Source organism: Methylotenera sp. 1P/1 (assembly GCF_000384355.1).
In the GTDB taxonomy this organism is placed as follows: domain Bacteria; phylum Pseudomonadota; class Gammaproteobacteria; order Burkholderiales; family Methylophilaceae; genus Methylophilus.
Genome location: NZ_ARWC01000001.1, coordinates 2,586,660 through 2,644,028 on the forward strand (window position 1 = coordinate 2,586,660; position 57,369 = coordinate 2,644,028).

The 57,369-nt window shown below is 46.1% G+C and carries 57 protein-coding genes and 1 riboswitch (2 of these 58 running past the window's edge); of the genes, 31 read left to right on the top strand and 26 right to left on the bottom strand.

Going from position 1 to position 57,369, the window contains the following annotated elements; genetic code table 11:
- The 4 genes in view from A3Q3_RS0112555 to A3Q3_RS0112570 are tightly spaced (at most 41 nt apart) and all read left to right on the top strand, a layout consistent with a single transcriptional unit that may run on beyond the window.
- Positions 1–19, top strand: the 3' portion of a protein-coding gene (locus A3Q3_RS0112555) for a type 1 glutamine amidotransferase (protein WP_020183944.1). Its footprint begins 689 nt before the window's first position; 19 of the gene's 708 nt are visible here — the last part of the coding sequence; the start codon falls outside the window, past its left edge; it ends in the stop codon at positions 17–19.
- Positions 20–60: 41 nt separating this feature from the next.
- A complete protein-coding gene (aroC, locus tag A3Q3_RS0112560; RefSeq protein WP_020183945.1) occupies positions 61–1,152 on the top strand; it encodes a chorismate synthase in 1,092 nt (363 codons plus the stop codon).
- A 23-nt stretch (positions 1,153–1,175) separates the two neighbouring features.
- Positions 1,176–2,348: an MFS transporter gene (locus tag A3Q3_RS0112565; protein ID WP_026361919.1), complete on the top strand. Its 1,173-nt coding sequence runs from the start codon at positions 1,176–1,178 to the stop codon at positions 2,346–2,348.
- Positions 2,349–2,352: 4 nt separating this feature from the next.
- On the top strand, positions 2,353–2,997 hold the full coding sequence (locus A3Q3_RS0112570) for a TIGR02281 family clan AA aspartic protease (protein ID WP_020183947.1): 645 nt from the start codon (positions 2,353–2,355) through the stop codon (positions 2,995–2,997).
- Positions 2,998–3,087: 90 nt separating this feature from the next.
- Here the strand turns inward: A3Q3_RS0112570 and folE2 are convergent, their stop codons facing one another.
- The 9 genes from folE2 to A3Q3_RS0112620 form a co-directional block, all read right to left on the bottom strand.
- Complete coding sequence (gene folE2 / locus A3Q3_RS0112575) at positions 3,088–3,903, bottom strand: GTP cyclohydrolase FolE2 (RefSeq protein WP_020183948.1); 816 nt, start codon at positions 3,901–3,903, stop codon at positions 3,088–3,090.
- 182 nt (positions 3,904–4,085) lie between these two features.
- Positions 4,086–5,942 carry a 1-deoxy-D-xylulose-5-phosphate synthase gene (gene dxs / locus A3Q3_RS0112580; RefSeq protein WP_020183949.1) on the bottom strand — a complete coding sequence of 619 codons (1,857 nt, stop codon included), beginning with the start codon at positions 5,940–5,942 and terminating at the stop codon, positions 4,086–4,088.
- 13 nt (positions 5,943–5,955) lie between these two features.
- A complete protein-coding gene (locus tag A3Q3_RS0112585; protein ID WP_020183950.1) occupies positions 5,956–6,855 on the bottom strand; it encodes a polyprenyl synthetase family protein in 900 nt (299 codons plus the stop codon).
- Positions 6,856–6,862: 7 nt separating this feature from the next.
- On the bottom strand, positions 6,863–7,096 hold the full coding sequence (gene xseB / locus A3Q3_RS0112590) for an exodeoxyribonuclease VII small subunit (protein ID WP_020183951.1): 234 nt from the start codon (positions 7,094–7,096) through the stop codon (positions 6,863–6,865).
- A gap of 90 nt (positions 7,097–7,186) precedes the next feature.
- Positions 7,187–7,837 carry an alpha/beta hydrolase gene (locus tag A3Q3_RS0112595; RefSeq protein WP_020183952.1) on the bottom strand — a complete coding sequence of 217 codons (651 nt, stop codon included), beginning with the start codon at positions 7,835–7,837 and terminating at the stop codon, positions 7,187–7,189.
- Between the two features lie 98 nt (positions 7,838–7,935).
- Positions 7,936–8,331 (bottom strand): pilin, encoded by a 396-nt coding sequence (locus A3Q3_RS14545; protein WP_020183953.1) that lies wholly within the window; start codon positions 8,329–8,331, stop codon positions 7,936–7,938.
- A 92-nt stretch (positions 8,332–8,423) separates the two neighbouring features.
- Positions 8,424–8,831 (bottom strand): pilin, encoded by a 408-nt coding sequence (locus tag A3Q3_RS14550; RefSeq protein WP_025223859.1) that lies wholly within the window; start codon positions 8,829–8,831, stop codon positions 8,424–8,426.
- Between the two features lie 458 nt (positions 8,832–9,289).
- Positions 9,290–9,814, bottom strand: a complete 525-nt coding sequence (locus tag A3Q3_RS0112615; protein WP_020183956.1) for an SRPBCC family protein — start codon at positions 9,812–9,814, stop codon at positions 9,290–9,292.
- A gap of 186 nt (positions 9,815–10,000) precedes the next feature.
- On the bottom strand, positions 10,001–10,915 hold the full coding sequence (locus tag A3Q3_RS0112620) for a beta-propeller fold lactonase family protein (protein ID WP_020183957.1): 915 nt from the start codon (positions 10,913–10,915) through the stop codon (positions 10,001–10,003).
- Positions 10,916–11,055: 140 nt separating this feature from the next.
- On the opposite strand from A3Q3_RS0112620, the gene A3Q3_RS0112625 reads away from it, so the two are divergent.
- Both A3Q3_RS0112625 and tfpZ read left to right on the top strand, forming a co-directional pair.
- Positions 11,056–11,559, top strand: coding sequence for an RNA pyrophosphohydrolase (locus tag A3Q3_RS0112625; protein WP_020183958.1), 504 nt, complete (start codon positions 11,056–11,058; stop codon positions 11,557–11,559).
- Between the two features lie 26 nt (positions 11,560–11,585).
- Positions 11,586–12,326, top strand: a complete 741-nt coding sequence (gene tfpZ, locus A3Q3_RS14210) for a TfpX/TfpZ family type IV pilin accessory protein (protein ID WP_020183959.1) — start codon at positions 11,586–11,588, stop codon at positions 12,324–12,326.
- A 26-nt stretch (positions 12,327–12,352) separates the two neighbouring features.
- Here the strand turns inward: tfpZ and asd are convergent, their stop codons facing one another.
- From asd to ilvB, 4 genes are all read right to left on the bottom strand, one after another.
- Positions 12,353–13,201, bottom strand: coding sequence for an archaetidylserine decarboxylase (gene asd, locus A3Q3_RS0112635; RefSeq protein WP_020183960.1), 849 nt, complete (start codon positions 13,199–13,201; stop codon positions 12,353–12,355).
- Between the two features lie 133 nt (positions 13,202–13,334).
- The gene (gene ilvC, locus A3Q3_RS0112640) at positions 13,335–14,351 is read right to left on the bottom strand and encodes a ketol-acid reductoisomerase (RefSeq protein ID WP_020183961.1); all 1,017 of its coding nucleotides are present in this window, start codon (positions 14,349–14,351) and stop codon (positions 13,335–13,337) included.
- 72 nt (positions 14,352–14,423) lie between these two features.
- Complete coding sequence (gene ilvN / locus A3Q3_RS0112645) at positions 14,424–14,915, bottom strand: acetolactate synthase small subunit (RefSeq protein ID WP_020183962.1); 492 nt, start codon at positions 14,913–14,915, stop codon at positions 14,424–14,426.
- On the bottom strand, positions 14,912–16,660 hold the full coding sequence (gene ilvB, locus A3Q3_RS0112650; protein WP_020183963.1) for a biosynthetic-type acetolactate synthase large subunit: 1,749 nt from the start codon (positions 16,658–16,660) through the stop codon (positions 14,912–14,914). Before ilvB ends, ilvN begins: the two co-directional genes overlap by 4 nt.
- Before the next feature lie 156 nt (positions 16,661–16,816).
- Between ilvB and A3Q3_RS0112655 the strand changes: the two genes are divergently transcribed.
- The 11 genes from A3Q3_RS0112655 (at position 16,817) to A3Q3_RS0112705 (ending at position 24,657) form a co-directional block, all read left to right on the top strand.
- Positions 16,817–17,131, top strand: coding sequence for a hypothetical protein (locus A3Q3_RS0112655; RefSeq protein ID WP_020183964.1), 315 nt, complete (start codon positions 16,817–16,819; stop codon positions 17,129–17,131).
- A gap of 39 nt (positions 17,132–17,170) precedes the next feature.
- The gene (gene rpsD, locus A3Q3_RS0112660; protein WP_020183965.1) at positions 17,171–17,788 is read left to right on the top strand and encodes a 30S ribosomal protein S4; all 618 of its coding nucleotides are present in this window, start codon (positions 17,171–17,173) and stop codon (positions 17,786–17,788) included.
- 225 nt (positions 17,789–18,013) lie between these two features.
- Positions 18,014–18,181, top strand: coding sequence for a hemin uptake protein HemP (gene hemP / locus A3Q3_RS0112665; RefSeq protein WP_232418482.1), 168 nt, complete (start codon positions 18,014–18,016; stop codon positions 18,179–18,181).
- Positions 18,182–18,220: 39 nt separating this feature from the next.
- On the top strand, positions 18,221–19,018 hold the full coding sequence (locus tag A3Q3_RS0112670; RefSeq protein ID WP_020183967.1) for an energy transducer TonB: 798 nt from the start codon (positions 18,221–18,223) through the stop codon (positions 19,016–19,018).
- Between the two features lie 60 nt (positions 19,019–19,078).
- Positions 19,079–19,840 carry a MotA/TolQ/ExbB proton channel family protein gene (locus tag A3Q3_RS0112675; protein ID WP_020183968.1) on the top strand — a complete coding sequence of 254 codons (762 nt, stop codon included), beginning with the start codon at positions 19,079–19,081 and terminating at the stop codon, positions 19,838–19,840.
- On the top strand, positions 19,837–20,262 hold the full coding sequence (locus tag A3Q3_RS0112680; protein ID WP_020183969.1) for a biopolymer transporter ExbD: 426 nt from the start codon (positions 19,837–19,839) through the stop codon (positions 20,260–20,262). The genes A3Q3_RS0112675 and A3Q3_RS0112680 overlap by 4 nt, the downstream gene beginning before the upstream one ends.
- Positions 20,263–20,296: 34 nt before the next feature.
- Positions 20,297–20,443 carry a hypothetical protein gene (locus A3Q3_RS14430; RefSeq protein ID WP_020183970.1) on the top strand — a complete coding sequence of 49 codons (147 nt, stop codon included), beginning with the start codon at positions 20,297–20,299 and terminating at the stop codon, positions 20,441–20,443.
- A gap of 108 nt (positions 20,444–20,551) precedes the next feature.
- Positions 20,552–21,034, top strand: a complete 483-nt coding sequence (azu, locus tag A3Q3_RS0112690; RefSeq protein WP_020183971.1) for an azurin — start codon at positions 20,552–20,554, stop codon at positions 21,032–21,034.
- Positions 21,035–21,070: 36 nt separating this feature from the next.
- Positions 21,071–22,216, top strand: a complete 1,146-nt coding sequence (locus A3Q3_RS0112695) for a PepSY domain-containing protein (protein WP_020183972.1) — start codon at positions 21,071–21,073, stop codon at positions 22,214–22,216.
- Positions 22,217–22,240: 24 nt separating this feature from the next.
- Complete coding sequence (locus A3Q3_RS0112700) at positions 22,241–22,429, top strand: hypothetical protein (RefSeq protein ID WP_020183973.1); 189 nt, start codon at positions 22,241–22,243, stop codon at positions 22,427–22,429.
- An 89-nt stretch (positions 22,430–22,518) separates the two neighbouring features.
- The gene (locus A3Q3_RS0112705) at positions 22,519–24,657 is read left to right on the top strand and encodes a TonB-dependent siderophore receptor (RefSeq protein WP_020183974.1); all 2,139 of its coding nucleotides are present in this window, start codon (positions 22,519–22,521) and stop codon (positions 24,655–24,657) included.
- A 79-nt stretch (positions 24,658–24,736) separates the two neighbouring features.
- On the opposite strand, the gene A3Q3_RS0112710 is transcribed toward A3Q3_RS0112705, so the two are convergent.
- From A3Q3_RS0112710 to A3Q3_RS0112725, 4 genes are read right to left on the bottom strand one after another with little or no spacing between them, the layout of a single operon-like run.
- On the bottom strand, positions 24,737–25,960 hold the full coding sequence (locus A3Q3_RS0112710) for an ABC transporter permease (RefSeq protein WP_020183975.1): 1,224 nt from the start codon (positions 25,958–25,960) through the stop codon (positions 24,737–24,739).
- Positions 25,953–26,687, bottom strand: a complete 735-nt coding sequence (locus tag A3Q3_RS0112715) for an ABC transporter ATP-binding protein (RefSeq protein WP_020183976.1) — start codon at positions 26,685–26,687, stop codon at positions 25,953–25,955. Before A3Q3_RS0112715 ends, A3Q3_RS0112710 begins: the two co-directional genes overlap by 8 nt.
- Positions 26,688–26,703: 16 nt before the next feature.
- Positions 26,704–27,984: an efflux RND transporter periplasmic adaptor subunit gene (locus tag A3Q3_RS0112720; protein WP_020183977.1), complete on the bottom strand. Its 1,281-nt coding sequence runs from the start codon at positions 27,982–27,984 to the stop codon at positions 26,704–26,706.
- Between the two features lie 30 nt (positions 27,985–28,014).
- Entirely contained in the window at positions 28,015–29,535 is a 1,521-nt protein-coding gene (locus A3Q3_RS0112725) for a TolC family protein (RefSeq protein ID WP_020183978.1), read from the bottom strand.
- A gap of 326 nt (positions 29,536–29,861) precedes the next feature.
- On the opposite strand from A3Q3_RS0112725, the gene A3Q3_RS0112730 reads away from it, so the two are divergent.
- The 8 genes from A3Q3_RS0112730 (at position 29,862) to A3Q3_RS0112765 (ending at position 38,766) form a co-directional block, all read left to right on the top strand.
- Complete coding sequence (locus tag A3Q3_RS0112730; protein ID WP_020183979.1) at positions 29,862–32,102, top strand: catecholate siderophore receptor Fiu; 2,241 nt, start codon at positions 29,862–29,864, stop codon at positions 32,100–32,102.
- Between the two features lie 73 nt (positions 32,103–32,175).
- A complete protein-coding gene (locus A3Q3_RS0112735; protein WP_020183980.1) occupies positions 32,176–32,853 on the top strand; it encodes a Fe2+-dependent dioxygenase in 678 nt (225 codons plus the stop codon).
- Complete coding sequence (locus A3Q3_RS0112740) at positions 32,853–33,959, top strand: alpha-hydroxy acid oxidase (protein WP_020183981.1); 1,107 nt, start codon at positions 32,853–32,855, stop codon at positions 33,957–33,959. The genes A3Q3_RS0112735 and A3Q3_RS0112740 overlap by 1 nt, the downstream gene beginning before the upstream one ends.
- Before the next feature lie 170 nt (positions 33,960–34,129).
- Entirely contained in the window at positions 34,130–34,756 is a 627-nt protein-coding gene (locus tag A3Q3_RS0112745; protein WP_026361925.1) for a PepSY-associated TM helix domain-containing protein, read from the top strand.
- Between the two features lie 36 nt (positions 34,757–34,792).
- On the top strand, positions 34,793–35,323 hold the full coding sequence (locus tag A3Q3_RS0112750; protein WP_020183983.1) for a DUF2271 domain-containing protein: 531 nt from the start codon (positions 34,793–34,795) through the stop codon (positions 35,321–35,323).
- Positions 35,324–35,355: 32 nt separating this feature from the next.
- On the top strand, positions 35,356–36,156 hold the full coding sequence (locus A3Q3_RS0112755) for a DUF4198 domain-containing protein (RefSeq protein WP_020183984.1): 801 nt from the start codon (positions 35,356–35,358) through the stop codon (positions 36,154–36,156).
- 4 nt (positions 36,157–36,160) lie between these two features.
- Positions 36,161–37,168, top strand: coding sequence for an FAD:protein FMN transferase (locus tag A3Q3_RS0112760; protein ID WP_026361926.1), 1,008 nt, complete (start codon positions 36,161–36,163; stop codon positions 37,166–37,168).
- The gene (locus A3Q3_RS0112765; protein WP_020183986.1) at positions 37,165–38,766 is read left to right on the top strand and encodes a sulfite reductase flavoprotein subunit alpha; all 1,602 of its coding nucleotides are present in this window, start codon (positions 37,165–37,167) and stop codon (positions 38,764–38,766) included. The genes A3Q3_RS0112760 and A3Q3_RS0112765 overlap by 4 nt, the downstream gene beginning before the upstream one ends.
- A 36-nt stretch (positions 38,767–38,802) precedes the next feature.
- Here the strand turns inward: A3Q3_RS0112765 and A3Q3_RS0112770 are convergent, their stop codons facing one another.
- On the bottom strand, positions 38,803–40,590 hold the full coding sequence (locus tag A3Q3_RS0112770; protein ID WP_020183987.1) for a GspE/PulE family protein: 1,788 nt from the start codon (positions 40,588–40,590) through the stop codon (positions 38,803–38,805).
- A 48-nt stretch (positions 40,591–40,638) separates the two neighbouring features.
- Entirely contained in the window at positions 40,639–41,514 is an 876-nt protein-coding gene (gene nadC, locus A3Q3_RS0112775) for a carboxylating nicotinate-nucleotide diphosphorylase (RefSeq protein ID WP_020183988.1), read from the bottom strand.
- 44 nt (positions 41,515–41,558) lie between these two features.
- Here nadC and A3Q3_RS0112780 point away from each other — a divergent pair, with 44 nt between their 5' ends.
- The gene (locus A3Q3_RS0112780; protein ID WP_020183989.1) at positions 41,559–42,182 is read left to right on the top strand and encodes a glutathione S-transferase family protein; all 624 of its coding nucleotides are present in this window, start codon (positions 41,559–41,561) and stop codon (positions 42,180–42,182) included.
- 4 nt (positions 42,183–42,186) lie between these two features.
- Here the strand turns inward: A3Q3_RS0112780 and A3Q3_RS0112785 are convergent, their stop codons facing one another.
- On the bottom strand, positions 42,187–42,537 hold the full coding sequence (locus A3Q3_RS0112785) for a hypothetical protein (protein WP_020183990.1): 351 nt from the start codon (positions 42,535–42,537) through the stop codon (positions 42,187–42,189).
- Between the two features lie 132 nt (positions 42,538–42,669).
- Positions 42,670–43,581: a LysR family transcriptional regulator gene (locus A3Q3_RS0112790; RefSeq protein ID WP_020183991.1), complete on the bottom strand. Its 912-nt coding sequence runs from the start codon at positions 43,579–43,581 to the stop codon at positions 42,670–42,672.
- A gap of 116 nt (positions 43,582–43,697) precedes the next feature.
- On the opposite strand from A3Q3_RS0112790, the gene metE reads away from it, so the two are divergent.
- The 3 genes from metE (at position 43,698) to A3Q3_RS0112805 (ending at position 50,672) form a co-directional block, all read left to right on the top strand.
- On the top strand, positions 43,698–45,980 hold the full coding sequence (gene metE / locus A3Q3_RS0112795; protein WP_020183992.1) for a 5-methyltetrahydropteroyltriglutamate--homocysteine S-methyltransferase: 2,283 nt from the start codon (positions 43,698–43,700) through the stop codon (positions 45,978–45,980).
- A 198-nt stretch (positions 45,981–46,178) separates the two neighbouring features.
- Positions 46,179–46,402, top strand: a riboswitch (cobalamin riboswitch).
- Positions 46,403–46,567: 165 nt separating this feature from the next.
- On the top strand, positions 46,568–49,387 hold the full coding sequence (locus tag A3Q3_RS0112800; RefSeq protein ID WP_020183993.1) for a ribonucleoside-diphosphate reductase subunit alpha: 2,820 nt from the start codon (positions 46,568–46,570) through the stop codon (positions 49,385–49,387).
- Between the two features lie 151 nt (positions 49,388–49,538).
- On the top strand, positions 49,539–50,672 hold the full coding sequence (locus tag A3Q3_RS0112805; protein WP_020183994.1) for a ribonucleotide-diphosphate reductase subunit beta: 1,134 nt from the start codon (positions 49,539–49,541) through the stop codon (positions 50,670–50,672).
- 92 nt (positions 50,673–50,764) lie between these two features.
- Here A3Q3_RS0112805 and mnmA read toward each other — a convergent pair whose 3' ends face one another.
- The 3 genes from mnmA to A3Q3_RS0112820 form a co-directional block, all read right to left on the bottom strand.
- Positions 50,765–51,859 carry a tRNA 2-thiouridine(34) synthase MnmA gene (mnmA, locus tag A3Q3_RS0112810; RefSeq protein ID WP_020183995.1) on the bottom strand — a complete coding sequence of 365 codons (1,095 nt, stop codon included), beginning with the start codon at positions 51,857–51,859 and terminating at the stop codon, positions 50,765–50,767.
- Complete coding sequence (locus A3Q3_RS0112815; RefSeq protein WP_033425165.1) at positions 51,856–52,287, bottom strand: NUDIX hydrolase; 432 nt, start codon at positions 52,285–52,287, stop codon at positions 51,856–51,858. The genes mnmA and A3Q3_RS0112815 overlap by 4 nt, the downstream gene beginning before the upstream one ends.
- Positions 52,288–52,369: 82 nt before the next feature.
- Positions 52,370–53,005, bottom strand: a complete 636-nt coding sequence (locus A3Q3_RS0112820) for a YchE family NAAT transporter (RefSeq protein ID WP_020183997.1) — start codon at positions 53,003–53,005, stop codon at positions 52,370–52,372.
- An 88-nt stretch (positions 53,006–53,093) separates the two neighbouring features.
- Between A3Q3_RS0112820 and A3Q3_RS0112825 the strand changes: the two genes are divergently transcribed.
- Positions 53,094–53,681, top strand: a complete 588-nt coding sequence (locus tag A3Q3_RS0112825) for a nucleoside triphosphate pyrophosphatase (protein ID WP_033424968.1) — start codon at positions 53,094–53,096, stop codon at positions 53,679–53,681.
- On the top strand, positions 53,681–55,144 hold the full coding sequence (rng, locus tag A3Q3_RS0112830) for a ribonuclease G (RefSeq protein WP_020183999.1): 1,464 nt from the start codon (positions 53,681–53,683) through the stop codon (positions 55,142–55,144). The genes A3Q3_RS0112825 and rng overlap by 1 nt, the downstream gene beginning before the upstream one ends.
- Positions 55,145–55,191: 47 nt before the next feature.
- Here the strand turns inward: rng and A3Q3_RS0112835 are convergent, their stop codons facing one another.
- Entirely contained in the window at positions 55,192–57,186 is a 1,995-nt protein-coding gene (locus A3Q3_RS0112835) for a dynamin family protein (protein WP_020184000.1), read from the bottom strand.
- Between the two features lie 83 nt (positions 57,187–57,269).
- Positions 57,270–57,369: the 3' end of a YggT family protein gene (locus A3Q3_RS0112840; protein ID WP_020184001.1), read on the bottom strand. Its footprint extends 476 nt past the window's final position; the window shows 100 of its 576 coding nt (coding positions 477–576); its start codon lies off the right edge, out of view; the stop codon is at positions 57,270–57,272.

Consider the following 57,369-nt stretch of genomic DNA (forward strand, 5'->3'; position numbering starts at 1 on the left):
ACAAGGGCTGAAAAGCTGAGATATGCTAGAATAATCGATAAACGTTATCGAAAGTGATTTATGTCTGGCAATACCTTTGGCACCTTATTTACGCTCACTTCGTTTGGTGAATCACATGGACCCGCAATTGGCGGTGTAGTGGATGGATGCCCCCCAGGATTAGCGCTGTCTGCAGAGGATTTACAGATAGATTTGGATCGCCGTAAACCAGGGACCTCTCGTCATGTAACGCAGCGTAATGAAGCAGATACGGTGGAGATTCTATCGGGGGTGTTTGAAGGTAAAACCACAGGTGCGCCTATTGGCTTGTTGATTCGTAATACAGATCAACGCAGCCAGGATTACAGCAAGATCATGGACACGTTCCGCCCGGGACATGCCGACTATACCTACACCCAAAAATACGGCATTCGCGACTATCGCGGCGGCGGCCGTTCAAGTGCACGAGAAACAGCAGTGCGTGTTGCTGCAGGTGCAATTGCCAAGAAATGGCTCAAGCAAAAGTACGGCATACAAATTCGCGCATACCTCAGTCAGCTCGGTGAAATTGATATTCCGTTTGTTAGCTGGGATTGTTTAAATGATCCGGAAAATAAATTATTTTCGCCGAATATGGACATCATGCCTAAGTTAGAAGCGTATTTAGACACAATACGCAGTGAGCGTGATTCTGTCGGCGCTAAAATCACTTTGGTGGCTGAACATGTGCCAGTCGGTTTGGGTGAGCCGATATTTGATAGACTGGATGCTGAAATTGCTTACGCCATGATGGGCATTAATGCGGTAAAAGGGGTGGAAATCGGCGCAGGATTTGCCTCTGTTGCTCAGCGCGGCAGCGTGCATTCTGATGAATTGACGCCAACAGGTTTTGCAACCAATCATGCTGGTGGCGTATTGGGCGGCATATCCAGTGGGCAAGAAATCGTCGTCAATATTGCGTTTAAGCCAACCTCCAGTATCCCGCAGCCACGTAACTCCATCGATAAAACCGGTGAACCGATACTGATGCAAACCACAGGCCGACATGACCCTTGTGTGGGTATTCGTGCGACACCGATTGTAGAGGCAATGCTTGCCCTAGTGCTGATCGATCATGCGTTACGCCATCGTGGCCAAAATGCAGATGTAGTGACGACCACACCAGTGATTTAAGCTAATCAGCGATTTTACTTGCTGTGAGTCACGCTCTCCACGCGAATCTTTCCCGCTTTTACTTTATCTACTATTTCTTCGTAGGTGCTTTTGTACCTTACTGGGGTTTGTATTTACAGTCCGAACAATTTTCGGCTGCTGATATCGGTATCCTGATGTCGCTATTTCAAATTAGCCGTATTTTTGCGCCCAATTTCTGGGGTTGGCTGGCGGATCATACTAAGCAGCGTGTCGTTTGGATTAAGCTCACGGCTTCGCTTGGGTTGATAGGCTTTATAGCAGTATTTTGGGCGCATGGTTTTTGGGCGTTATTTTTTGTGATGGCAGCGCTCAGCTTGTTTACGAGTTCTACTTTACCATTGTCTGAATCATTGGTGCTGGCACATTTGGCCACCACCAATGGACACTATAGTCGCATACGCATGTGGGGCTCGCTAGGCTTTATTGTGGCTGCGGTTATTTTAGGTTTTTTAATCGATGCCTTTGGCATTCAAAGCCTACTTTGGTTTTTATTGTCGGTGCAGGTTGTGTTATACCTGCTCACCTTCAAGTTACCCGAGGCTGTTGTTGCCCCACATAGCCATGATCAGTTTTCAATGTGGCAAATTATCAAACAGCCTGCTGTCATTGCCTTATTGGTGGGTTGCTCGCTGATGGTGACTGCGCATGGCGTGCTCTATAATTTTTACTCCATTTACTTGGCCGAGCATGGTTACAGCAAAACGATGATTGGGTTTTTGTGGGCCATCGGTGTCATCTGTGAAATTGTGGTGTTTATGCTGATGCCGAAAATCATGGGGCGCTTTACGCTCAAGACCATTTTACTGATTAGCCTAGCGTTAGCCGTTATCCGCTTTAGTATGATTGGCTTAACACCGGATCATGTCTATCTATTGTTATTGGCGCAATGTTTACATGCATTTACGTTTGGTAGTTTTCACGCTGCATCGGTAGAGGTCATCACCCAGTTCTTTAATGGACGCCATCAGGCGAAAGGGCAGGCCATTTATAACAGTGTTGCTTATGGCGTAGGTGGCGCTGTCGGTGGATTGGCAGGTGGCTTTGCCTTGCAATATTTAGGCGGGCAGTATACCTTTACACTTGCTGCCGCGTTTCCATTATTAGGGTTTGTAGTCATTATGCTGGGCTTGAAATTAGCACAGCCATTTGCATCGAAGGGAATGTTCAGTGAGTAAATTAATGCAGTTCGGCATCAGCGCTGTTCTAGTGTTGGGTATGACAGGATTGGCCAGTGCTGATACACAAGTAAATGTAGTGGGACTGTTTGCTGGCAAGGCTTTGGTCACCATCAATGGCAGCGCTCCACAGACCTTGTCTGTAGGGCAGACAAAAAATGGAGTGAAGTTGGTAGCCGCTGACAGTCAGCAAGCCACACTGTTGATTGAAGGTAAGACTAAAGTGCTGGAAATGGGACAAGGCGTTTCGGCTGGCGGCGGGGCAGAGTCAACACAAAATCAACCAGTTAATTTGTACGCAGATTCTGCGGGCCATTTTTTTGGTAATGCGACGGTGAATGGTGCTAATTTACGCTATGTGGTAGATACCGGTGCAACTTCTGTGGCGCTGAATAGTGCAGATGCCAAACGTGCTAATATTAATTATTTAAACGGCGAAAAAGGTATAGCGTCTACTGCGGGCGGCAGAATAGTGGTCTACCGTGTAACATTGAATACACTTAAAATTGGCAGTATTGTGTTGAATAACGTAGATGCAGTAGTAAACGAGGGCGGATATCCGGAAGTGGTATTGTTAGGCATGTCAGCGTTAAATCGAATGGACATGAAGCGCGACAATACTACGATGACACTCACAAAAAAATATTAGCAGTGCTCTTCGCTAGCAACCCAATTACCTAACAACAAATAAAACAAAAAACGGGCATTCGCCCGTTTTTTATTAGTCACAATAACCGACCTACTTAATGCGTTTGTCTTTCTCAATTAAAGCGTAAGCACTATGGTTGTGAATGCTTTCAAAGTTCTCAGACTCCACCACATAAGCATCGATGCGCTTCTCAGCATTCAATTGTGCTGCGACATCGCGTACCATATCTTCTACAAACTTCGGATTGTCATAGGCGCGCTCCGTCACAAATTTTTCGTCAGGACGTTTGAGTAAGCCATATAACTCACAAGATGCCTGTTTTTCTACAAGCTCAATCATGTCTTCCAGCCACATAAAGTCATTGAGTAGAGCAGTAACGGTAACGTGTGAACGTTGATTGTGCGCACCGTAATCAGAGATTTTTTTACTACATGGGCATAGGCTGGTCACAGGCACCAATACTTTTACCGTGATGCTGAATTCGCCATTTTTGATTTCACCGATGAATGTCACATCGTAATCCAGCAAGCTTTTTACGCCGGAAATCGGTGCGGATTTATTAATAAAATATGGGAAATGCATTTCCACGTAGCCTGACTCTGCCTCTAGGCGTTTGACCATTTCACGCAAAATGGTCTCAAAAGACTCAATCGAAATGGCATGTTCGTTCATGTTGAGAATCTCAACAAAACGTGACATGTGGGTGCCTTTAAAGTTGTGCGGTAGATGCACGTACATATCAAATACGGCCACAGTGGCTTGCTCGCCGCCAGATCTGTCTTTGACAATGACAGGGTGGCGGATAGACTTGATGCCAACTTTGTTAATATCAAGGTGGCGTACATCCGGCGTGTTCTGAACGTCTTCAATGCCTTGTAGTGTGGGTAGATTCATGATGTAGGTCATCTCCAAAAGCGGCGGCAGCTATTTTAATTGGGCCGCCTAAGTTAACGCGTTAATTCGGATGCGTCAACGTATTGTATGCGTTGTAATGTTAATTGAAACTATTTATCCGTTATATTGAGGCGTCTTCCCTAAACTCAATACCTATCGTGCAAATTATATTGGTGAAGCAATGATACTGCGCGTCATTTGATGTTCAGCACGCTTAGTTTTGTACGGATAGTTTCAATCATGGCTTCTGCGTTCAGACCGCATTGGGACAGCATAGTTTCATGTACGCCGTGCTCAATAAATGTATCGGGCAAACCAAGGCAAAGTGTAGGGCAGTAAATAGATAGGCTTTGCAGTGCTTCCATGACTGCAGCACCTGCGCCGCCCATGGCTGCATTTTCTTCAACCGTCACAATCAGTTGGTGTTGCTTGGCCATAGATTCAATCATGGACATATCTAATGGTTTTACAAAGCGCATATTCACTACCGTTGCATTCAATGCCTCTGCCGCCAGTAGGCTCTCAGCCAGCATACTGCCAAATGCTAAAATAGCGACTTGCTTGCCTTGGCGTTTTAGCTCAGCTTTACCGATTGGCAATGTTGTTAACGCTTGATTAATGATTGCGCCAGTACCAGTGCCTCTGGGGTAGCGCACTGCTGCTGGCCCAGGGTGCATATAGCCTGTAGTCAGCATTTGTCGGCATTCGTTTTCATCACTAGGGGCCATGATGACCATGTTGGGGATGCAGCGTAAATAGCTTAAATCAAAGCTGCCAGCATGGGTGGGGCCATCGGCACCGACCAGCCCAGCGCGATCAATCGCCAGTAAAACATCTAGTTTTTGGATGGCGATGTCATGCACTAGTTGGTCGTAAGCGCGTTGTAAAAATGTGGAATAAATGGCCACGACAGGTTTCAGTCCATCACATGCCATGCCCGCAGCAAACGTGAGCGCATGTTGTTCAGCTATGCCGACATCAAAATAGCGATGCGGATATTTTGCAGCAAATGCATTGAGTCCAGATCCGTCACACATGGCTGGGGTAATGCCCACCAGTGCCGGATCCTGATCTGCCATATCGACCAACCAGTCTCCAAACACTTGCGTATAGGTTTTTTGGCTAGCACTGGCTGTTGTCAGGCCGTTACATGGGTCGAATTTGCTCACGCCATGGTATTTGTTGGGGTCGTCTTCTGCCGGGGTAAAGCCTTTGCCCTTTTGCGTCACAATATGCAAGAACTGCATGCCTTTGAGTTCGCGAATATTGCTTAAGGTGTCTAGTAGCGCTGGTAAATCATGGCCATCAATGGGGCCAATATAGTTAAAACCAAACTCTTCGAACAACGTGCCTGGTGTCACCATACCTTTGGCATGCTCTTCTGCACGCTTGGCAAACTCTTTGACCGGCGGCACGATGTCGAGCATTTTCTTACCACTGCGTCGTACGCTGTCATAAAAGCGGCCCGATAGTAGGCGTGCCAAATAGTTGTTGAGCGCACCCACATTGTTAGAGATACTCATGTCATTGTCATTGAGAATCACCAACAAATTGGCATCCATGTCGCCGGCATTATTCAGTGCTTCAAACGCCATGCCGGCTGTCATTGCACCGTCACCGATAATGGCCACACTGCGCCTGTCGGACTTGGCTTCGCGAGCGGCTATTGCCATGCCTAAAGCGGCTGAAATAGAGGTGCTGGAATGCCCGGTGCCAAAGGTGTCGTAAATGCTTTCGCTACGTCTGGGGAAGCCCGCAATGCCATTTGGCTTGCGTAGATTATCCATCGCATCACGCCGACCAGTCAGAATTTTATGCGGGTATGTTTGGTGGCCAACATCCCACACCAAACGATCTTCAGGCGTGTTAAATACATAGTGCAGCGCAATAGTCAGTTCTACTACGCCTAAATTTGAGGCCAGATGCCCACCCGTTTTTGCCACACTTTCTACTAAAAAAGTGCGTAGTTCCGCAGCGAGTTCCGGAAGCTGGTGGCGCTCTAGTTTTTTGAGGTCTAGCGGGGATGAAATGTTGGCGAGCAGAGTAGACATAACTATATGCGGCTTAAAATTGACGTTGAGTGATGAAACTTGCCAGACTTCTTAGCATGTCCGCTTCTTGTGCGTACGCCTCTAGTGGCGCAAGCGCTTGCTGATACAACGATTGTGCCAGTGATTTGGCGGTGTTCAATCCTAACAGGGTCACATAAGTGGATTTATCTTGCTCGGCATCTTTACCCGCTGTTTTACCCAAAGTAGCGCTATCTGCTTCAGCATCCAAAATATCGTCTACAACTTGAAATGTCAGTCCAATCGCTTTGGCGAATGTATCCACTGCTTGATATTTTTGTGTGTCAGCATTCGGCGCCGTATATGCGCCCATCATGGCAGCAGCGTGCATTAAAGCGCCTGTTTTTAAAGCATGCATGTGCGCAAGTTGCGGTTGAGATAATTTGATGCCAGTACTTTCTAGGTCAATAGATTGTCCGCCAGCCATACCGCGAGAGCCGGTTGCAAAGGCCAAACAGTACAAGATGTTGACTTTTTGACTAGCCTCAATGGACAGTTGATTGCTAGCAATCAGTTCAAATGCCAAACTTTGTAGCGCATCTCCAGCCAGCAAAGCAGTGGCATCCCCAAATTGTTTATGGGTAGAGGGCTTGCCGCGTCGTAAGTCATCATCGTCCATGCATGGCATATCATCATGCACCAATGAGAATGCGTGGATCAATTCTACGGCAGCCGCAGATATATCAATATGCGCTAGCGGTGCGCCACAAAACTCGCCTGCTGCGTACGCTAATAAAGCTCTTACACGTTTACCTCCACCCAACACAGCGTAGCGCATGGCTTGATGCAAGGTTATAGGTGTTTCAGTGTCTGCAGGCATCGTAGTCGTCAACACATGCTCAATGCGCGATTGCATGGCGTGTGACCATTGCTCAAACTGCAAAGGAGTCGTCATGGAAGGGCTATTCACTGGCAACGTTGTAGGGCGCTAAAGCACTTGCTTCGGTCAGTATGCTGACTTGCTGCTCAGCCTCTATCAGCGACTGTTGGCATTGCTTAAGTAGCTCAGCGCCGCGTTTATAGGCTGCGAGTGACTGCTCAAGCTGTAATTGACCGGACTCTAATTGCGTAACAATAGATTCCAATTCTGCAATGGCAGATTCGTAATGAAGGGGTTCGCTATTTGGCGCGCTCATGAGGTGCTTGGCAATATATTGACTTAGAATTTGCCTAGATTTTAACAAAACTCTCGCAACTTGCGGCGTTTATCACGCCATAAAGTCGGATTAGGGCAAAATCTTCAGTAAAAATTGACGAATATCCGCTATCTCATTGGCATTCACGGAATGCGCCATCGGATATTCATGCCACTCCACAGCGTATCCCGCATCCTGTAATTGCTGGCGGGAGCTCAACGCTGTATCGATGCGAATCACTTCATCTGCAATGCCATGCGCCATAAAAATCGGAATCGATTGATTTTCAATAGATTTTTGCGCAGGTAGAGTGTGTTTTAATGGCAAGTAAGTCGAAAGTGCCAGCACTCCCGCCAAAGTCTGTGTATGTCTGAGTGCTGTATGGAGTGCAATGGCACCACCTTGCGAAAATCCGGCAAGCGCAATGCGATTGGTCGGAATGCCAAGCGTGTTTGCATGGGCGATAAGTGCCTTAATTTCGGTTTGGGATGCCTTGATGCCTACAGCGTCTTGCGGACTGTCTTTGTCTAAACCAAACAAATCGTACCAAGCACGCATTTCATAACCATTGTTCATGGTAATTTTTTTGTAGGGTGCATGCGGCAACATAAAATAAATGTGTGGCAGGTTGAGCATCTCTACCACGGGTTCAAAATCATACCCATCAGCCCCTAGGCCGTGTAGCCAGATGACGCATGCGGTGGGGTGCTGTTGGGATGAAACCTTGATGTAGTCTAGCATTACGAGTTTAAATCTATATGAAATTACACATTTTACCTTGTGTAACTGCAATGCTTAGAAAGTTTGTTTAAAACTTAATAAGGATTTTTTAGAAAGTCTTAACAGGGCTTAGGCTTGAATTTTTCATCAATTGCTGGTGCTTGGCATTCCCACATTGATGTGATAGTAGGGCGGACTAGTTTAATTTCTTTGTTGTTTACTTGAGTTGGTGCGTTAGTGATTCTGCAAGTGATTGAAGTGTCATTGACTTCAACATCGCAATTGGCTGTGTCTGATAGTCCAATGTCGGATGGCATAGACAAACTTACGCCATCATTACGTTTTAGCTCAAAGGCGGTCCTACCCCCAGATATTTCTGCGAACGAAGCAGTCACTTTAGTTCTTGATTGATAATCAGAGTAAGCGGGAAGTGCAATAGCAGCAAGAATGCCAATAATCGCAACAACTATCATCAGTTCAATTAATGTGAAACCTTGATATTTACTTTTTTTCATATTTGGCTTTGTGTGGTGCTATTTTAAAAAAAGCGACTTTTAACAGTCGCTTTTTTTAAAATAGCATACTAAGTATGCTATTTAATTCTGACTTATGTTTGTTTGCAGGTTTTAGGAGCAAATTCAGCTTTACTTGCACCCGTTGTTACGCAACTCCAAGTGCCATCATTAGCGCGAGTCCATGTAACTTCAGCATTGATTACTTGTGTTGGTGCATTTTCGATTGCACATTTCATGGTTGTACCAGTTGCTGTCAATGTGCAGTTACCAGTTGGTGCAGTTGGCATACCAATATCTGCACCGTCCGCGACAGGTTGACCATCGTTTACACGCAACTCAAAAGCAGTTTTATAGCCAGAAACTTCTGCAAGTCCAGCTGCTACTTTAGCACGTGACTGATAGTCTGAATACGCTGGAATCGCAATCGCAGCCAAAATACCAATAATTGCAACTACGATCATTAACTCGATTAATGTAAAGCCTTTTTGTACTTGTTTCATCATGTTGATTTCCTTTATTTAATTAAGTGTTAGTGCATACACACTGTGTGTTGTTTAAATCAGTGCTTGTAAGGCTAATAGCAATGGCTGTGCCAACTTCCAGTTTTTTTTTTAAACTGTTGATTTGTAATCATAAGTTCAAGTTGAATGGCAACGTTGGTATGGTTGTAGTAAGTTTTTAATTGGGAGAATAGAGACGAAAACTGCCCTCTATTCAGTGTTTTGCTGACAAAAAGTGTCACTTTTCTACATTTAGGGCAGTTGCAATTGCGTACTAAATTTGCCATGAGTGCTTATATTGCGCACTTGTGGCAGTGGCTGAATGAAAAAAGACCGCAGTTGCGGTCTTTTTTTATCACTTCATTTAAATCTGTATTACCAAAATTTCCACCAAGGTTTGTTGGAAGATCCGGTTTGTTTTACATTGTTGGTTGAAGTTGCGCCAGTTGCCTGGCCAGTTACTTTGAGTTTTCGATGACCTTTTTCAAGTTAGCCAAACCGCTGTCGAATACGCCAGTGATAAATTTAACGGCTGTTTCATCATCTTGACCAGCAGGAATAGGTGGGTTGAGTTTGTAAGTGCGGTAAAAACGGCCTACCCAAGTCACAGTAGATTCACCAGCGCCTGGGCCAGCGGTTACTTGCATGAATGCGTTGTAATCAGCTACTGGTGCAACGCCGTCTACAATTTCGTATCTCAGTTTCATGTCAGCATCATCGGCAGTACGTAATTTTTCGTAGATTGTGCCGCCATCTTTTAAGGTTAAGGTTCTGAATGTTTCATCGCCTTTTTTCTCAAGTTTTGTGCTTGCAATGGCTGGGTGCCATGCGTGTATATTGCCAAAATCTTTTACCACAGCCCAAACTTTAGCTGGCGCTGCTTTGATGACAATGGTTTTTTCAACTTTTTGTGGGCTTGGGCCGTGTGCAGCTGCGTTAAAAGAGAGCGCAGTAAGTGCGATAATCGCTAACAACTTTTTCATTCATATTCTCCACTAATGTACTTAAGCGTACTAAAGATACTTTTGGTAAAGGTACCGGGGTACCAAATTATGTAGTTTTAAGGTTGATTAAAACTACGATTCACTACAATCAACAATTATAAAACATTAAGTGTGCATTGCACACGCTTCATTTAACGTCTGACCTTGGCAGTGGTTGACCTATACTTACTGCAAAATAAATTGTCCAAAAGCTCTGCTTTTGTCGCCAGTTTTGATGGTAGAGATGACTTTTTTCTGTGCAACATCAATCACAGAGACGCTATTGGTTCCCCAATTGGCAACAAGTAGAAGGTTGTTCTCAGTGTCTAGGCTGAGGCCTTCTGGGGTCATGCCAACATTCATTGTGGTGATAACCTTGCGTGTGGCTAAGTCGATGACGCTAACAGAATCATCTTGTGTATTGGTGACATACAGCTGAGTGTTTTCTGGATTGGCGATGACGCAGTAAGGGTGCTCGCCGACTTTGATGGTATAGGGTGGTTGGTCGGTATTAGTGAGTTCCACGACGCTAACGGTGTTGTCATACACATTGACGCTAAACAATTGTTTGCCGTCATGGCTGAGCGCTATACCAAAAGGGTGCTTGCCCACATCGATACGCTTTTGAATACTGAGCGATGATGTATCAATGGCGACAACTTGATTGCTATCTCTTGCTGCCACGTAGAGCGTTTGATTGTCTGGACTCACGACCAGCCCCGCAGGCGCTTTGCCAGCAATCACTGCGCGTTGAGAGTTGACATTGCTAGTGCTGATAGCGAGGATACGGTCGCTATACCAATCTGCTACATACAATGTTTGATTATCTGGTGAAAGAGTGATGCCTACTGGTGAGCCTTTCACTGGAATGGTTTGGATAACTTTTTGCTGAGTACTATCGATGACTGAAATCGAAGCGCCTTCTACATTCGTCACATAAACACGCTGTAACTTCTTTGAAACCGCAATGCCAACAGGCGCTTTGCCTACCGCAATGGTATGCATTATTTTTTGCTGGCGTGTATCAATGACAGAAACAGTGTGATCTCCCTGATTGGTGATATACGCCAGTGTTTGATGCTGGCAGGCGCTTAGGCTCATGATTAAAGCCAAAAGCCAAACAAAATTCTTCATAACATGCCCGTAATGGTTGATTTGATTAGATTTTATTCAAAAAAGAATGCTTTCAATAATGCCTAAAATATGAAAAAATTGCACTAAATAATTAAGGTTGTTGCTAAATGTTAGATCGTGACGGATATCGCCCCAATGTGGGTATTATTCTTTGCAATTCGCACAATCAAGTGTTTTGGGGAAAGCGTATTCGAGAGCATGCTTGGCAGTTTCCGCAAGGAGGCATCAAGTATGGTGAGAGTCCAGAGCAGGCGATGTATCGTGAGTTGATGGAAGAAGTAGGGCTTAAGCCTGATCACGTCCAAATTTTAGGGCGTACGCGGGATTGGTTGCGTTATGAGGTGCCTACTAGCTGGATTCGGCGCGAATGGCGTGGCAGCTACAAAGGACAAAAGCAAATTTGGTTTTTGTTGCGTTTAACAGGACGAGATAGTGATGTGTCTTTGCGCGCAACCAATCAACCTGAGTTTGATGCATGGCGCTGGAGCGATTACTGGGTGCCGTTAGAGGATGTCATTGAATTCAAACGAGATGTATATAAGTCTGCGCTTAATGAGTTGGCGGTGCATTTGCATACTAAAGGTTTTCGATACGTGCAGAAAAAAAATTAATCTATACAACAATTAAAGTATGAATCATGGTTAGAGTAAAAGCAGCTTTCATTCACCTGTTGTTAAGTGCCTGCGTTGTAGGTCTGGTGCTGGTTCTCATGTTGTTTGTCTGGTACCCACATGGATTCTTCAAATTACTAGGCGGTGGTGACCTGCTTTATATTATTGCCGGCGTGGATGTCTGTTTAGGGCCGTTACTTACTTTGGCAGTATTTAATCCAGCAAAAAAATCACTTAAATTGGATTTGGCTATCATTGGATTGCTGCAAATTTCTGCATTACTGTATGGCGCGCATGTGATGTTTCAATCTCGTCCAGTATTTAGTGTGTTGGAGGAGAATCTGTTTAAAGTCACTCTAGCCTCTGATTTTAAAGATGATCTGGAGTTAAACAAAGCTAGCCAGGATAAGTGGAAGTCCTTGTCGTGGAGTGGCCCAGAATTGGTGGCGGCTGTCGCACCGACAGATCCTAAGGTAAAACAAGAAATGGTGTTTGCTGCCGGCAGTGGAGCAGATTGGAATGTTTTTCCTAAGCTGTTCGTGAGTTACGATAGTCAACGTCAAGTAGCATTAAGAAACGCAAAACCGCTAAATGTGCTGAAAGCGCTTAGCGTTGAAAATCGTGCAAGTATTGAAAGGTTTGAGCAGAAGCATCCATATAAAGCCTATGTCTATTTGCCTATCGTCAGCGGATATATAGCAATGGCAGCAGTACTAGATGCCAAAAATGCTGACTTTATTGAGATACTGGATGTGGAAACACCCTAAGTTGTTAGGGCGCTTGCTCGGTATATCTAACTTCCCATTGCCTCTCCAAGCATAATTTTCTTGCTTGGATGCCAATCGCTGTTAAATCTAATTGCATTAGGCTGAAACAGCATCACTACCGTTGAGCCGAGTAAGAATCTACCCATCTCCTCACCTTGTTTAAGCGTAATCGCTTTATCGTTGTAATGCCAAGTTCTAATTTGTTTACTACGCGGTGGATTGATAATTCCTTGTTGCGCACCATGCCAAGCGGTCGCCATGCTGCCCACAATGGTTGCGCCTACCAGTACCATCACAAATTTTCCATGTTGCTGAGATTCAAACTCACATACAACACGTTCATTTCTAGCAAATAGATTGGGTACATTGGCTGCGGTAGTAGGGTTGACGGAAAATAAATCACCCGGCACATAGGTCATGCTGATTAATGTGCCATCGCAAGGCATATGGATGCGATGGTAGTCTTTAGGGCTCAGATATAAGCAAGCGAAATGACCATTGTCAAAAGCATTTGCCATTGCCTCGTCCCCTGCCAACAGCATTTGTGTTGTGTATTGATGGCCTTTTGCTTGGAAAATTTGGTTGTGTTCAATGGTGCCGAATTGGCTGATGGCACCATCCACCGGGCAAATGAAAGCTGTGTTTGCTAAAGGGCGCGCTCCAGTTTTGAGTGGGCGCGTGAAAAATTCGTTAAAGGTTGCGTAGCTTGCTGCATCTGCATTCAGTGCCTCCGCCATGTTGACTTGATAGCGCTTGATAAACCATTGGATCACATTGGTTGTTAGTTTGCCGCAACGTAGATTGGCAAGCTTCCCTGCAATAGCGGTGATGGCTTGTTTGGGAAGTAGATACTGAAGCAAAATAGCTGGTTTCAAGGCAAGTATTCCTGTGCGTAGTTTAGATATTCGTTAGACGTACTCAGTGGGAATAAAAAAGCACAGAACAGAAAGATTCTGTATCTGTGCTCAATTGATATATCCACTATGGTTTAGCTGGATAATGCAAAGATTAGTTTTTAGATTGATCAACCAATTTGTTTTTTGCAATCCATGGCATCATCGCGCGCAATTGACCACCCACTTGCTCAATTGGATGTGCTGCATTTAAGCGGCGGCGAGCAACCATTTCTGGGTAGTTGGTACGGCCTTCTAAGATGAATTGTTTTGCATAGTTACCATTTTGAATGTTTTTGAGACACTCTTTCATGGCTGCACGTGCTTGGTCTGCAATCACGCGTGGACCAGTGACATACTCACCGTACTCTGCGTTGTTAGAGATAGAGTAGTTCATGTTGGCAATGCCACCTTCGTACATCAGATCTACAATCAATTTCAACTCATGCAAGCATTCAAAGTACGCCATTTCAGGTGCGTAACCAGCTTCGGTTAAGGTTTCGAAGCCAGCTTTGACTAGCTCAACTGCGCCACCACATAGCACTGCTTGCTCGCCGAATAAGTCTGTTTCTGTTTCTTCACGGAAATCCGTCTCAATCACGCCACCTTTGGTACCGCCGTTGGCAGCTGCGTAAGACAGTGAAATTTCTTTCGCTTTACCTGAAGTGTTTTGATACACAGCGATCAATGAAGGTACGCCGCCGCCTTTAAGGTATTCTGAGCGCACGGTATGGCCAGGGCCTTTTGGTGCAATCATGATCACGTCTAAATCTGCACGTGGCACGATTTGGTTGTAATGAATGTTGAAGCCGTGTGCAAAAGCCAATGCTGCGCCTTTTTTCAGGTTTGGTGCAACTTCAGCTGCAAAAATGCCCGCCATCGTTTCGTCTGGTAATAAAATCATCACAACGTCAGCATCTTTCACTGCATCAGCAATCTCAAGTGTTTTATGGCCAGCTGCTTCTGCTTTAGCCCATGAGCCGCCGCCTTTGCGTAAGCCAATGGTGACGTTTACGCCACTATCTTTAAGGTTAGCTGCGTGTGCGTGACCTTGTGAACCGTAACCTACGATGGTTACTTTTTTGCTTTTAATGATGCTTAAATCAGCGTCTTTGTCGTAATAAACTTTCATGTCTGCTTTTGCCTTTCAATACAAATGCGTATTAATTAAATTTAAATCAATCTATGGAATGCGGTGGTTTGATTACACTTTTAAAATGCGATCGCCGCGGCCAATGCCAGATGCGCCTGTACGCACAGTTTCTAGAATGGCGGTTTTATCAATGGCCTCTATAAAGGCGTCTAATTTGCTGCATGAACCGGTGAGTTCGATGGTGTAGCTATTATCTGCAACATCAATAATGCGACCTCTAAAGATATCGCACATGCGCTTCATTTCATCTTTGTAAACGCCAGAGGCTTTTACTTTGACTAACATGAGCTCGCGTTCAATGTGCTTGCCATCGTTGAGGTCGAGTACTTTGACTACATCAATCAGTTTATTGAGTTGTTTGATAATTTGTTCAATCACGTCGTCAGACCCAGTCGTGACGATGGTCATGCGTGATAGGGTGGGGTCTTCCGTCGCTGCGACGGTCAGTGATTCAATGTTATAACCACGTGCAGAGAACAGGCCGGCAACACGTGAAAGTGCGCCTGCTTCATTTTCCATTAAGAGTGAGATGATGTGTTTCATTGCTTCACTCCCTTGACTTTAGGCAGCTCCATCTCTGACAAGCCTTTGCCGTTTTCCACCATTGGGAATACGTTCTCTTTTTGCTCGGTAATAAAGTCCATGAATACAAATTTATCTTTTTTCGCAAACGCTTCTTTTAAAGCACCTTCTACGTCGCTAGGCTGCGTGATTTGCATGCCAACATGGCCATAAGACTCAGCTAACTTCACAAAGTCTGGCAAGCTGTCCATGTAAGATTCTGAGTAGCGGTCCTCATAGAAGAATTCTTGCCATTGACGCACCATGCCCAAATAGCGATTGTTCAGTAGAATCACTTTAATCGGCAGGTGATATTGTGCACAGGTCGACAGCTCCTGAATATTCATCTGTATGCTGCCTTCGCCTGTCACGCAAGCCACTTGTGCATTTCTGTCCGCAAATTGACAGCCCATTGCATAGGGTAAACCTACGCCCATGGTACCCAAGCCACCAGAGTTAATCCAACGACGTGGTTTATCGAATTTGTAATATTGCGCAGCCCACATTTGGTGTTGACCTACATCTGACGTCACGTAGGCGTCACCTTTGGTGACTTCCCAAAGTTTTTCAATTACGTATTGTGGTTTGATAACAGTGCTGGATTGCTCGTAACGACCGCCATGTACCAAACGCCATTCGTTGATTTGTTTCCACCAGTCGCTGATGTCATTCTTTGCTTTTTCTTGCGCAAGAATCTCGTTCATCTCAGCCAGCACAGATTGCACGTGCCCAACAATTGGCACATCTACTTTCACGCGCTTGGAGATGCTAGATGGGTCCACATCAATATGAATAATGGTACGTTTTACGCTGCCAAAGTGATTGGGGTTGCCAATGACGCGGTCATCAAAGCGCGCGCCAACGGCAATCAACACATCACAGTTTTGCATCGACATGTTGGCTTCATACGTGCCGTGCATGCCTAACATGCCTACATATTGTTTGTCGGTAGCAGGGTAGCCGCCTAAACCCATGAGGGTGTTGGTCACCGGGTAGTTCAATGCACGTGCTAATTTAATCAGCTCTTCAGCGCCGTCACCCAATACCAAGCCACCGCCGGTATAAATCATTGGGCGTTTGGCTTCTAATAGTAATTTGACAGCTTTTTTAATTTGACCGCTGTGGCCTTTTAACACTGGGCTGTACGAGCGCATTTCTACCGTTTTTGGATAGATAAAGTCCGCGATGTGTGCTGTGATGTCTTTAGGGATATCGACAACTACCGGGCCAGGACGACCAGTTTTGGCAATGTAAAACGCCTTTTTAATGGTCGATGCGATGTCTTTCACATCTTTCACTAAAAAGTTGTGCTTAACACAGGGGCGTGTAACCCCCACCATATCGACCTCTTGGAACGCATCCATGCCGATTGCAGGTACTGGCACCTGACCACTGATGACAACCAAAGGAATAGAGTCCATATAAGCTGTAGCGATGCCTGTGACTGCATTGGTGGCACCTGGGCCGCTGGTGACTAGCGCTACGCCTACTTCACCTGTTGCACGTGAGAATGCATCGGCCGCATGCACAGCCGCTTGCTCGTGACGCACTAAAATATGTTTGAAACCGTTTTGTTTGTAGATTGCATCGTAGATGTGCAACACAGCGCCACCCGGATAGCCAAAGACGAATTTGACTTTTTCCTCATTCAGGCAGCGAATAACGATCTCTGCACCAGTAATTGACTTGGTGCTAGTTTCGGCCGGGGGATGGGCTTTTGAATCCATAAAACCTTGAATTTCGAAATAAATTGATGAACCCTCAACATTAACTGTTTACGTTAAATAGGTCAAGTTTGTAGCAATAATTGCAAATTTTACGATGGTGCAGTTGACAATACAAATGAGAATCATTATTATTTAGGTTCTTTGGGAGATGAGTGCATGATGATGCATACAAATCAGATGGCATATAGGAGTGGTTTGTACGATCCTGATTTGCCAACGGCAGGAGATGTCATGGCGTCGTTATGTTGTGTGGCAACACAGTATGCAAGTGAGCCGTCATTAGATTTGGCGTTGCTGGGGTATGGTTTGGCGCAGACGCTAACTGCCCCTGAGTATGCCGAGACAGATTTAATTGTGACGGTATCCAAGCAGTTGCTGGATCAGTGGCAATCGCTACTGCAAGCGCATCAGGAGTTTGAATTGCAGCAACACTCATCTGAATATGTGCCGCAATCGCTAACGGTGCAATAACAAGTATTGATAAAACAAGTTTCATAGAAAGTAGTCAAGATGTCGAGATTAACAGGCCCTAGGGTCAAAATTATGCGTGCGCTTGGTGTGGATTTGCCTGGGCTTTCACGCAAAACGATAGAAGCAAGACCAACGCCACCGGGCCAGCACGGCAACAAGGCTTCACGTAAACGCCGTTCCGACTTTGGTGTGAAGCTGGTGGAGAAGCAAAAGATACGTTTTAACTATGGCTTAACCGAACGTCAAATGCGCATTTTGATTTTAGATGCGCGTAAAGGTAAAGAGCCAACAGGTGAGCGCTTATTGCAGTTGTTGGAATTGCGTATGGATAACGTAGCATTTAGAGCGGGCTATGCACCGACAGGTATTGCTGCTCGCCAACTGGTGAGCCATGGGCACATGCTGTTGAATGGTAAACGTGTGGATATTCCTTCTATCCGTTTAAAAGTGGGCGATCAAATTTCGCTGAAACCATCCAGCCAGCAAATCCCCATGGTGGTAGAGACGTTGAAAGCGCTACCGCTCGCACGTCCAGAGTGGTTAAGCTGGGATGAGCAACATAAAGTGGTGACCGTAGCGCATTTGCCGGCCATTGAAGATGTGCCGTTCCCGGTAGATGTACAACAAGTGGTGGAATATTACGCAAACCGCGTGTAATAAAGGATATGGAAGTTGTGAAGAATTTAAAGCGTCCCTAACAGCGCTTTAAGTGTAGTACCGCATGGAAACATGCATCTCCTTTTATGGCTGCCTTCAACTTGATGTGTATACATGGGTTGATGTAAGTCGGCCAACTTTTTAGGGTGCTAAGCTAAGGCGATTGTGAACATGAAGATTATTACAAGTATTGCTTCAAAAGCCCTGCTAGATATGGATATTGCAATGGTGGCAGATGCTGATGGATGCAGTAATCCAATCAAAATTACCTCTATTAAAAAATTAAATAGTGAGAAGTTGTTTTGCGACGGTAACGAAGTAATGATTCAGCACCAAAATGAGACTTATGTACTGCGATTGACTAAACAAAATAAATTAATTCTGACAAAATAGCGATATGAATCAACAGTATAAAGTAGGGTTAAGCTGCGCATGAAGTCAAATATTGCCACTCCAGTGACGTTGGTGTACTCGGCAGAGCACGTTGTGTCTGTGCAGAAAAAGCCTGTGAAAAACCTTATTGCAGTGCAGTCGGAAGTGTTGATGCCTGTGCAGCCAGTGCTTGAGCGCACCTTAAAATCAAAGATCGCATTGCTGATGGTGGTGCTAGCACACGCAGCAAGCATTTATTATCTTGCCAAACAAAATCTAGAAACAATAGAGCCAGTAAAGCCAGCGCAACCGATGCAAGTGAGTTTGATAGCGCCACCTACGCCAGAGCCCGAAGTCGTGCCGATTATTGAGCCGCCTAAACCAGTGGTACAGCCCAAACCTAAGCTAAAAAAAGTAGTTGAGAAAATTCAGCCGCTAGAAGTGCCAGCAGAGCGTATGGTGGAAGCCACAACGGTGGAGGTGAAAGAAGCAACGCCAGACCCAGTGCCTCCAGTGCAAGAGGTGGTTGAGGCCAAAGCGCCACCAAAATCAGAGCCTGTGGTGGTGGAAGAAAAAATCGAGCCACCCAAATTTGGTGTGGCGTACCTGCAAAACCCAGAGCCCGAATATCCGCGCATGTCTAAGCGTTTAGGCGAGCAGGGGCGTGTGCTGTTGCATGTGGTAGTGGATACCGCAGGGAAGCCAACCGAGGTAACGCTCAAAAAATCCAGTGGACATGAGCGCCTAGATGAGGCGGCGATTGAGGCCGTAAAAGGTTGGCGTTTTATTCCCGCTATGCGAAATAAAGTGGCGTTGATTGCTGCTGTGGACGTGCCCGTTAAATTCTCGTTACAGTAATTAGGTAGAGCGCTCAACATTTGTATGAACGATAGTTTTTTAGTTAGAAAGTAGAATGAAATGAACCAAACCCAAGAATTTAACAGCTTAATGTTTATATTAGAGGCTGGACCTGTGGCGATTGCGGTGGCTGCACTGATGTTGGTGATGTCTGTGGCTAGCTGGTATTTAATGGTGACTAAATATGTGCAGTATGTGCGCATGAAGTCTGCTATTCAGCGCTATATTGCGCAGTTCTGGGCCGCGCCTAATTTGCAGGCAGCACTGAACATTGAAGATGCACACTCAGCTGCCTATGCGTTGGCGCATCACGCAGCTACTGCGTCCCAGCATCACCATACGCATGTGCAAACGTCTGCCAATGCCTGTAGCCATGAAGAGTTTGTCGCACGCAGTATGCGTCGCGATATCGCAGCGACATCCAGCCAATTGGAGTCTGGTTTGTCTGTGTTGGCATCGGTGGGTAGTGTTGCGCCATTTGTGGGCTTATTTGGTACGGTATGGGGTATCTACCATGCGTTAGCTGCAATCAGCGCCAGTGGACAAGCGACATTGGACAAGGTGGCCGGCCCAGTGGGTGAAGCATTGATTATGACCGCGATTGGGTTGGCTGTAGCGATTCCGGCTGTATTGGCATACAACGCATTTGTAAAAGCCAATCGTACGATACTGGGTCAGCTAGATACGTTTGCACAAGATTTGCATGTATTAATGACGACAGGGGCTACCTTAGCAAAAAAGCATACTAGTCCACGACAAGCTGTTGTGGATGCCAATGCTACTACGCATGCTGCTAACAAAGTGAACGGAGTGCCTGCATGATTGGGAATAGTCAGCAATCAAGCATGCTGTCGGATGCGCATACGCAGCCGATGAGTGAAATTAATACCACACCATTGGTTGACGTGATGCTGGTGCTGTTGGTGATTTTTATTATCACTGCGCCATTGTTAACGCATGCTGTAAAGATTGATTTGCCACAAGCCACAAGCCAACCGTTGCCTGAAAAACCAGAAGTGATTTCATTGGCGATAGATGCAGCAGGCAAAACCTACTGGAACGATGCGCCGATAGAGCAAGCAACGCTTAAATCACGTTTAGAGGCCGCTGCTAAACAGACGCCGCAGCCAGAATTGCAAATTCGTGCGGATAAAGATACACGCTATCAATTGTTGTCAGAAGTGATGGCGGACGCACAAAACGTTGGGATTACTAAGTTAGGCTTTTTAAGTGAGCCGAAATAATCCTATTTTTATTGGCGTTTATTAGGAGCCAGCAATGACAGCGATGTTAACCAAATGGGCCGATACGACAATCGGATTTTCCATGCTCGCACTTGTTGTCATTGCGGCCTTTTGTTTAATGAGCTTGATCGCCATTAAAGTCATCGAGTTTTTTGCTTTTCGATCTGATACGTTTACTTAAATCTTGAGTTGTACGATATCCAATCTAAATCATTAGTGTAAGTAGCCAGCCAAGTAAGCATTGCTTTAGTAGCCAGCCAATTTTAATTATTCTTTAAAGGGGCAGGCAATGTTTAGTCAACAACGTAAATCCATTCAACGCATCATCGGTAGCAGCCTATTATTAGGCGCGATCACACTGTTGCCTCAAATTGCAATGGCAGCCGATGGCTGCGACATCGTGATTGAGGCCACAGATGCCATGACGTTTAGCAGTAAAGAAATCGCAGTCAAAAAATCCTGTAAAGCATTTAATATCACTTTAAAACATGTGGGCAAGCTCGGCAAAAACATCATGGGGCATAACTTGGTCATTGCAAAAGAAGCTGATCAAAAAGCTGTGCTGGAAGATGGTAGTAAAGCGGGTGCGGCCAATGAATATCTTAAGCCGAATGACACACGTGTAGTTGCCTACACCAAGCTGATTGGCGGTGGTGAGCAGGCGGCCACGCAGTTTGCATTGACTAAGCTTGATACTAAAGCGAACTATGTTTTCTTCTGCTCGTTCCCAGGCCACGCTTTCATGATGAAAGGTGTAGTTAAATTCATTTAATGGTCAATTTTTTTATTGAATTAAACAAGTAATTAAATGCAAATACACGCTTTAAAAACATGGGCTTGGGTGCATAAATGGTCTAGTTTGGTCTGCACGGCATTTATGTTGTTACTGTGTTTGACTGGGTTGCCCTTGATCTTTAGTCATGAGATTAGTCATTTATTGGGCAACGAAGTCGACCCGCCAGAACTGCCAAGCAACACACCATTGGCTAGCATGGACAATGTATTGGCCAATGCCAAGGCGTTATACCCAAGTCGTGTGGTGCAGTTTGTGTTTCGCGATATCGATGAACATAATAGTTGGACGGTGAGCCTAGGCAAAACCGCTACTTCGGAAGACGATACCAAGTTTGTGAAGCTTGATGCACGCACGGCCAAAGTATTGCAAGAGCCTAAGTTTAACGAAGGCTTTATGTATGTGATGTTCAAGCTGCATGTGGATTTATTTGCCGGTTTGCCCGGCATGCTGTTCTTAGGCTTGATGGGCGTGTTACTCGTTGTGGCTATTATTTCAGGCGTAGTGCTATATGCGCCTTTTATGCGCAAGCTGGAATTTGGCCAAATTCGTAAAGACCGCGCGCCCAAATTAAAGCGTTTGGATACACACAACTTTTTAGGGATTGTCACCCTCGTATGGGCGCTGGTAGTCGGCACCACAGGCATTATTAATGCGTGGGCGGATTTAGTGATTAAGTATTGGCAGTTTGACCAAATGTCTGCCATGACTGCGCCTTATAAAGGCTTGCCGCCGCCAACCCACTATGCATCCTTGCAAGCAGCGGTAGACACGGCGCAAGCGCGTGAGCCTAATATGCGGCTTGGGTTTATTGCTTTTCCGGGAACAGATTTTTCCAGTCCGCATCATTACGGCATGTTTATGCGGGGCGATAGTCCAGTCACGTCACGTTTATTCAAACCCGTATTGATAGATGCGCAAACCGCCAAGCTGACGGATAGTCGCGAAGTGCCTTGGTATTTGGCGACATTACTGATTTCTCAGCCACTGCATTTTGGCGATTACGGTGGTATGCCGATGAAGATTATTTGGTTGATTTTAGACTTATTTACGATTGTTGTTTTGTGGACAGGCTTGGTGCTGTGGTGGAAAAAGCGTGCGCATTATCAGCACGATGTACAACAGCGTCTCGCCTTTAATGAAGCTTATGCATCACGCTAAATCAAGCGCAGATAGAAACTCAATATGCCCGCTAAAACCTTGATGCAAATCTTTATATGGCCAATCGTCTTGGGTGTGCTGACGATGGTTGGTCTGGTCGTGACATTGCTACTAGAAGGCGGTGTGCTTGAGCTGATTTCCATCGGCGCATTAGGCGTACCCGTCATTGTCATGGTCTATATGTATTATTTTCGTGATGTGATTCGACATTAACTCAGCTTAAATATTCACTAGCCAGCTAACGCATTTCTCGCCTGTAGCCAGCCAAAAAAACTTACTTTTTTGAACTACAGGGGAATCAAATGCAACATGCTTTGCGCGGAAAAACCGTGCGTCAACACATTATCCTTGCCGCAGTGATCGCGGTATTACCTTATCTAGCGCATGCGGAAGATGAACTGCCGGAAGTCGAGGTGAAATCTAAGGCAGTTCAGCCAGATCAGCCATCCGAAAAAACAAAATCCTATAGCGTAAAGTCAACGGCAACGGCAACACGCTTAGATACCTCGATACGTGAGACGCCACAATCCATTTCTGTCATCACCCGTCAAGAGTTAGATGATTTTCGTATCCTCTCAGTGAACGAAGCTTTGTCTTACGCAACAGGTATTAAAGTGGAACAGTTTGAAACTGACCGTACCGAATACACCGCGCGCGGTTTGAACATTACCAGTTTTCAAATAGATGGCCTCAATTCTCCGATTAGCTTTAGTGGCACCAACTATGGTGATTTGGATGTGGCTGTGTTTGACCGCATTGAAGTGTTGCGCGGTGCCAATGGCTTGGTAGCGGGCACGGGTAATCCTTCTGCCACCATTAACTTTGTACGTAAACGCGCAACAAAAGACTTTCAAGCCAAAGTGGATGTATCAGCCGGTTCTTGGGATAACAGACGCTTAGATGCAGATGTTTCATCGGCACTGAATGCTGATGGTAGCGTGCGTGGGCGGTTAGTAGGCGCGTACCAAAATAGGAACTCTTACCTTGACCGCTACAGCACAGAAAGAAATGTGGTGTATGGTGTCATTGAAGCAGATTTAAGCGATAGCACCAGTGTGGCGATTGGTCACACTTATCAGAAAAATGATTCCAGCGGAAATAACTTTGGCAGCCTGCCATTGCTCTACACCGATGGCAGTAAGCGCCATTACAAAGTGTCTGATTCCCCAGCGACAGATTGGGCCTACATGAAAGTGGATACCAATGTGAGCTTTGCCGAGCTGACTCATTATTTTAATAATGACTGGCAAGTGAAAGGGCAATTAACGTACAAAGACACGGGATCTGAAGGCCGTTATAACTATATTGACGGTTTCGAAGACCGTGCTACTGGCTTGGGCACCTATACAAGCTACCCTTACATTTACAGCTTTGCGACCAAAGACCACGTTGCTGATATATATGCCAATGGACCTTTTGAGCTAGCAGGCCGTAAGCACGAGCTAGTGGTGGGCGCTACCTGGAGTAAGTCGTATATGAAGGAGTACTCACGCATAGGCGACACAATAGGTAATATCTCTGTGGTGAGTTTTGATGATTTGGGCAATTTTCCGATGCCAAATTTTGGGCCTAAGAGTAAAGATTCCGACTACCAGAGTACCACTACCAATCTCTATACAGCGGCCAAACTTAATCCTTTAGATGCTTTAAAAGTGACTGTGGGTGGTAGTTTGCTTAGTTACAAATTAGATGGCGTTGCTTATGGCACAGACCAAGCTGCTAAGGAAAACAATAAGTTTACGCCATACGTTGGGGCTGTTTTAGATTTGAATGACACAATTTCCTTGTATGCGAGCTACGCAGGTATTTACAAGCCGCAAGTGGAAAAAGGCGTTAACCTTAAACCATTAGCCCCGTTAAAAGGCAAAAACTATGAAGCGGGTATTAAGAGTGAGTGGTTCAATAAAAAATTGAATAGCTCATTTGCGCTGTTTAGAACCGAGCAAGAGAATCAAGCTCAGGCTGTGGGCACAAATGGCACCATCACAACCTATGAAGGCATTCAGGCCACCACCAAAGGCTATGAGTTTGATGTGTCTGGCGAGTTGACAGATAACTTAAATATCAATGCTGGTTACACGCGTTTGATGAGTGTTAAGGGCGATCACGATCAAAATGTAAATCCATTTGTCCCGAGACATCTCGTTCATGTAACGACTGTTTACACAGTGCCGTCTATTGAAAGCCTGAAAGTTGGCGCGAGCTTAAACTGGCAGAGCGATACTCACGTGGATATTGGCACTGTGCGCTATGAGCAAGATAGCTATGCAACGCTTAATTTAATGGCCAATTATAAAATTGACGAGCATTGGAGCGCAGCAGTTAACCTGTACAACGTCACTGATGAAAAATATTTATCTAGCATGCGGTATGCGTATGCTGGACAAGCTTTTTATGCAGCGCCGTTTAGTGGCTTAGCGACAGTGACTTGGAAGTATTAAACTTTGAAATATAAGCAGTAGTGTTGTAACAAAAAAACCCAGCTTATGGCTGGGTTTTTTATTGCATCGCTGGTCTGCTTTACTGATAACGTAACGCTTCAATCGGGTTGAGCATCGCAGCTTTTTTGGCTGGATAGAAGCCAAAGAACACGCCAATGCTGGCGGCTACGCTAAACGCGATGATGACCGAATTGCTGGAGACAATCACCTCAGCTTGCGTGAAGGTGCTGACCAGTAAGGCACCCGCCACACCAATGGCAATGCCAATCAAACAGCCGACAATAGAAATCACAATCGCTTCTAATAAGAACTGCATCAAAATGTCACGTTGACGTGCGCCAATTGCCATGCGGATGCCAATCTCACGCGTACGCTCGGTTACCGATACCAGCATGATATTCATGATGCCGATGCCGCCAACTAGTAATGAGACTGAGGCGATTGCACCTAATAGTAGTGACATGGTGCGCGTGGTTTCCGCGGCAGAGTTGGCAATGGCCGTGAGGTTTCGCACTGAGAAATCGCTATCGGCACCTTCACGAATGTTATGACGCTGATTCAGCAAACTATTCAGACCTTCTTCCACCATGACCATGGCTTTGTCAGACTCTGCCTGCACGATGATTTGACGTACGCTACCTGGCAATTGATTGCCGAATAACTTACGTTGCGCAGTGGTCAGTGGCACAATAATCGTGTCATCCTGATCGCGGCCATCCAGCGTTTGGCCTTTGCTGCTTAGCACGCCAAGCACCACAAAAGGGCTTTGCTTGATACGAATAGTTTTGCCAACAGGGTCAATGTCTTCGCCAAAAATATTGTCGGCCACTGTTTTACCAATCAGTGCAACACGTGTAGCAGAGCGTATGTCGGAATCTGAAAACGCATAGCCATCGGTCAAATCCCATGAGCGTACGTCCAAATAACTAGGCGTGGTACCGATGATATCGGTATTCCAGTTGTTGCTGCCAAACACAATTTGCGCTTTTCCCATAGTGACCGGGGCTACGCCTAGCACACCACTTAAATCCACAATGGCATTGGCATCTTTGACGTTAAGCGAAGGTGCATTACCCGTGGCTGAACGTGCGCCGCCCATATTAGGTGGCCCTGAAAGTACAACAAACAGATTGCTACCCATGGCGTTGATGGAACGTTTGACCGAAGCTTCTGCACCTTGACCAATCGCCATCATCAATACGACGGCGCCCACACCAATCACCATGCCGAGCATGGTTAAAAAAGTGCGCAAGCGGTTTGCACCCATGGCGTGCCATGCTTCTCCTAACATGGCACTAAACATGATCAATCTCCTGTGGGTCTAATGTATCTGGTGTAGGGCGCTCTGTAAGGGTGTCTTCGACAATTTTGCCATCCAGAAATCGTACTTGGCGTTTAGCGTGTTCAGCAATATCAGTTTCATGCGTGACTAACACGATGGTGATGCCTTCTTTATTTAACTCGCCAAATAGCGCCATAATTTCTTCACTGGTTACGCTGTCTAAGTTACCTGTTGGTTCATCGGCAAGAATCAATCTTGGGTTATTCACCAACGCACGCGCAATCGCCACGCGCTGTTGTTGGCCGCCAGAAATTTGGTTGGGACGCGAGTTAATGTGTTTGCCTAAGCCCACTTTTTCTAAAAGCACTTTTGCTCTTCTATGCCGCTCAGGTTTTTCGATGCCTGAATACACCAACGGCAAAGCAACGTTATCTAATAAGCTGGAGCGTGCCAGCAAATTAAAGCCCTGAAACACAAAGCCAATAGTTTTATTACGCACACCAGCCACTGCATTTTCTTCCATGTTAGCAACCGGGTGACCATCTAATACATATTGTCCTTTGGTGGGTTTATCCAAACAGCCCAGAATATTCATAAAGGTGGATTTACCCGAGCCTGATGGGCCCATGATGGCGACATAATCGCCGCTATCAATACGTAAATTGACATCTTTAAGGACGGGGAAAGGTCCTGCAGCTGTTTGATAGTCTTTAAACAGATGACTAACTTCAATCACACTTTTTTGCATGGCGACTCTATCTAACCTAGAACATTCTTGGTGCGCGCATACTGCCGCCAGCTTGGGGTTGTCCATTGGCTTGCAATTCGCCGACAATCACTTTGTCACCTACCGCTAAATCGCGCGCAGTAATTGCAGTAGAGCGGCCATCTGTGATACCAATATTGACTCTCACACGTGTTGGTTTGCCATCTCTTAACACATAAATTTTGCCAGCGCTTAAATCTTCGGATTTGTTTCTATTTCTGCCGCCGCCATTTCTTCTTCTTTCGCCACCTTTACCGCCTTCAGCCCTGCCACCCTCAGCTCTGTTGCCTTCAGCTTTGCTACCTTCACCTTGGCCAGCTTCTTGTTTTTTGTCGCCATTCGCACTGGCACTTTCATCTACTTTTGGTTTATAGCGCAATGCCGCATTTGGCACTAATAGTGATTGCTCTGCCTTGGAGACCGCAATATTCACATAAGCGGTCATGCCAGGCAGCAATGTTAAATCACTATTATCTACAGATACGACCACGTTGTAAGTGACCACATTTGAAGTGTTGGTTGAGTTTAAACGTACTTGTTTGACGGTGCCTTCGAAATTACGGTTAGGGAAAGCATCCACATTAAATTTAACTGCTTGACCGTCTTTAATTTTGCCAATGTCTGCTTCGGCAAAGCTGGTATCAATCTGCATTTTGGCTAAATCTTGTGCAATTTGAATCAATGTTGGCGTTTGGAAACTTGCCGCAACAGTTTGTCCAACATCCACCACACGATTCACTACAATGCCTGAAACAGGTGAGCGGATAATCGTAAAGTTCAGGTTGGTTTGATCACGTGCCAATAGCCCGCGCGCACTGTCTAGCTGCGCTTTGGCTGATTTGAGTACCTGTACTGCAGTATCTAACTCTTGCTTAGATACAAACTCTTGTGAGTATAACTCTCGAATTCGTTTCTCATTGGCAATAGCCAGCTCAACCGAGGCTTGATTGTTACGCACGCTACTTTGTGATTGCGTGATTTGCGCGTTAAACAGTGCACTATCGAGCTCAAGCAGTATTTGGTCTTTCTCTACTCTATCGTTAAAGTCTACATACAGCTTTCTCACGATGCCTGAGATTTGTGTACCTACGCTCACCAAGCTTACAGGGTTAAGTGTGCCGTTGGCTGAAACTGTTTGTTCAATATCACCGCGGGTGACCTCATCTAGTCTATATAAATCTTCAGGTTTTACCTGATGCGATTTTTGATAGAAGTAATAAGCACCGGCAGCGATTGCGAGTAACAGGACAAGTGGGATAATTTTCTTAAGTATTTTCATAGACGCTTAGTTCGTACAATTAAGTGAGATTTATTGAGATAGTTGAGTAGTGTTCGTTGCAGGCAATGATTGAATCATTGCATTATCAAGTGCGCCCATGGCTTGCGCCAAAGTGGCACGTGCAATATTGGCATTCAGTGTCGCCTGAATTTTTTGTTGCCGGGCAGTGGCAAGTGCACTTTGCGCATTCAGCGTATCAATAATATTACCTACACCCGCTTTATAACGCCCCAACGCAACGCGATAAGATTGCTCGGCGCTGCTCACCAATACTTCGGTAGCGGTTACAGACTGTAGCGCGGTCCGCAGATTCTGATAGGCAGTCCACACATCCAGCGAGATTTGTAACTTCAATCGATCGCGCTGTGCAGCACGCAAGTCAGCCGTGGCCTCCGCAGCACGGATACGGTAGGTGGGTGCATAGCCATTGAATAAAGGAATAGATACGGTGAGGCCCAATGTAGAATTATTGCTGGAGGAAAGACTTGAGCCATCCTGCAGGTTATTGGACATTGACACTGAAATGGTTGGCTTAGCCGCTGCTTTGCTTGCGTCGATACTTGCTTGCGCTGCTTTGAGTTGTGCCTCACTTGCAATCAAATCTGGCCGACGCGCCCCCGCTTGTTCAATCAATGTGCTCACATCTTCAAGAATATTTTGTGGCGCATTGACCAAGCCGCTGGCCAATGTAATTTTTTGATTGGCAGGCAAGCCCATGACATTGGCTAGGCTGCCGTAAGCTGTCTGTAGATTACCTTCATTGGTAATGCGCGCGAGCGTAAGTTGTGCATAAGCAGTCTGTGCTTGCAGCTTGTCCGCAGGGGTGGAGACGCCCGCCTTGTAGCGTGCTTCTGCTGCTTTGAAACTTTCTTCACTGGCACGCTCAACCTCGCGTGCCGCATCTAGTGCAGCAATATTGGCTTGTACCTGATAAAACGCTACAGTTGAAGCCAGCAGCACACTTTGTACGGTACTGCTCTGGCTGGCGCTTGCAGAGAGCAATAGCTGACGTGCGTTTTCTAATGTTGCATTCCTGTTCCCAAAATCGTACAGCAGATAATTTGCAACCAAGCTATTGCTTAAGTTGAGATAAGGATTGCTGCGTGTGCTGGACTCAGGTGATGAGATACCTACGCTGCTGGAAACGTTATCGCTTAATGAAGGTAGGTAAGCCGATTTTGCAATGCCTAACTGTGCGGCTTGCGCACGCGCGCTGGCCCAAATCTCACTGGTTTGCGGGTTGTTGCAAAGACTCGCTTCGGTCACTTCAGTTAGCGTAATAGGCTTGCTAAGGTCTGTGCTAGTGCAAGTTGCATTGTCGGCCTGATACCCTGCTGGTATTTTGGGTAGGGCATCGATTTTGGTATTTAACGGGTCGCCGTTGCTGTACCAAATGGAACTATCAGCGTGCGCATACCCAGCAAAACAATAAAGTGTAGCAATCAGTACGAGTGCTGGTCTTTGTAAAGGTTTTGCTGCCTTGGTTTGGTTTTCTAATCGTTTAAACATGCTATTCAGTGATGGTGGATATTTTAGGTATGTATCATACATATTTCTTGCAATTGTAAATGAGAACGGTTATCATTCATCCAGTTTTTTACACAAAACACACAAAGTTTACACCGTTTAACAAGTTCGCCAATGAAGACAGTATCGCACTCTAATGGCAAGCCCACTAAATAGCGACAGTGTTGAGGCGCAATAAGGTCTAAGAGGATGTGTGGTTGCGAGGCTCTAATGCTTTCGCTAAGTGTGCATTAAGCATTTAAATATTTGCAGTTTTTTTAACCACCATTTTCAAGCAAGCCAACGGTACACCGCAACAGACGGAATGACCTCAGCCAGCCAGATACAATTTAAAACAGAGGGAAGAAACAATGAGTCATATCCGTAGTCGCAAACACAACTCCGCACGTATCGCCGCCATGGTTGCTGCCACATTCTCTATTGCTGCAACTGCTGCTGATGAAGTCACAGAATTGCCAGAGGTGAGTGTTAAGGCGGCCAAAGAAGTGCCATTTAAAGCTGATGAGTCAGCCAATAATAAATTCACCAAACCATTGATTGATACGACACAAACGGTGCAAGTGATTAAAAAAGAACTATTGCGTGAGCAAGGTGTTTTCTCGTTAACAGATGCATTGCGCAATACACCGGGTATCACAATTCAGTTGGGTGAGAACGGCAATACTTCTGCGGGTGATACTTTCTCTATGCGTGGCTTTAATGCTTCAAACCAATTGTTTTTAGATGGTGTGCGCGACTTGGGTGCGGTTTCACGTGATGTGTTTAACATTGAGCAAATTGAAGTGGTCAAAGGCCCAGCGGGTGCGGATATTGGCCGTGGTGCAGCGTCGGGTTATATTAACTTAATCAGCAAACTACCAACGCTGACCGGCAAAAACTATGCAACGATTGGCTACGGTACCGCGGATAAAAAGCGTGGCACGATTGATGTGAACCAAGCGATTGGTGATACCACGGCTGTGCGTATTAACGCTTTAGGTTTTGATGGTAATGTGGATAAGCGTGATGAAGTGGATAACCAAAACTTCTCTCTTGCTCCGTCTATTGGTTTCGGTTTAGGTACACCTACTCGCTTCTATGTGTACTCACAACACGTACGCCAAGACAATACACCTGATGGTGGTATTCCCTCTATTGGCATGGATGGCTTTTATAACGCGAGTGCTGCGCTAAGAGCGGGCCGCAAGGTGGATCGTGAAAACTATTATGGCAGCGATAATGACTACGAACATGTTGATGCAGATATGGTGACTGCCAAGTTTGAACATGATATCAATGCTACTACAACGGTTCGCAATGTTACACGTTATGGTCTATCTGATATTGACCGTATTACTACAGGTATAAACGGGCTTACTGCGGTTGGTGCAAACCCAAATACTTGGACTGTAGCGCGCTCACGTCAACGCATTGATCGTCAAGATGAGATTCTGGTAAATCAAACTAGTCTGAATAGTGCGTTTGATATTGCTGGATTCAAGAACTCATTGGCTGGTGGTTTGGAATTAATCTACGAAAGGCAAAAAAGCAAAGGCTTTGGTACTGCTACGACAGTGATTAGCGGCGTGCCTTATACTGCGATTTCTAGCCCGGCGGCCAACCTTTACAATCCAAACGAAAACGATTTGTTAGGCAAGCCTTATAGAAACGGTGCAGATTCAGATGGCCGCACATCGACAATGGCAGCTTATGTGTTTGATACTTTGGACTTGACGGATAAGTGGCAACTTAATGCGGGTGTGCGTTTTGAGCGTTACGATACTCGCGCTAAAGTAGGCACAGTATCTGGTACAGCGCCTGTACAAACACTCACCAAATCAAACTTGAGTGACTCAGATAATCTGACAAGTTACAAAGCAGGTGTGCTGTATAAGCCAGCTACCAATGGTAGTGTGTATGTGTCTTATGCAACATCTTATACACCACCAGCCAGTGCAAACTTTGCCTTATCTGCGACTGCTAACAACCAAAACAACAGCGCATTGGATCCGCAAAAAACGGAAAACATTGAAATTGGTACTAAGTGGGATTTACTCAATAACCAATTAAATGTAACTGCTGCCATTTTCCAAACGGAGAATGACAAGCAGACTTCGTTTGATGATTTGTTGCAACCGGTGCAAATTGGTAAAACACGCGTATCAGGTTATGAGTTGCTAGCAGTTGGGCAATTGTCAGAATACTGGCAGTTATCAGCTGGCTTGACTAAATTGAATGCTAAAGCGCTTGAACAGCAAAGTAGCACAGGGTTAAATACAACGGGTGTCCGTTGGGTTCCTGACTACAGTGCAACATTGTGGACACAATACCAATTTAGTGGCTTTACGGTAGGTGGTGGTGCACGTTATATGGGTGAGCAAAAACGTTTAGTGACTGCAGAGCTTGCTAACGTTAACAATATGCCTGAGATTGAGTCTTATGTAGTGGCAGATGCGATGGTCGCTTATGCTATTAATAAAAATCTTAACTTACGTTTAAATGTATATAACATTTTTAATAAAGACTATATTGAAACTCTCAATAACAGTGGTGCTCGCGTACGCATGGGTTTACCACGTTCTGGCATGCTGACTGCTGAGTTTGTATTTTAAATAAAGTAAGGTAAGCTAAACGCCCGTCAGTGTTTACTGGCGGGCTTTTTTATTGGTTAATTGCAGGAAACTTATGCTGTTACATATCCCTGAAGTGTTTACCAAAACGCAAGTGCTAGAACTACGCCGCGCCCTTGATGCGGGACCTTGGGTAAATGGCGCTGGTAGTGCCGGGCCATTGGCTGCCGAAGCAAAACATAACATGCAGTTTTCAACTGAATCCCCACATTACGCAGCGCTATCACAAACCATTATGACGGCTCTTGAACGGCAGCCATTATTCGTTTCTGCTGCTTTGCCCCAACACATACTGCCGCCCATGTTTAATCGTTATGCGGTTGGCAATACCTATGGTGATCATGTCGATAATGCGATTCAGATGGATAGGCGCACAGGTCTGCGTGTGCGTACGGATATTTCGGTGACGGTATTTTTATCGGAGCCAGAAGAGTATGAAGGTGGCGAACTGATTGTTGAAGATACCTATGGTAGCCATGAAGTAAAATTGGCTGCAGGGGATGCCATTCTTTATCCGTCTTCTAGCTTGCATCGTGTTGAAAAAATTACTGCTGGTGAGCGCGTGGCTTCTTTTCTATGGGTGCAAAGTCTGGTGAGTGATGCCTGGCAGCGTAGCATGCTGTTTAATCTGGACATGACGCTGTTGAAATTGCGCAGTCAAGTGGGTAATACAGAAGAAATTGTTGCGTTAACAGGCCATTACCATAACCTCATCAGGCAATGGGCTGACTAATGGCAAGTGCACCGTTACAAGCTATTCCTGTGGATATCGTGTCTGTTGCCGATTATGAGCGGCGGGCTGTTGATCACATTGACCACGCGGCTTTGGCCTATCTGCAAGGCGGGGCTGCGGACGAATATACGGTTAAAGCGAATCTTAACGCTTGGTCTGATTATGACATTCAGCCGCGCGTATTGGCTGATGTGCGAGGTGGACATACGCGTTGCACATTGTTTGGCGAGACGCTAGCGCATCCGATTATTCTTGCGCCGGTAGCCAGTCAGCGCTTATTCCATCCTGATGGTGAGTATGCGACCACGCTTGCTGCTGCTGTGATGCAGGGCGTTGCCGTCATATCAACCCAAGCTTCTTACTCGTTGGAAAATATTTCGAATCAAAGCCAAGGTTTGCTGTGGTTTCAACTTTATTGGCAGGGGAGTCGGGATGCAACATTGGCGTTGGTTCAACGTGCTGAGGCTGCAGGTTATCGCGCATTGGTGCTCACCGTGGATGCGCCTGTTTCTGGTGCACGTAATCGAGAACAGCGTGCCGGTTTTGCTTTACCAACTGAGATGGCTAATATCAATGCACCTCCTATTCGGTTACCGAGCGTGCCAGAAGGCAAGAGCGCCATATTTGATGGCGTAATGACGGTTGCGCCCACATGGGAAGATGTGGCATGGCTAGTCAAACAGACCTCGTTACCTGTGTTATTCAAGGGAATTCTGCATCCTGACGATGCGAAAAGAGCGGTAGCCATAGGTGCCGCCGGCATCATTGTTTCTAATCACGGTGGCCGTGTGTTGGATGGTGTTTCTGCTACGTTAACTGCATTGCCTGTAATTGCCGCAGCTATAAATGGCGCAGTGCCTGTGCTAGTAGATGGAGGTATCCGTCGCGGTACAGATATCATGAAAGCCCGCGCTTTAGGGGCAACGGCTGTCATGATTGGCCGACCATATATCTATGCCCTTGCAACCGCTGGTGCATTAGGTGTTGCGCATCTTGTCCGCTTGTTGCGTGAGGAGCTTGAAATTGCCATGGCACTTTCTGGATGTAAAACACTGGATGATATTCACGGTGATATTTTGCGTAGAGTTACTCTCGAATCCACATAAAATCTTTAACTAACTTTACATCTAGCGAGCATCTTTACGTATTGCTTTCTGATACAATGAGATTGGTTCTCATTTGCATTTGTAGCAATCCGGCACAGGCGAGCGCTTTGTGCCTTTGTTATCCATATTGCAAGTAACATTAAACTTAACGTATTCAATATCTGCCAGATATGCAAAATCAATTACATCAGAAAAATAGGGCGTTCTGGCTCAAGCATCTATATCGCTGGCATTGGATCAGCTCAGCTGCATGCCTTGTCGGCATGTTGCTGTTTGCTATTACGGGGATTACGCTTAACAACGCAACGCATATCGAATCGGTGCCTGTAGTCTCTAACAAATCAGCCACCGTGCCTCCAGCGCTGTTAAACCAGATTAAAGCTGCGCCCTCTAGTGATAAAGCCGTCTTGCCAAAGGCAACTGCTGATTGGGTGAGCAATGCGATCGGCGTTGAGTTGGCCAATGTACCGGGTGAGTGGTCAGACGCTGAAGTCTACTTGTCATTGCCCCGCCCTGGCGGCGATGCCTGGTTGGTGATAGACCGCGCCAGTGGTGAAGTGAACTATGAGCTTACCGAACGTGGCTGGGTTTCCTATTTGAATGATTTGCATAAAGGCAGAAATACCGGAACAGCTTGGAGCTGGTTCTTAGATGTCTTTTCTGTTGCCGCGCTCGTGTTCAGTATCACAGGGTTATGCATGTTGAGCATGCATGCTAATAACCGTCCATCAACATGGCCTTTGGTTGGGTTGGGTATTGTCTTGCCATTGGTGTTAGTGATTTTATTTATTCATTAAGTTGTTTATTCAATAAGTTATTAGGAGAGTTTGTAAATGCGTAATTGGGTTTCTGCACTGATTCCGGCTTTAGTGGCTGGCATGTTTGCTAATCAAGCTGGCGCGGGGGAGATTAATGTCAAAGTGACGCTGCCTCAAATCAACACGTCTGAATATCATCGTCCTTATGTGGCGATTTGGGTTGAAAAGCCTGACCAAAGTGTTCAAAAGAATTTGGCTGTTTGGTATAGCCAAAAGAAAACCGATAAAGGCGAGCAAAGCGATAAATGGCTCAAAGACTTGCGTCAGTGGTGGCGTAAAAGTGGTCGCGATCAGTCTTTGCCTATGGATGGCATCACAGGTGCTACGCGTGCGGTGGGTGAGCATGCCTTAACCTTTGTAGAAGGTAAAGAGCCATTGGCCAATCTACCTGCCGGCCAATACAACATTGCGGTGGAGTCTGCACGTGAAAAAGGTGGCCGTGAAATTGTCCGTGTGCCATTTACTTGGCCGGTGAAGAAAGCCGAAACGGTGAAAGCGGCAGGGCAGCAAGAGCTGGGCGATATTATTGTGGATCTGAAACCCTAATTTCTAAATATACATCTTTGAGGAACATAGCTATGAAACACATATTGACCCTAGTATCTATAGCGCTAGCTGCAACGGCTTCTGTTGCGCATGCACATGGTGTTTGGATTGCACCATCTAGCACCGTACTTTCTGCACCACAGTTTGTGTCGTTTGACGCCGCAACATCCAGCGTTCCATTCATGATCGATCATCGTCCGCTTGTGATTGATGCCCTGAACATTATTGCGCCTGACGGCAGTAAAGTGACGCCTGTGAATGTGATGAAAGGTGAACTCCGCACCGTATTTGATGCCAAGCTAGAGCAGCAAGGTACTTATCGTTTAGAGCTGCTACGTTCTGGTTTCCGTGCAAGTTGGAAAGATGCCGAGAATAAACCTAAACGTTTTATGGGTACGGCAGAAGCATTGGCAAAAGAAGTCCCTGCCGATGCAAAAGACCTGCAAGTATCTGAAACAGATAGCCGCATGGAAAACTTTGTGACCGTGGGCAAGCCGACGGCATTAAAGACAACGGGCAAAGGTCTTGAATTAGTGGTCGCTACACATCCGAATGATTTGGTGACTGGTGAGCCAGTTGAATTGACATTCTTGGTCGATGGCAAACCGACTGAAGGGGTGGAAGTTGCCATTATTCGCTCTCAGTCCCGTTATAGAAATAATACGGAAGAGAAAACCTACAAAACCGATAAAAATGGTAAGTTGAAAGTATCGTTACCGGAAGCTGGTATGTACTGGTTAGATGCTGATTTCAAAGATAACAAAGTATCGAACAAAGTAGCTAAAGAGCGCACGTTGGCGTATGTGGTTACGCTGGAAGTACTGCCACAATAAGCAGATGCGTCGTGTATTAATACCACAAAACCTGCAATCACTACCCTCTAAACTCCCTACGGGAGCGTTGCACACACTCAGCGGACAGTCTATGGGTACTACATGGACTGTCCGCTACATCCATCCTGATCAATCATCACAAACAGTTGTTCAAACATTGATACAGCGTGAGCTTGATTTGGTGGTGGCGCAAATGAGTACGTGGCAAGCAGACTCTAACCTGAGTCTGTTTAATTCTGCAGGTGCCAATACTTGGCATACGTTGCCCAGCGCTTTTTTTCAAGTGCTGGATTGTGCATTAACAATAGCAGCAGATACCGACGGCGCATTTGACCCCACCATTGGTGCAGTGGTGAACTTATGGGGATTTGGTCCAAATGGTCAGCGCATATCTCCGCCCAGTAAATCTGAGGTGGAAGCAGTGCATGCCTATACAGGTTGGCAAAAGTTACAACTAGACCAGTCAGGGATGCGTGTATTGCAACCGGGAAATCTGTATGTGGATTTTTCGGGTATTGCAAAAGGCTATAGTGTCGATTTAATCGCCCAAGCACTAGAGGCTGCGGGTATCGAGAATTATTTGATTGAAGTCGGCGGAGAGCTATCTGGTGCTGGTATCAAACCAGATGGGCAGCCATGGTGGGTTGCACTTGAGATGTCACCATCCGCATCAGGGATCTCGGAGTCCATTGTTGCGTTACATGGGTTGGCAGTAGCCACCTCTGGTGACTATCGACGATATTTCGATTACCAAGGTCAGCATTACGCCCATACCATAGACCCTAGAACAGGTTTCCCAATCAATCGCACATCGAATGCATTGGTGTCTGTTTCGGTACTGCATGCGCAGTGCATGATTGCGGATGCACTAGCAACAGCTTTTACCGTGATGGGTACGCAAGCTGCGTTAAGTTATGCCGAGCAACATGATGTGGCTGTGCTATTGATGGAACAAACACCAGAAGGAGATAAAGAATACTTATCTCCTCAATTGATGGCGATGCTGGAATGAAATTTGTAATGAAACATGCGTTGGTTGGACTCACTTTTTTTCTGCCTAGCTTAGCCTACGCAGCAAATATTCGTATGGCGCATCTTCTGAATGCGGCAGCTGTCGTTACGCTTTATCTACTGTTTTGTGGATGGATTATCTGGCGATATAGAAAGACAGCAACGCAAACGCGGCCAAGCAAAAATCCAGTGAACGCAAATTTAGGTGACGAGAGTAGCGTTCTGGTCGCCTATGCCAGCCAAACTGGCAATGCTGAGCAGCTTGCTCAAAAAACTGCAGAGTCACTCAAATTGGCAGGGTTGGCTGTTGAAATACACGCGCTTTCAGCAATCAACACAGATATGCTCAAACGCTTCACGCGTGCATTGTTTGTAGTCAGTACCACGGGCGAAGGTGACGCACCAGACAATGCTGTCGAGTTTATACATAAAGTGATGCTAGAAGATACGCGTCTTACGCATCTTGCCTACGCTATTTTAGCGCTAGGGGATACCAGCTATACCCACTTCTGCGGCTTTGGGCACACGCTGGATACTTGGTTGCAACATACGCATGCTAATCCTATATTCGATATGGTCGAGGTAGACAAAAGCGATGACGGGGCATTAAGACATTGGCAATACCAACTCAGTGTGCTGGCAAAGGACACGGAAATGGCTGACTGGAAAACGCCGGAATACCAACACTGGCAGTTAACTGAGCGTACATTGCTGAATGCAGGCAGTGCAGGCGCCCCCGTCTACCATTTAAGACTTTCTACGCAGCAAGACATGCATTGGCAAGCCGGTGATATTGCAGAAGTTGGGCCACGAAACGCACAGAAATCTATCGATACATTTCTTAAACGCCTTGGTTTAGATGGCGCGATAAGTGTGGGCGATGGGAGTATGACTTTTAATGAAGCATTACAAAACAAATTGCTGCCGCATGATGCTGCTGATTTTGACGGGTTAGTCAGTTTAGATGCCGAAGCAGTCTTGCTGAGGTTAACAACATTACCGCACCGTGAGTATTCGATTGCATCGATACCGCAAGATAACAGCCTGGAACTTGTGATTCGCCAAACCCATTACGCTGATGGCCGATTAGGTATTGGCTCCGGCTGGCTAACAGAATATGCAGCTTTGAATAGTGATATTGCCGTGCGCATACGCGAGAATGCAGCTTTTCATCCGCCAGCAAATGACATTCCATTGATTTTAATTGGAAATGGTACCGGGATTGCAGGATTAAGAGCGCATCTAAAGTGGCGTGCCCACACAGGGCAGCGTAATAGTTGGCTGATTTTTGGTGAGCGTAATGCCAAGCACGACGCTTACTTTAAAGACGAATTAGAGCGCTGGCGTGAACAAGGGGTATTAGCCAGGGTGGAAACGGCCTTTTCACGCGACCAAGGTGAGCGTGTCTATGTGCAGGATGTATTGAGGATGGTAGGGCCTGACGTGTTGCAGTGGGTAAACGAGGGTGCTGCTATTTACGTGTGCGGTAGCGCCAGTGGTATGGCACCAGCCGTGCATGGGGTGCTGCTTGAATTATTGGGTGAGGCGAGATTATCTACATTGATTGCGGCTGGACGCTATCGCCGCGATGTGTATTAGGCTTTTATCTTTTTTACCAACGAGTTAATTTATTCATTATTGCTCAATCGGCGGCGCAACTTTCAGCACTTCTTCTACCGTCGTTAAACCAGCGGCAATTTTTTCCGCACCATTCAGCAGCAAAGGTTGCATGCCTTCTTGGTAGGCAAGGTTTCTCAGTACGGCCAAATCGGTATCTGGCGTGATGAGTTTTCTAATTTTGTTAGAAAACGTCAACATTTCATAAATGCCACTACGCCCGCGGTAACCTGTATTGCGGCATTCTAAGCATCCTACTGCTTTCATGGCTGTGGTTGGTTTATTGGCCCTGAATGGATAAGTGACTGATTTCCACTCATCATCGGTCAGCTCTGTAGGTACTTTACAAGCTTGGCACAGGGTACGCACCAAGCGTTGCCCCATAATACCTAAAATGCTGGAATGAATTAGATAAGACGGCACACCCAAATCCAGCAAACGGGTGACGGCAGAAGGCGCATCATTGGTATGCAAAGTGGAGAGCACCAAGTGTCCCGTCAGCGCAGCTTGTATCGCCATGTCCGCAGTTGCTTGGTCGCGAATCTCACCCACCATGATAATGTCCGGGTCTTGCCGCATCAGTGTGCGGATACCTTCGGCAAAGCCCAAGCCTATGTTTTGCGTGACCTGCATTTGATTAAACGCAGGCTCAATCATCTCAATCGGGTCTTCTACCGTGCTGACATTGACCTCGGGGGTGGCGAGCTGTTTGAGTGTGGAATATAGCGTGGTGGTTTTGCCTGAACCAGTTGGCCCTGTCACCAAAATAATGCCGTTGGGTGCTTTGGTCCATTGTGCCCAAAGCTCAGCTTGTTTTTTGGAGAAGCCAAGCTGTAAAAAGTCCTGCACAATCACATCCGGCGTAAATACCCGCATCACCAATTTTTCACCAAATGCCGTGGGCATGGTGGAAAGCCGTAACTCAATTTCGGTGCCATCGCCGCTCAGTGTCTTGATGCGACCATCTTGCGGGCGCCGTTTTTCTACCATGTCCATCCGCCCCAGCAGCTTAATGCGGCTGGTAATCGCGTTCATGATGTTGCTGGGCAGTTGGTAGACTTGATGCAACACACCATCAATACGGAAACGCATGGTGCCAACATTGCGGCGAGGCTCTAAATGAATGTCACTGGCACGTTGTTCAAACGCATATTTAAGCAACCAGTCTACAATGTTGACCACATGTTGCTCGTTGGCATCTAAGTTTTTATCTTTACCCAGCTCAATGAGTTGCTCAAAGTTTTGTACGCCAACAATTTGGCCAGCCTTGGCAAGGTTCGCTTGATTGATAGAGGTGGCAAGATTGTAAATTTCCGGCAAGTAGCGATTGATTTCCAACGGGTTCGCCATCACCAGTTTGATTTTTAAATTGAGCACACGCTCTAAATCAGCAATCCACTCCACATGGAAAGGATCTGCCGTGGCAATAGTCGCAGTATCGCCTTTGACAGAAATCGGCATGATTTTTAGGCGTTCTGCATACGCCTTAGACATGACTTGTGCGGCAGAGGAGAAATCTAACTTGAGCGGGTCAATATGGTAAAAATCTACTTTGGCGTGATGCGCTATAAAGTGACTTAATTGCTCTACCGAGAGTGACTTATGTGGCGGCTTGAGATCTTTCCATTTTTGCTCTGCAATCACCACAATCGGGTGCAGATTAGAGCTGTCTTTTTTTCTGTCTTTGTACAGCTTTTCCGCTTGTACTTTATCAATATGGCCATCATTAACCAGCATGCGCAACACTTCACCCAGATTGAGTCTACTGGAGATTTTTGGGGCATGTGAACGAGTAACTGTGTTCATAGTGAGTCGTAAAAAATATTCATTCTATTATGAACGAAAAAGTGCAATTTAGTGCATTTTAATACGCATACTTAGGTCTACTGCGCGGATATGTTTGGTTAAACTACCAATCGAAATTCTATCTACGCCAGTTTCTGCAATCGTGCGTATTGTGGCCAAGCTCACATTGCCAGAAGCTTCCAACACAGCACGTTGTTGGTTAAGCTGCACTGCTACGCGCATTTGCTCCAAGGTAAAATTATCCAGCAGAATATTTTTTGCGCCAGCATGCAATGCCTCTTCTAGCTGCGTTAAATTTTCTACTTCTATTTGGGTGCTCACGCCGGGGTGGAAACTAAACGCACTATGTAATGCGGCACTAATGCTGCCCGCCGTAGCAATATGGTTTTCTTTAATCAAAATGCCATCGTACAAAGCCAAGCGTTGATTCAGTCCGCCGCCAACGGTCACTGCATATTTTTGCGCCAAGCGTAATCCGGGAATAGTTTTGCGCGTGTCCAGTACTGCGGTGGATAAGCCTTGAATTTCATCCACGTATTGCCGCGTAGCCGTCGCTGTGGCACTCAGCGTTTGCAGAAAATTCAGCGCAGTACGTTCAGCAGTGAGCAGTGCGCGTGCTTGTCCTGAAATTTCGCATAACAGTTGATTAGGAGGCACCGTTTCGCCTTCTTTAACATGCCACACAATCTTGGCTTGCGGGTCTAGCTGATGAAAGCAGGCATTCAACCAATCTTGCCCGCACACGACAGCTGACTCTCTAGCAATAATGGAGGCTTGTGCTTGTTGATGCTCAGGAATGAGCGATGCGGTTAAGTCTCCTGTGCCGATGTCTTCTTGCAGCGCTAGCGTGACTTGTGCATGCACTAATTGTAAAAATTCTGGTGAATACGGGGGAAACTGTTGTGTAAAAAGCGGTGTCGTCATAATTCTATTATAATGGGCATTCTTTACATTTATTCATCACTTTTATGCAACTTCTTTATACCGTCAATAGCCCGTATGCACGTAAAGTGCGTATCGTTGCGCTCGAAAAACATGTGGATATTGCGTTGAACGAGGTGGTGCTGTCTGATCCGGATTGCCCAGTGCGTCAGCATAACCCGTTGGGTAAAGTGCCGGTGCTGGTGTTGGATGATGGTGAGGCTTTGTACGACTCACGCGTGATTGTGGAATATCTGGATCACCGCACACCCTTGGCACAACTCATCCCGCACGATCATCTTGCCAAAATCAAAGTGCGCCGCTGGGAAGCGCTGGCTGATGGTGTGTGTGATGCAGCGGTAGCAGTTGTGATGGAACAGCGCAAGCCAGAGGTGCAACAATCGCAGACGCAAATCGATAAGCAAATGAGTAAAGTGATGCAAGGGCTTGCCGTGCTAGATGCGGATTTGTTAAAAAAGAAATGGTGCGTGAACGAAACGTTTAGCTTAGCGGATATCGCGTTGGGCTGTAGCTTGGCTTACTTTGATTTGCGCTTTAAGCAATTGCGCTGGGAAGGGAAAACCTGGCAAGATAAATTCCCTAACTTAGCCAAACACTACAATGTGTTGATTAAGCGCCCCAGTTTTAAACAAACTATGCCAACGCCGTAATGGCTTAAAAGTGCATAGGCAAGGGCAGCGTCATCTCGTCCTCGTCTTCCACAATCATAGACAGCCGATTTTTTGAGCGCATGGATTGACGGTCATTCAAGCGTTTTTGCGCAGCAGATGGGAAATCAGTAAATTGTATGAGATTGCGCTCAATCAAAATCTCAATCAAATCCTCTAGTACGCGGGCAAGTTGAATATCACTTTCGCGGAACGCCGCATGCTGTTTGAGTTCTGCCTCAATAAACGCAATATAGTCCGGATGTTTGTTTTCCAGAAATTGCCAATTTGTCTCCACCTGAACAGTGCTACTGGCGGCAATGATATTGCCTTGATCATTTCTTAATACGTAAGCCATAGGTTATCCATCGTCAATTAGCGCGAAATACATTATGCAACATGCTTTGATTGTATTTACGGCATAGCGAACACAATACTTTAATTAAAAGTACTATCGCATCTTAACTTCAATTTAACCTGATGGCTTGGATTATATGAGTTGAATCGCATCCAGTTGAGTTAGGCAGGTATTTCTGATAATTTCATTTAAATCAATCACATATTGCTTGGTAATGGTTTCTTGTGACGCAATCAGATATAAGTTTGACCACAAACCTTGCTTGCCGATGGACTTGGCCATCACATAGTCATGATCCACGTAACTACGAATGCCCCAGTTGGGCAGCGCAGCCACTCCGCGCCGACTGGCAACCAGTTGCATAATCGCGATGGTTAATTCTGCAGTGCGGCGGTGATACTGAATATCGGCAGGTGCTAGTACTTGCTGAATCACGTCTATTCTAGTATCGGCTACCGGATAGGTAATCAGCGTTTCGCCTTCAAAATCTTTGGCCTCTAACTTGGTTTTTTTGGCAAGCCGATGGTCATTTGGCAACACTGCCATGATTTCAAATTTGAATAAAGGCAGGTAAGGTAAGTGCGTATTCTTTTGCGGTAAACCGCCAATCACAATATCGGCTTTGCCTTCATCAATGAGTTGCCAAGGGTCACTGTGAAAACCGGCCACTAGATCAATTTCCACCTCGGGCCAAGCGCGTCTAAAGTTGTCCATCACTGGGGTGAGCCAATCAAAGCAAGTGTGGCATTCCAGCACAATCCGCAGTTCTCCAGACTGATTGCTTTTTAAGCGCACCAAATCGCGCTCTGCTTTTTCAATGGCGGGCAATAGCTCATGCGCCAACGCCAGTAAACGTTCGCCGGCCTTGGTAAACGTTAAGCCCTGCGGCATGCGTTTGAACAGCACAATATCGTAATGCTGTTCTAACGCTTTGATTTGATGCGACAGCGCAGACTGCGTTAAAAACACACGTTGAGCGGCCAAGCCAAGTTTGTTGGTTTCCGCAATGGCTTTGAGCGATTTTAGGTGGCGAATTTCTAGCATTTGAGTAGTTTAAATATCAGGTATGAATTAAATTCAAATTTACCATAAAAACTTTCGCTTTATTAATAAAGTTGTGTCATCAACAATAACGCTTTTTCAAAAGCGAAGGGCAGCACATGGCACAAACACATATTTTAGGGTACCCGCGTGTGGGTGAACAACGTGAGCTTAAGTTTGCGTTAGAGTCGTTCTGGCGTGGTGAAACGACTGCATCGGATTTACAAAACACAGCAGCACAATTGCGTGCCAACCATTGGCAAAAACAGCAGGCAGCAGAGCTCACGTATATCAGTAGCAATGATTTTTCTTTATACGACCATGTGCTAGACCACGCTGTGTTGTTTGGTGCAACGCCTAAGCGCTTTGCCAAGCCACCGTTTGGTGAAAAAAATGCACCGCCGGAGACTGCATATTTTGCATTAGCGCGTGGCAATATTGAGCAACCCGCCATGGAAATGACCAAGTGGTTTGATACCAACTATCATTACATCGTACCTGAGCTGAATGCGGAAACACAGTTTTCGGTAAATGCACATGACTTCTTAACCCAACTAGACGAAGCGCAAAAGTTAAATGCCAACGTAAAGCCTGTGTTGTTGGGGCCGGTCAGCTTTTTGTATTTAAGCAAAGCTAAAGGCATCCATGCGCTGGATTTGTTAGATGGGCTAGCCCAGCAATACGCGCATTTGCTGCAAGAGCTACACATTAGAAAGATTGAGTGGGTGCAAATTGACGAGCCCATTTTTGCGCTGGATTTAGATGATCAATGGTTAAAAGCGTTTCAGCGTGCTTATGCTTGGTTAAGAACGCAGCGCCCTAAACTATTGCTAACGACTTACTTTGCCAACATCACGCGCTACCAAAGTGTGATTACTGATTTACCAGTGGATGGTTTGCATATTGATGCAGTGCGTGCGCCAGAACAATTACTGCCATGGGTGAACGCATTGCCTGCCTACTGGGTGCTTTCTGTCGGGGTGATTGATGGCCGCAATATTTGGCGTAACGATTTGGACAAAACGCTCGCGCTCTTGGCAGTGCCCGCCGAGCGTTTAAAAGAACGTCTGTGGATCGCACCAAGCTGCTCACTGTTGCACACACCAGTCACACTTAGACATGAGCAGCAGTTAGACAAGGAGCTTAAGTCTTGGTTAGCATTTGCCGATGAAAAGTTAGATGAGCTTCATATTTTGGCGCAGGCGATTAATCAAGGGGATGCCCCAGTGGCTGAGGCACTTGCACAATCACGGCAGGCGATTGCTAGCCGCAAAGCATCTACCCGCGTGCATGATCAAACGGTGCAAGCTAGGATTGCCAACATTGATACTGTCAATGAAAACCGCGCCAGTACGTTTACAACGCGCCAAGCTATGCAAAAAACACGCTTGCAATTGCCGCTACTGCCTACCACTACCATTGGTTCTTTCCCGCAGACTGCAGATATCCGTGCCGCCCGTGCAGCTTTTAAAAAAGGCACGCTGCCACAAACGCATTATCACGCCAAAATGCTGGAGCACATTGAGTATGCGGTTCGTCAGCAGGAAGCACTGGAGCTGGATGTGCTGGTACACGGCGAAGCCGAGCGTAACGATATGGTGGAGTATTTTGGTGAGCAATTGGCAGGGTATGCCTTTACTCAGTATGGTTGGGTGCAGAGCTATGGCTCACGTTGCGTAAAACCGCCAGTGATTTATGGCGATGTGTATCGACCAACCCCCATGACCGTGGAATATGCGCGTTATGCACAATCGCTCTCAGCCAAACCGGTGAAGGGCATGTTGACTGGTCCGGTGACGATGTTGCAGTGGTCGTTTGTACGTGACGATCAGCCACGTTATTTGACTGCACTGCAATTAGCGCTAGCCATCCGCGATGAAGTGGCCGATTTACAACAAGCGGGGATTGCCATTATTCAAATTGATGAGCCAGCGTTGCGTGAAGGCTTGCCGCTACAAAAAGCCGCGTGGGAGCATTACTTAAATTGGGCAGTGCGTGCATTTAAGTTATCTGCCAGTGTGGCAGAAGATACGACACAGATTCACACACACATGTGCTACGCAGAGTTTAATGATATTTTGCCAGCTATTGCGGCCATGGATGCGGATGTGATTACCATTGAAACTTCACGCTCAGCAATGGAGCTATTAGATGGCTTTGGCGCATTTGCCTACCCGAATGAGATTGGCCCTGGTGTGTATGATATTCACTCGCCACGCGTGCCTACGGTAGCCTCAATGGAAAAGCTGATGCAGCGTGCGTTGGAAGTGATTCCAGCCGATCGTTTATGGATCAACCCGGATTGCGGCCTGAAAACGCGTGGGTGGCCAGAAACGATGGAGGCGTTAGCACACATGGTGCAGGTTGCAAAAAATCTGCGGACTTCTTTGACAACTGCTTAGTCCAATTGAGTGAAATCTAGCGCATAAGGTCGTGTGCGTTAGGCCACATAAAAACCTCATGGAGACATGAGGTTTTTTTAATTTTAAATTAATTTAAAGCTAATTTAAAACTTGAATAAAATCAAAGCGATAATCAATTTTAGATAAATATATTCAATATATTGTGTTTTTTGTATTGATAAACCACATTATATTGGGTTACATTAACGTCACTACGGTTTTCAACTTTTTATCAAACGTTGAAATAAAAGGGAATTCGGTACGGGTTAACATGTAATGTCTAACCTCAAGCCAAAGCTGCCCCCGCAACTGTAATTAGCGAGTTGTTTTGATTAGCTGCCACTGCATTGTTTGATGTGGGAAGGCCTAAAAACAATGAAGACCTAAGAGCCAGGAGACCTGCCGTCAGTATTTTCACCTTGATTGCGTGAATATTTTTGATAACGTTTGAGGCGGGGTGTCCTCGGCAGATAGAGTGTTGCACTTTGCACAAACACTCTGCCAGCTGGTCTTTTTTGAAGCTTACTGTTTAAACAAAATGTGAGCACATCAAAGGCATACCTGCCCCTTTTTTAAGGGAGCTATCCATGGATGATGTAAGAACATCAACAGTAGAAACATCACAATCTGGCCAACATCCGACTTTACAAGTCATCCGCCGTAATGGCGCAGTGGTGGCCTACCAACTCGACAAAATTGCCATTGCCATTACCAAAGCGTTTTTAGCGGTAGAGGGCAATCAAAGTGTGGCTTCGCAACGTGTGCGTGATCAAGTGGCTACACTCAGCCAATTGGTAAATACCGCATTGTTGCGCCGTATGCCAGCAGGTGGGGCAGTGCATATCGAAGATATTCAAGACCAAGTAGAGCTGGCCTTGATGCGCAATGGTAACCACGATGTCGCACGCGCTTATGTGCTGTATCGCGAAAAGCGCAATGCCGAACGTGCTGCCGAGAAAGCCAATGCCCCAGAGCAACAAGCGCATCACATCAATATCAATATCGACGGCAAGCTTAAACCGCTCAATATGACCATGCTAAATAACATGGTGGAAGAGGCGTGTGTGGGTTTGGGCAGCACAGTGAAACCGAGCGTGGTGGTTGAGCAAGCCGTACGCGATTTATACGATGGCATTGGGTTTAACGAGGTGCGTAAAGCGCTGATTCTTTCTGCACGTAGCCTGATTGAAACTGAGCCTGCCTATAACTATGTGACCGCGCGCCTGCAGTTGGATTTGGTGCGTGCGGAAGTGCTAGGTGGTGCGGTATCGCATACCGAAATGGCCACTGCTTACGCTGCTTATTTTCCACGCTATATCAAGATTGGTATTGAAGCCGATTTACTAGACCCGCGTTTAGGCCAGTTTGATCTGGAAAAACTAGGTGCAGAATTAACACATGACCGTGATTTTCAATTTGGTTACTTAGGTTTGCAAACCTTGTACGACCGCTATTTCTTACATGTTGAAGAGCGCCGTATTGAATTGCCACAGATTTTCTTTATGCGTGTGGCCATGGGCTTGGCCATTAATGAAATTGATCGCGAAGAACGCGCGATTGAGTTTTACCACTTGCTCTCCAGTTTTGACTTTATGAGCTCGACACCTACGCTATTTAACAGCGGTACATTGCACTCACAATTATCTTCCTGCTATTTGACGACGGTGAGCGATGACTTAGAAGGCATCTACCAAGGCATTAAAGAAAACGCCTTGCTACAAAAATATGCGGGTGGTTTGGGTAACGATTGGACGCCAGTACGTGCACTAGGTGCGCGCATTAAGGGCACCAATGGCAAGAGCCAAGGTGTGATTCCATTCTTAAAAGTCGTGAACGATACCGCAGTCGCTGTCAATCAAGGCGGCAAGCGCAAGGGTGCAGTGTGCGGTTACTTGGAAACTTGGCATCTGGACATTGAAGAGTTTCTAGATTTACGCAAAAACACTGGGGATGACCGTCGTCGTACGCACGACATGAATACCGCGCATTGGATTCCGGATTTGTTCATGCAACGCGTGACTGAAAATGGCGAATGGACATTGTTCTCACCTTCTGATGTGCCTGATTTGCATGATCTATACGGCAAAAAGTTTGCTGCGGCTTACACCGAATATGAGCGTAAAGCCGATAACGGTGAAATCAAATTATTCAAGCGCGTGCCGGCCTTGCAAATGTGGCGCAAGATGCTGTCGATGTTGTTTGAAACAGGCCATCCTTGGATCACATTTAAAGACCCATGCAATATTCGCTCACCACAGCAACACGTGGGCGTAGTGCATAGCTCCAATCTTTGTACCGAAATCACACTTAACACATCGGATACGGAAATTGCCGTGTGTAACTTGGGTTCGGTCAATCTATTGCAACATCTCACGCAAGAGGGTGATGCGCTGATTATTGACCAAGCCAAATTGGCTGCGACCACTAAAGTAGCGATGCGCATGTTAGACAACGTGGTGGATATTAACTTCTACGCCGTAGGCAAAGCGCGCAATTCTAACTATCGTCATCGCCCGGTGGGCATGGGCATTATGGGTTTCCAAAATGCACTGCATGCCATGCGTATTCCTTATGCATCACAAGCGGCAGTAGAGTTTGCGGATCGCACCATGGAAGCCGTGTGTTATCACGCCTATTGGGCATCGACCGAGTTGGCAGAAGAGCGTGGCGCATACTCCAGCTTTAAAGGCAGCTTGTGGGATCAAGGTATTTTGCCATTCGACACGCTTGATTTACTGACGACAGAACGTGGTGGCCATGTAGAAGTCGACCGTTCAATCACATTAGATTGGGCTGCATTACGTAGCCGTATTGCTGCAGTCGGTATGCGTAACTCCAATTGCGTGGCCATTGCACCGACAGCGACGATTTCTAACATTGTTGGCGTGTCTGCCAGCATTGAGCCGGAATATCAAAACTTGTACGTAAAATCCAACTTGTCTGGCGAGTTCACGATTGTGAATGAGCAATTGGTGAATGACCTCAAGGCCCGCGGTTTATGGGATGAAGTCATGGTGTCGGACTTGAAATATTACGATGGCTCCTTGGCTAAAATCGAACGTGTACCTGCAGATTTAAAAGCACTGTATGCCACAGCGTTTGATGTAGACCCGAGCTGGTTAGTAGAAGCTGCCGCGCGCCGCCAAAAATGGATAGACCAAGCACAATCGCTGAACCTGTACTTTGCTGTGCCATCAGGCAAAAAATTAAATGATATTTACATGTTAGCGTGGTTGCGTGGCTTAAAAACCACTTACTACTTGCGCTCAATGGGGGCAACGGCTGCAGAGAAATCGACCGGTACCGGTGGCGAACTCAATGCGGTATCTGCAGGTGCGATGAGTGAACCAGAGCTGGCGCCTAAAATGTGCAGTATTGACAATCCAGAATGCGAATCATGCCAATAGAAAAATAAAACTTCGTCGCGATACGGCGTTGTGATCAAAATTTTTTCGCTTACATACTGAATGTATGCCGCGCTCATAATTTTCTCTCACGCCTAGTCTCGCTTAGCACTTTTAATTTTCTAGCAAAGTTAAATTAAGAATAGGAAAAAACATGCTTTCATTTGATGAAGATATTGTACAAGAAGCAGCAACACCCAACTTGACTGTGGTAGAGCGTAAACCAGCGCCGCCAGCACCCAGCTTGGCAGCCAATCAACCTGCATTCACAGGCCGTGTGAATGCTAATGACAAACGTATGATTAACGGTCAAACCGATGTGAATCAATTGGTGCCGTTTAAATACCACTGGGCTTGGGATAAATACTTGGCGGGTTGCGCTAACCATTGGATGCCGCAAGAGGTCAGCATGAGCCGCGACATTGCACAATGGAAAGACAGCACCGCGCTGACTGAAGATGAGCGCTTAATCGTTAAACGTAATTTAGGGTTTTTTACGACAGCAGACTCACTGGCGGCCAACAATATTGTGTTGGGTACATACCGTCATATTACTGCGCCAGAATGCCGCCAATATTTGCTGCGTCAAGGATTTGAAGAGGCCATCCACACGCATGCTTACCAGTATATTGTGGAAAGCTTGGGGCTGGATGAGTCAGAAGTGTTTAATGCTTACCAAGAAGTGGCGAGCATTAAGGCCAAAGATGATTTCCTGATTCCGTTCATCAATACACTGACGGACCCAGCGTTTAAAACCGGTACGCCAGAAGCCGACCAACAACTACTGCGCTCACTGATTGTGTTTGCCTGCATCATGGAAGGCTTGTTCTTTTATGTAGGCTTTGTGCAGATTCTAGCGTTAGGTCGCCAGAATAAAATGCAGGGCGCGGCCGAGCAGTATCAATACATTTTGCGCGATGAATCCATGCACTGCAATTTTGGTATCGATGTCATCAATACCATTAAGCTGGAAAATCCACATTTGTGGACCGCCGAATTCCGTGATGAAATTCGTAGTTTGATTCAACATGGCGTAGAGCTGGAATATCAATATGCGGAAGCGACCATGCCGCGTGGTGTCTTGGGTTTAAATGCTACTATGTTCAAAGAATATCTGCGTTTTATTGCCAACCGTCGTTGTCAGCAGATTGGTCTGGATGCGTTGTACCCAGGCGCTACCAATCCATTTCCATGGATGAGTGAAATGATTGACCTGAAAAAAGAGAAAAACTTTTTTGAAACACGTGTGACCGAATATCAAACCGGTGGCGCGTTAAGCTGGGATTAGTAGTCTTAGGTCTTAGCATTTGCAATGTCAAAAGGGTGGCTTAGCCACCCTTTTTGGTGATATCAATGATTGGTTTAGCCTATTGGCCTAACTTATAGCGCCCCAGTAATGATGCCGCCGCCCAAACATACATTGCTCTCATACACCACAGCGGACTGGCCGGGTGTAACCGCCCATTGCTTTTGACCAAAACGGATATCCACCTCTTGGGTATCTACAGCATCTATTTCACAGGGGGCATCGGGCTGGCGGTAGCGTGTTTTTGCTGCGTACACCCAGTTGGTCTTGGGTTCTTCACCGCTAATCCAATGTAACTGCCCAGCTTTGAGGCCGTCACTTTGCAATAACGGATGGTCGTGACCTTGCACCACAATCAGCTCGTTTTTGGCCATGTCTTTAGCCGCTACAAACCAAGGCTCGCCATTGCTTTCACGGCTACCACCGATTTTTAGCCCTTGACGTTGCCCCAGCGTGTAATACATCAAGCCTTCATGTTGGCCGACCAGCTTGCCTCCCGGTGTTTTCATATCGCCCGGTTGGCGCGGCAAATAGCGTTGCAAAAACTCTTGGAAAGGGCGCTCACCAATAAAACAAATGCCAGTGGAGTCTTTCTTTTCTGCGTTGGCTAAGCCTGCTTCGCGTGCCATCTCTCGTACTTCGCGCTTAAGATAGCTACCCAGCGGGAATAACGTTTTTGACAGTTGCGCCTGATTCAAGCGGTGTAGAAAATAGCTTTGATCTTTGCTGCCATCATCTGCTTTGAGCAATTGGTACTGACCAGCTTGTAATGGATTTTCACGCACTTTGGCATAGTGACCAGTGGCGATTAAATCTGCCCCCATGCCCATGGCATGGTCTAAAAACGCTTTGAACTTGATTTCTGCGTTACACAGAATATCCGGGTTCGGCGTTCTGCCAGCCTGATACTCTTCTAGAAAATTGGCGAACACGCGGTCTTTGTACTCTTTGCTAAAGTTGACGGCTTCAATCTCAATGCCAAGCCTATCCGCGACAGACACAGCATCAATCAAATCTTGCTTGGATGAGCAGTACTCATCATTGTCATCGTCTTCCCAGTTTTTCATGAATAAACCGGTGACTTGATAGCCTTGTTGTTTGAGCAGCATGGCGGTGACGGAGGAATCTACACCGCCGGATAAACCAACAATGACATGCGGAGTTTTCATAATGCTTGACCTAAATGGGTGAGTAAGGCTAACGGATAACGTTTGCCTGCTAAATAATCTTCTACACACAGCAACACTTGCGGGCTACGCATCAGTGCAGTGTCTTTTGCAATTTCATCTTGGCTTTTCCAAACTGTGCCGATGATACCGTCATCCAACGTGCGCTCAGGGTAATGTGCACCCAACTTACCAGCAAAGGCGAAGCGCAAATAAGTAATCCCATTCAGCGGGTGTTGCCAATGGTAAATACCCACTAAGTATTCGGGCGTGAAGTCATACGCAGTTTCTTCAAGCGTCTCGCGAATCGCGGCATCAATAATTGTTTCATGTTCTTCCAAGTGCCCCGCAGGCTGGTTGAAACGATTGCCTCTGTCAGTGGTTTCTTCGACGAGTAAGAATTTCCCGTCTTGCTCGATGATGGCTGCCACCGTGACATTGGGTTTCCATTGGGCAGATTTGATAGGTTTGTTCACGCAGTACGTCTTTGAAAATAATATTGGTATTTTACCGTTAACTGGCTAATTGCGGAAATAAGCCAATCAATCCGTGCGCAATAAACTCTACCGCCATTGCAGCCAAAATCAGCCCCATCAGACGTGTGATGATATTAATGCCAATGGTACCCAGCCGCTGTGTGATGGCGTCTGCCAACTGCAAGACTAGCCAGATGACGCCAGCAATCACGGCGACAGGAATCACTAATGCGAGATGCCCGGTAAAGCTAGGGTGTTGCTGCGCACTTAAAATCATATGGGAGATAGCCCCGGGGCCAGCCAATAATGGAATGCTGAGCGGCACGATGGCAATGACATCACGTTCGGCCAAGCTTTGTGCTTCTTCCGGCGTTTGTCGCGTACCGCCTTGCTTGCCATGCATCATCGAAATGGAAATGAGTAAAATGAGAATACCGCCGCCTACCTGAAACGAGGGGATGCTGATGCCGAAGAAATCCAGAATGCCATCGCCAATAAATGCTGAGAGGCTTAATACAATGAATACTGAAAGTGCCACGGTACGCGCTGTACGCGCACGGTCGGTTTTTTGCCAGCCTTCGGTAGCGCTGATAAAAATTGGCAGGCTGCCAATCGGGTTCACAATCGCAAATAAGGCGATGGTGATTTTCACTAAATAACTATAATCATCCATAGACATCACTTCACTGGTTTACAATGTGTCAATCACATTGACGTGCCCATCATAGTCAATCTATCACACAGACACTAGTATTTTATTTATGCATATTATCCTCGCTTCACGCAGCCCTAGGCGTATTGAATTATTAAAACAGATTGATGTCACTTGTACCGTCATGCCGGCAGATATTGATGAATCGGTCAGGCTAAATGAAGCAGCAGCGGATTATGTATTAAGGCTTGCTGTCGAGAAAGCAGAAGCGATCCGAGCCAGTGTTGATCAGTCAAACCAATTGTTTATCTTGGCCGCAGATACGACTGTGGCGCTGGCAGGTGAGATTCTGGGTAAACCCGGAAACGATGCGGATGCTATGCGTATGTTAAAAAAACTCTCCGGGACAACGCACCAAGTGCATACAGCGATTGCCGTTTGTGGTTACAATCGCACACTAAGGCTGCTCAATACAACACAGGTTGAGATGATGCCGCTGACCGACGCCATGCTAGAGGCTTATATCCAAGCAGGGGAGCACCGAGATAAAGCCGGTAGTTATGGCATTCAAGGGCTGGCAGGCGCTTGGATTCAACGCATTGATGGCAGTTATTCGGGTGTGATGGGGCTACCCCTATACGAAACAGCGCAACTGCTTCACCAAATGAATGAATACTTAATAATTGAAAGATCATAGTGGCGCAAGAAATCTTAATTAATGTTACACCGCAAGAAACGCGTGTGGCGATTCTCGAACAAGGCATCGTGCAAGAGTTGCATATCGAGCGTAGCTCTTCGTTGGGGATCGTCGGCAATATCTATCGTGGCACAGTGGTGCGTGTGCTGCCCGGCATGCAATCTGCATTTATCGAGATCGGCTTACAGCGCGCAGCTTTCCTTCATGTAGCGGACATCATGGAATGCCATATTGAAGATGGCGACATAAAAATTGAAAAGCCGATTCAAGAGGTATTGCACGAAGGTCAGTCCGTGATTGTGCAAGTCATTAAAGAGCCTATCGGTACCAAGGGCGCGCGATTGACCACCGAAATCAGTATTGCCGGCCGCTTTTTGGTGTTTCTGCCATACCAAAATCATATTGGCGTCTCACAACGTATTGAGATTGAAGAAGAACGTGAATTTTTGCGCAATCGTTTGCTCGGACTATTACCAGAACAGCGGGCGGGCGGCTATATCATTCGCACCATGTCAGAAACCGCAACAGATGAAGAGTTGCTGGCTGACATTGAGTATTTGCACAAAGTTTGGCAAAAAATTCAGGTGGAAAGTAAGCAGGCCAGCGAACGCTCTTTAATTTTTTATGACCTAAGCCTGCCTAAACGTATTTTGCGTGATGTGGTATGTGCGGAAACTTCTACTATTCGCGTGGATTCACGTGAGATGTATGAGCGCCTAAAAGAGTTTGCCGAGTTGTATGTGGCCAGAGCATTAAAGCCTTTGTTTCATTACAAAGGCGAGCGTGCGCTGTTTGATTTTTATGATATCGAAAAAGAAATCGAAAAAGCACTGGCACGCAAAGTGGAATTGAAATCTGGTGGTTATTTGATTTTTGATCAAACGGAAGCCCTCACCACTGTGGATGTGAATACGGGTAGCTTTGTCAGTGGCAAAAACCTTTCAGACACCATCTTTAAAACCAATTTAGAAGCAGCGCAATGTATTGCGCGCCAGCTACGGCTACGCAATTTGGGCGGCATTATCATTGTTGATTTCATCGACATGGATGAAGACAGTCAGCGTGAAACCGTGTTGGATGAGCTGAAAAAGGCGATTGCTACAGATCGAGCGCGCATTAACGTGAATGGCTTTACGCCGCTGGGCTTGGTGGAACTCACACGCAAACGTACGCGTGAGAGTTTGGCGCATTTATTGTGTGAAGCTTGCGAGGTGTGTCAGGGCCGCGGTGAGTTGAAAACAGCGCAAACTATCTGCTATGAAATCATGCGCGAATTACTGCGTGAATCGAAGCAGTTTGACGCCAAAGAATTTAAGATACTGGCGTCTGCCGAAGTGATTAATATGCTGATGGATGAGGAGTCACAAAGTCTGGCCAACCTGTCAGACTTTATTCAAAAACCAGTTTCATTGCAGATTGAAACGCAGTGCGCGCGGGAAGAGTTCGATATTATTTGGATTTAACTTGGCCAGCTGCTTGCGCAGCGGCCTTAGTGAGATAGCGCTTTACATTACATCAAGGGTAAACCTTCAAAGTTCAGCGCTTTCATTTGGTTTTCTTTTTCCAGTTTTTCTTGCTTGATTTTAGAGGCCTGCAAAATGGCTTTCATCAGTTGTAATAACGCATCGTCCAGTAATTTGCATTGACTGGCGATATGTTTATATTCTTCGCTGACTTGCACAATCTGTTTGTTGAGCGCTTCAGAACTGGATTTTGCCTCTACTAGGCCTTTGATGCGTTGATCTAGCGCTTCTTTGTGCGTTTCAATCTGAATCTTCAATGTGACAATGACATTGTTGATCCAGCGCTCAGTGTCATCATGCGCATTTTGGAAAGCGCCTTGTGCTTCTGCCCCCAAACTCAAGAAAAAGCGTCGAATGAGAAAGCGTTTTTCTGTCAGCACGTTAATCGGATCGGCACAAAAATCATGGGTAATTTTTTCTAAAGACTGCATTTTCTCCAGAAAGCTTGTCATGTTCAGTTCAGGTGGCGCGGAAATATCAAAGCCATGCTGCGTGCGGAATAGATCGTATATATGTTGTGTTAAACGACGAATGCTATTGCTTTCAGTGGTCACGTGAATCGCCAAATCATTGGCTTGCTTTATTAACTTACGTATGCTTTGATTCAAACGTACTGTCGTCCAGCTGTCATGCATTTCCTTGCGGCTTTCTGCAATCGAGTTGTCTAAATAAGTCAGGCTAAGGTGGCGCAGCAGTTTTTTGCCGATGCGGTTGATCTTTTCTTCGGCCTCTTTAAACACGGGTAGTGACGCTTGATAACGCTGTTGGTCTTGCTGTGCTTTGGCCACCAAGTCATTAAATACGGTTTGGTGCTGCCCCAATAAGCCTTTTAATTCATCGAAACGAACACGAGAGTGATTGAGCTTTACCTGCATGAGCTTGCGTGACTCTTTCACCATCACGCTGCATTCGGTAGCAATCGTGTTGCCAATAATTTCTTGTTTAGAGCTGGTGAGTTGATTGGAAAGCTCGGTTTCCAATACCTGAATATTGCTACGCTTGAGTAGCACTGGATCTTTTTTGATTTTGGCCAGCAGGCCTTTTTGTGCAGAAATCGTAAAGATTTGATTCTTGGGAATCATTAAATCGCGCGCAGTTTGCTCCACTTGGCGGTTGATCTCTTTAGCAATCTCGAAGTCTGATTTCAGGTCATCCCATAACGTATCAATCTTATTCAGCACCACCAATTTATATTTGGCTTGGTCTCGAATATATTCATTCCAGATTTGCATATCGGAATGCGTCACACCGGTATCGGTAGCTGTGAGGAACAATACCGCATGCGCGCCAGGAATGACTTTGTGGGTCAGTTCTGGTTCTGTCCCCAGCGCGTTAAGACCAGGTGTGTCAATCACCACTAAGCCGTTTTTCAGCAGCTCATGTGGGTAGTTGATAATGGCATGGCGCCATACCGGCACTTCAATATGGGTGCGGTTTTGTAGCGCATTGTTAGGATCTTTGGGGCTCCATAGGCCAAGTTTAATCGCCTCTTCAATGCTGACTTCTTTTCTATCAATCAGCTGGCGCAGCGTTTTGCGCATTTGTTCAGGGAAGTCAGTTTCTAAGCGGAATTTTTTCCAAAGCTTTGGCAGCGTTTTAAGATAGGTAATGGAGTCGTCTGACAAGCGGGTTTCGATAGGTAGTAATTTAATGCAGGGCTCTTCATCTTCATCCCATAACAACTCTGTCGGACACATGGTGGTGCGGCCAGCTTCGCTAGGCAGTAAGCGTTGGTCATGGTCAGCAAAAAACAGCGCATTCACAGTTTCTGTTTTGCCACGAGAAAACTCTGCCACTAGTGCCAAGGTCAGACGATCTTTTCTCAGCATGTCGGCAAAATCGGTGAGGCGCAACTCTTGCAACGAGTTACTGCTGTCACTTCTCACTAACCAATCGCGGTAGCCGATAATCGTATCTGCCAACGTATTACGCCATAGATGATAGGCGGCGATTTTTTCTTGTAATGTTGTTTCTTGTGTCATGCGCAGTGAGTGTCTCTACATTTAAAAAGTCTGAAACCACGTGGCTATCAGCGCCATTAAATCATGAACATGGGCAGTTTTCATTAAAAAACTGCATTTAGTGACTGCTGAGCATAGCTTATGAAGGCAATGTTCACCATTTGCAACAAGATCATCGCCACCAGTGCCGAGAAGTCAATGCCA

What these genes read in the sequence shown, in the direction of transcription:
- A3Q3_RS0112705 (WP_020183974.1), top strand. Translation starts at nt 22,519, where the DNA reads ATGCAACATGCTTTGCGCGGAAAAACCGTGCGTCAACACATTATCCTT.
- A3Q3_RS0112695 (WP_020183972.1), top strand. Translation starts at nt 21,071, where the DNA reads ATGCAAATACACGCTTTAAAAACATGGGCTTGGGTGCATAAATGGTCT.
- A3Q3_RS0112730 (WP_020183979.1), top strand. Translation starts at nt 29,862, where the DNA reads ATGAGTCATATCCGTAGTCGCAAACACAACTCCGCACGTATCGCCGCC.
- A3Q3_RS0112715 (WP_020183976.1), bottom strand. Translation starts at nt 26,687, where the DNA reads ATGCAAAAAAGTGTGATTGAAGTTAGTCATCTGTTTAAAGACTATCAA.
- A3Q3_RS0112820 (WP_020183997.1), bottom strand. Translation starts at nt 53,005, where the DNA reads ATGGATGATTATAGTTATTTAGTGAAAATCACCATCGCCTTATTTGCG.
- A3Q3_RS0112835 (WP_020184000.1), bottom strand. Translation starts at nt 57,186, where the DNA reads ATGACACAAGAAACAACATTACAAGAAAAAATCGCCGCCTATCATCTA.
- A3Q3_RS0112750 (WP_020183983.1), top strand. Translation starts at nt 34,793, where the DNA reads ATGCGTAATTGGGTTTCTGCACTGATTCCGGCTTTAGTGGCTGGCATG.
- A3Q3_RS0112625 (WP_020183958.1), top strand. Translation starts at nt 11,056, where the DNA reads ATGTTAGATCGTGACGGATATCGCCCCAATGTGGGTATTATTCTTTGC.
- A3Q3_RS0112745 (WP_026361925.1), top strand. Translation starts at nt 34,130, where the DNA reads ATGCAAAATCAATTACATCAGAAAAATAGGGCGTTCTGGCTCAAGCAT.
- A3Q3_RS0112770 (WP_020183987.1), bottom strand. Translation starts at nt 40,590, where the DNA reads ATGAACACAGTTACTCGTTCACATGCCCCAAAAATCTCCAGTAGACTC.
- mnmA (WP_020183995.1), bottom strand. Translation starts at nt 51,859, where the DNA reads ATGAAAACTCCGCATGTCATTGTTGGTTTATCCGGCGGTGTAGATTCC.
- aroC (WP_020183945.1), top strand. Translation starts at nt 61, where the DNA reads ATGTCTGGCAATACCTTTGGCACCTTATTTACGCTCACTTCGTTTGGT.
- metE (WP_020183992.1), top strand. Translation starts at nt 43,698, where the DNA reads ATGGCACAAACACATATTTTAGGGTACCCGCGTGTGGGTGAACAACGT.
- ilvB (WP_020183963.1), bottom strand. Translation starts at nt 16,660, where the DNA reads ATGGATTCAAAAGCCCATCCCCCGGCCGAAACTAGCACCAAGTCAATT.
- A3Q3_RS0112615 (WP_020183956.1), bottom strand. Translation starts at nt 9,814, where the DNA reads ATGAAAAAGTTGTTAGCGATTATCGCACTTACTGCGCTCTCTTTTAAC.
- azu (WP_020183971.1), top strand. Translation starts at nt 20,552, where the DNA reads ATGTTTAGTCAACAACGTAAATCCATTCAACGCATCATCGGTAGCAGC.
- ilvN (WP_020183962.1), bottom strand. Translation starts at nt 14,915, where the DNA reads ATGAAACACATCATCTCACTCTTAATGGAAAATGAAGCAGGCGCACTT.
- A3Q3_RS0112755 (WP_020183984.1), top strand. Translation starts at nt 35,356, where the DNA reads ATGAAACACATATTGACCCTAGTATCTATAGCGCTAGCTGCAACGGCT.
- A3Q3_RS0112710 (WP_020183975.1), bottom strand. Translation starts at nt 25,960, where the DNA reads ATGTTTAGTGCCATGTTAGGAGAAGCATGGCACGCCATGGGTGCAAAC.
- A3Q3_RS0112805 (WP_020183994.1), top strand. Translation starts at nt 49,539, where the DNA reads ATGCTTTCATTTGATGAAGATATTGTACAAGAAGCAGCAACACCCAAC.
- A3Q3_RS0112725 (WP_020183978.1), bottom strand. Translation starts at nt 29,535, where the DNA reads ATGTATGATACATACCTAAAATATCCACCATCACTGAATAGCATGTTT.
- ilvC (WP_020183961.1), bottom strand. Translation starts at nt 14,351, where the DNA reads ATGAAAGTTTATTACGACAAAGACGCTGATTTAAGCATCATTAAAAGC.
- A3Q3_RS14545 (WP_020183953.1), bottom strand. Translation starts at nt 8,331, where the DNA reads ATGAAAAAAAGTAAATATCAAGGTTTCACATTAATTGAACTGATGATA.
- dxs (WP_020183949.1), bottom strand. Translation starts at nt 5,942, where the DNA reads ATGTCTACTCTGCTCGCCAACATTTCATCCCCGCTAGACCTCAAAAAA.
- A3Q3_RS0112595 (WP_020183952.1), bottom strand. Translation starts at nt 7,837, where the DNA reads ATGCTAGACTACATCAAGGTTTCATCCCAACAGCACCCCACCGCATGC.
- A3Q3_RS0112790 (WP_020183991.1), bottom strand. Translation starts at nt 43,581, where the DNA reads ATGCTAGAAATTCGCCACCTAAAATCGCTCAAAGCCATTGCGGAAACC.
- A3Q3_RS0112720 (WP_020183977.1), bottom strand. Translation starts at nt 27,984, where the DNA reads ATGAAAATACTTAAGAAAATTATCCCACTTGTCCTGTTACTCGCAATC.
- A3Q3_RS0112765 (WP_020183986.1), top strand. Translation starts at nt 37,165, where the DNA reads ATGAAATTTGTAATGAAACATGCGTTGGTTGGACTCACTTTTTTTCTG.
- nadC (WP_020183988.1), bottom strand. Translation starts at nt 41,514, where the DNA reads ATGACGACACCGCTTTTTACACAACAGTTTCCCCCGTATTCACCAGAA.
- A3Q3_RS0112585 (WP_020183950.1), bottom strand. Translation starts at nt 6,855, where the DNA reads ATGACGACTCCTTTGCAGTTTGAGCAATGGTCACACGCCATGCAATCG.
- A3Q3_RS0112785 (WP_020183990.1), bottom strand. Translation starts at nt 42,537, where the DNA reads ATGGCTTACGTATTAAGAAATGATCAAGGCAATATCATTGCCGCCAGT.
- A3Q3_RS0112740 (WP_020183981.1), top strand. Translation starts at nt 32,853, where the DNA reads ATGGCAAGTGCACCGTTACAAGCTATTCCTGTGGATATCGTGTCTGTT.
- A3Q3_RS0112800 (WP_020183993.1), top strand. Translation starts at nt 46,568, where the DNA reads ATGGATGATGTAAGAACATCAACAGTAGAAACATCACAATCTGGCCAA.
- xseB (WP_020183951.1), bottom strand. Translation starts at nt 7,096, where the DNA reads ATGAGCGCGCCAAATAGCGAACCCCTTCATTACGAATCTGCCATTGCA.
- A3Q3_RS0112655 (WP_020183964.1), top strand. Translation starts at nt 16,817, where the DNA reads ATGATGATGCATACAAATCAGATGGCATATAGGAGTGGTTTGTACGAT.
- A3Q3_RS14550 (WP_025223859.1), bottom strand. Translation starts at nt 8,831, where the DNA reads ATGAAACAAGTACAAAAAGGCTTTACATTAATCGAGTTAATGATCGTA.
- A3Q3_RS0112620 (WP_020183957.1), bottom strand. Translation starts at nt 10,915, where the DNA reads ATGAGCCTAAGCGCCTGCCAGCATCAAACACTGGCGTATATCACCAAT.
- A3Q3_RS14430 (WP_020183970.1), top strand. Translation starts at nt 20,297, where the DNA reads ATGACAGCGATGTTAACCAAATGGGCCGATACGACAATCGGATTTTCC.
- hemP (WP_232418482.1), top strand. Translation starts at nt 18,014, where the DNA reads ATGGTGGCAGATGCTGATGGATGCAGTAATCCAATCAAAATTACCTCT.
- A3Q3_RS0112700 (WP_020183973.1), top strand. Translation starts at nt 22,241, where the DNA reads ATGCCCGCTAAAACCTTGATGCAAATCTTTATATGGCCAATCGTCTTG.
- A3Q3_RS0112825 (WP_033424968.1), top strand. Translation starts at nt 53,094, where the DNA reads ATGCATATTATCCTCGCTTCACGCAGCCCTAGGCGTATTGAATTATTA.
- A3Q3_RS0112735 (WP_020183980.1), top strand. Translation starts at nt 32,176, where the DNA reads ATGCTGTTACATATCCCTGAAGTGTTTACCAAAACGCAAGTGCTAGAA.
- folE2 (WP_020183948.1), bottom strand. Translation starts at nt 3,903, where the DNA reads ATGACCTACATCATGAATCTACCCACACTACAAGGCATTGAAGACGTT.
- rpsD (WP_020183965.1), top strand. Translation starts at nt 17,171, where the DNA reads ATGTCGAGATTAACAGGCCCTAGGGTCAAAATTATGCGTGCGCTTGGT.
- A3Q3_RS0112680 (WP_020183969.1), top strand. Translation starts at nt 19,837, where the DNA reads ATGATTGGGAATAGTCAGCAATCAAGCATGCTGTCGGATGCGCATACG.
- tfpZ (WP_020183959.1), top strand. Translation starts at nt 11,586, where the DNA reads ATGGTTAGAGTAAAAGCAGCTTTCATTCACCTGTTGTTAAGTGCCTGC.
- A3Q3_RS0112675 (WP_020183968.1), top strand. Translation starts at nt 19,079, where the DNA reads ATGAACCAAACCCAAGAATTTAACAGCTTAATGTTTATATTAGAGGCT.
- A3Q3_RS0112760 (WP_026361926.1), top strand. Translation starts at nt 36,161, where the DNA reads ATGCGTCGTGTATTAATACCACAAAACCTGCAATCACTACCCTCTAAA.
- A3Q3_RS0112670 (WP_020183967.1), top strand. Translation starts at nt 18,221, where the DNA reads ATGAAGTCAAATATTGCCACTCCAGTGACGTTGGTGTACTCGGCAGAG.
- A3Q3_RS0112570 (WP_020183947.1), top strand. Translation starts at nt 2,353, where the DNA reads ATGCAGTTCGGCATCAGCGCTGTTCTAGTGTTGGGTATGACAGGATTG.
- A3Q3_RS0112780 (WP_020183989.1), top strand. Translation starts at nt 41,559, where the DNA reads ATGCAACTTCTTTATACCGTCAATAGCCCGTATGCACGTAAAGTGCGT.